This window comes from Asticcacaulis sp., from assembly GCF_051954415.1.
Classification (GTDB): Bacteria; Pseudomonadota; Alphaproteobacteria; order Caulobacterales; family Caulobacteraceae; genus Asticcacaulis.
Window position 1 is genome coordinate 1 of record NZ_JBQCHT010000040.1, and the last position, 55,840, is coordinate 55,840.

General features: G+C 60.2%; 58 protein-coding genes (1 of these 58 cut by a window edge). 23 read left to right on the forward strand and 35 right to left on the reverse strand.

Going from position 1 to position 55,840, the window contains the following annotated elements; genetic code table 11:
* Positions 1-128: 128 nt before the first annotated feature.
* From ACTHND_RS15060 to ACTHND_RS15080, 5 genes are all read right to left on the reverse strand, one after another.
* A complete protein-coding gene (locus tag ACTHND_RS15060; protein ID WP_440178776.1) occupies positions 129-683 on the reverse strand; it encodes a GIY-YIG nuclease family protein in 555 nt (184 codons plus the stop codon).
* A 33-nt stretch (positions 684-716) separates the two neighbouring features.
* The gene (gene mtgA / locus ACTHND_RS15065; RefSeq protein WP_440178777.1) at positions 717-1,532 is read right to left on the reverse strand and encodes a monofunctional biosynthetic peptidoglycan transglycosylase; all 816 of its coding nucleotides are present in this window, start codon (positions 1,530-1,532) and stop codon (positions 717-719) included.
* 23 nt (positions 1,533-1,555) lie between these two features.
* Positions 1,556-2,560 (reverse strand): WD40 repeat domain-containing protein, encoded by a 1,005-nt coding sequence (locus ACTHND_RS15070; RefSeq protein WP_440178778.1) that lies wholly within the window; start codon positions 2,558-2,560, stop codon positions 1,556-1,558.
* 228 nt (positions 2,561-2,788) lie between these two features.
* Complete coding sequence (locus tag ACTHND_RS15075; RefSeq protein ID WP_440178779.1) at positions 2,789-3,949, reverse strand: CobW family GTP-binding protein; 1,161 nt, start codon at positions 3,947-3,949, stop codon at positions 2,789-2,791.
* Positions 3,950-4,011: 62 nt separating this feature from the next.
* The gene (locus tag ACTHND_RS15080) at positions 4,012-4,707 is read right to left on the reverse strand and encodes a hypothetical protein (RefSeq protein WP_440178780.1); all 696 of its coding nucleotides are present in this window, start codon (positions 4,705-4,707) and stop codon (positions 4,012-4,014) included.
* Between the two features lie 265 nt (positions 4,708-4,972).
* Here ACTHND_RS15080 and rplU point away from each other — a divergent pair, with 265 nt between their 5' ends.
* The 11 genes from rplU to ACTHND_RS15135 all read left to right on the forward strand — a co-directional run bounded on the left by rplU (position 4,973) and on the right by ACTHND_RS15135 (position 13,078).
* The gene (gene rplU / locus ACTHND_RS15085; protein WP_090647183.1) at positions 4,973-5,497 is read left to right on the forward strand and encodes a 50S ribosomal protein L21; all 525 of its coding nucleotides are present in this window, start codon (positions 4,973-4,975) and stop codon (positions 5,495-5,497) included.
* A gap of 25 nt (positions 5,498-5,522) precedes the next feature.
* Complete coding sequence (rpmA, locus tag ACTHND_RS15090; protein WP_303827511.1) at positions 5,523-5,792, forward strand: 50S ribosomal protein L27; 270 nt, start codon at positions 5,523-5,525, stop codon at positions 5,790-5,792.
* Between the two features lie 226 nt (positions 5,793-6,018).
* Positions 6,019-6,603, forward strand: coding sequence for a GNAT family N-acetyltransferase (locus ACTHND_RS15095; protein ID WP_440178781.1), 585 nt, complete (start codon positions 6,019-6,021; stop codon positions 6,601-6,603).
* Between the two features lie 261 nt (positions 6,604-6,864).
* Positions 6,865-7,914, forward strand: coding sequence for a GTPase ObgE (obgE, locus tag ACTHND_RS15100; RefSeq protein WP_440178782.1), 1,050 nt, complete (start codon positions 6,865-6,867; stop codon positions 7,912-7,914).
* Between the two features lie 26 nt (positions 7,915-7,940).
* On the forward strand, positions 7,941-8,576 hold the full coding sequence (locus tag ACTHND_RS15105; protein WP_440178783.1) for a nicotinate-nucleotide adenylyltransferase: 636 nt from the start codon (positions 7,941-7,943) through the stop codon (positions 8,574-8,576).
* A 52-nt stretch (positions 8,577-8,628) separates the two neighbouring features.
* The gene (gene rsfS / locus ACTHND_RS15110; RefSeq protein ID WP_440178784.1) at positions 8,629-9,093 is read left to right on the forward strand and encodes a ribosome silencing factor; all 465 of its coding nucleotides are present in this window, start codon (positions 8,629-8,631) and stop codon (positions 9,091-9,093) included.
* Positions 9,094-9,585, forward strand: a complete 492-nt coding sequence (rlmH, locus tag ACTHND_RS15115) for a 23S rRNA (pseudouridine(1915)-N(3))-methyltransferase RlmH (protein ID WP_440178785.1) — start codon at positions 9,094-9,096, stop codon at positions 9,583-9,585. It begins immediately after the preceding gene.
* A 61-nt stretch (positions 9,586-9,646) separates the two neighbouring features.
* Positions 9,647-9,922 carry a type II toxin-antitoxin system HigB family toxin gene (locus tag ACTHND_RS15120; RefSeq protein ID WP_440178786.1) on the forward strand — a complete coding sequence of 92 codons (276 nt, stop codon included), beginning with the start codon at positions 9,647-9,649 and terminating at the stop codon, positions 9,920-9,922.
* A gap of 31 nt (positions 9,923-9,953) precedes the next feature.
* Positions 9,954-10,343: a helix-turn-helix domain-containing protein gene (locus ACTHND_RS15125; protein ID WP_440178787.1), complete on the forward strand. Its 390-nt coding sequence runs from the start codon at positions 9,954-9,956 to the stop codon at positions 10,341-10,343.
* 43 nt (positions 10,344-10,386) lie between these two features.
* Positions 10,387-11,526 (forward strand): murein hydrolase activator EnvC family protein, encoded by a 1,140-nt coding sequence (locus tag ACTHND_RS15130; RefSeq protein ID WP_440178788.1) that lies wholly within the window; start codon positions 10,387-10,389, stop codon positions 11,524-11,526.
* Positions 11,527-11,617: 91 nt separating this feature from the next.
* Positions 11,618-13,078 (forward strand): S41 family peptidase, encoded by a 1,461-nt coding sequence (locus ACTHND_RS15135; RefSeq protein ID WP_440178789.1) that lies wholly within the window; start codon positions 11,618-11,620, stop codon positions 13,076-13,078.
* A gap of 61 nt (positions 13,079-13,139) precedes the next feature.
* Here the strand turns inward: ACTHND_RS15135 and ACTHND_RS15140 are convergent, their stop codons facing one another.
* The 13 genes from ACTHND_RS15140 to ACTHND_RS15200 form a co-directional block, all read right to left on the reverse strand.
* Positions 13,140-13,787, reverse strand: a complete 648-nt coding sequence (locus tag ACTHND_RS15140; RefSeq protein ID WP_440178790.1) for a MarR family winged helix-turn-helix transcriptional regulator — start codon at positions 13,785-13,787, stop codon at positions 13,140-13,142.
* Positions 13,788-13,909: 122 nt separating this feature from the next.
* A complete protein-coding gene (locus ACTHND_RS15145; RefSeq protein ID WP_440178791.1) occupies positions 13,910-14,626 on the reverse strand; it encodes an inner membrane-spanning protein YciB in 717 nt (238 codons plus the stop codon).
* Positions 14,616-15,575 carry a signal recognition particle-docking protein FtsY gene (ftsY, locus tag ACTHND_RS15150; RefSeq protein WP_440178792.1) on the reverse strand — a complete coding sequence of 320 codons (960 nt, stop codon included), beginning with the start codon at positions 15,573-15,575 and terminating at the stop codon, positions 14,616-14,618. The genes ACTHND_RS15145 and ftsY overlap by 11 nt, the downstream gene beginning before the upstream one ends.
* Positions 15,572-16,843, reverse strand: coding sequence for a tRNA (N(6)-L-threonylcarbamoyladenosine(37)-C(2))-methylthiotransferase MtaB (gene mtaB, locus ACTHND_RS15155; protein WP_440178793.1), 1,272 nt, complete (start codon positions 16,841-16,843; stop codon positions 15,572-15,574). The genes ftsY and mtaB overlap by 4 nt, the downstream gene beginning before the upstream one ends.
* Positions 16,840-17,673, reverse strand: coding sequence for a diaminopimelate epimerase (gene dapF, locus ACTHND_RS15160; RefSeq protein ID WP_440178794.1), 834 nt, complete (start codon positions 17,671-17,673; stop codon positions 16,840-16,842). Before dapF ends, mtaB begins: the two co-directional genes overlap by 4 nt.
* Positions 17,674-17,809: 136 nt before the next feature.
* Positions 17,810-18,352 carry a CC0125/CC1285 family lipoprotein gene (locus ACTHND_RS15165; protein ID WP_440178795.1) on the reverse strand — a complete coding sequence of 181 codons (543 nt, stop codon included), beginning with the start codon at positions 18,350-18,352 and terminating at the stop codon, positions 17,810-17,812.
* Between the two features lie 174 nt (positions 18,353-18,526).
* Positions 18,527-19,198: a LysE family translocator gene (locus tag ACTHND_RS15170; protein ID WP_440178796.1), complete on the reverse strand. Its 672-nt coding sequence runs from the start codon at positions 19,196-19,198 to the stop codon at positions 18,527-18,529.
* Positions 19,199-19,229: 31 nt separating this feature from the next.
* Entirely contained in the window at positions 19,230-20,015 is a 786-nt protein-coding gene (locus tag ACTHND_RS15175; protein WP_440178798.1) for a metallophosphoesterase family protein, read from the reverse strand.
* The gene (locus ACTHND_RS15180; protein WP_440178799.1) at positions 20,012-20,818 is read right to left on the reverse strand and encodes a phosphatase PAP2 family protein; all 807 of its coding nucleotides are present in this window, start codon (positions 20,816-20,818) and stop codon (positions 20,012-20,014) included. The genes ACTHND_RS15175 and ACTHND_RS15180 overlap by 4 nt, the downstream gene beginning before the upstream one ends.
* Entirely contained in the window at positions 20,815-21,726 is a 912-nt protein-coding gene (locus tag ACTHND_RS15185; RefSeq protein WP_440178800.1) for a diacylglycerol/lipid kinase family protein, read from the reverse strand. The genes ACTHND_RS15180 and ACTHND_RS15185 overlap by 4 nt, the downstream gene beginning before the upstream one ends.
* A 163-nt stretch (positions 21,727-21,889) precedes the next feature.
* A complete protein-coding gene (locus ACTHND_RS15190) occupies positions 21,890-23,128 on the reverse strand; it encodes an argininosuccinate synthase (protein ID WP_440178802.1) in 1,239 nt (412 codons plus the stop codon).
* 106 nt (positions 23,129-23,234) lie between these two features.
* Entirely contained in the window at positions 23,235-25,136 is a 1,902-nt protein-coding gene (locus ACTHND_RS15195) for a potassium transporter Kup (protein ID WP_440178803.1), read from the reverse strand.
* Between the two features lie 112 nt (positions 25,137-25,248).
* Complete coding sequence (locus ACTHND_RS15200) at positions 25,249-27,264, reverse strand: potassium transporter Kup (protein WP_440178804.1); 2,016 nt, start codon at positions 27,262-27,264, stop codon at positions 25,249-25,251.
* Positions 27,265-27,450: 186 nt separating this feature from the next.
* Here ACTHND_RS15200 and ACTHND_RS15205 point away from each other — a divergent pair, with 186 nt between their 5' ends.
* Positions 27,451-27,897 (forward strand): Rrf2 family transcriptional regulator, encoded by a 447-nt coding sequence (locus ACTHND_RS15205; RefSeq protein WP_440178805.1) that lies wholly within the window; start codon positions 27,451-27,453, stop codon positions 27,895-27,897.
* A 13-nt stretch (positions 27,898-27,910) separates the two neighbouring features.
* Entirely contained in the window at positions 27,911-28,705 is a 795-nt protein-coding gene (locus ACTHND_RS15210) for an SDR family NAD(P)-dependent oxidoreductase (protein WP_440178806.1), read from the forward strand.
* Between the two features lie 3 nt (positions 28,706-28,708).
* Here the strand turns inward: ACTHND_RS15210 and ACTHND_RS15215 are convergent, their stop codons facing one another.
* Positions 28,709-29,317: a hypothetical protein gene (locus ACTHND_RS15215; protein ID WP_440178807.1), complete on the reverse strand. Its 609-nt coding sequence runs from the start codon at positions 29,315-29,317 to the stop codon at positions 28,709-28,711.
* Between the two features lie 127 nt (positions 29,318-29,444).
* Between ACTHND_RS15215 and ACTHND_RS15220 the strand changes: the two genes are divergently transcribed.
* The 4 genes from ACTHND_RS15220 to ACTHND_RS15235 all read left to right on the forward strand — a co-directional run bounded on the left by ACTHND_RS15220 (position 29,445) and on the right by ACTHND_RS15235 (position 34,341).
* Positions 29,445-29,756 (forward strand): autorepressor SdpR family transcription factor, encoded by a 312-nt coding sequence (locus ACTHND_RS15220; RefSeq protein ID WP_440178808.1) that lies wholly within the window; start codon positions 29,445-29,447, stop codon positions 29,754-29,756.
* Positions 29,740-30,387 (forward strand): SdpI family protein, encoded by a 648-nt coding sequence (locus tag ACTHND_RS15225; protein WP_440178809.1) that lies wholly within the window; start codon positions 29,740-29,742, stop codon positions 30,385-30,387. Before ACTHND_RS15220 ends, ACTHND_RS15225 begins: the two co-directional genes overlap by 17 nt.
* Before the next feature lie 78 nt (positions 30,388-30,465).
* Positions 30,466-32,895 carry an ATP-binding protein gene (locus ACTHND_RS15230; RefSeq protein WP_440178810.1) on the forward strand — a complete coding sequence of 810 codons (2,430 nt, stop codon included), beginning with the start codon at positions 30,466-30,468 and terminating at the stop codon, positions 32,893-32,895.
* Between the two features lie 111 nt (positions 32,896-33,006).
* Positions 33,007-34,341, forward strand: a complete 1,335-nt coding sequence (locus tag ACTHND_RS15235) for a chloride channel protein (RefSeq protein ID WP_440178811.1) — start codon at positions 33,007-33,009, stop codon at positions 34,339-34,341.
* Here the strand turns inward: ACTHND_RS15235 and ACTHND_RS15240 are convergent.
* Together ACTHND_RS15240 and creD are read right to left on the reverse strand one after the other, a co-directional pair.
* On the reverse strand, positions 34,338-35,456 hold the full coding sequence (locus ACTHND_RS15240) for an HPP family protein (protein ID WP_440178812.1): 1,119 nt from the start codon (positions 35,454-35,456) through the stop codon (positions 34,338-34,340). The two genes, ACTHND_RS15235 and ACTHND_RS15240, sit on opposite strands and share 4 nt — an antisense overlap.
* Positions 35,457-35,538: 82 nt before the next feature.
* Entirely contained in the window at positions 35,539-36,960 is a 1,422-nt protein-coding gene (gene creD, locus ACTHND_RS15245) for a cell envelope integrity protein CreD (RefSeq protein WP_440178813.1), read from the reverse strand.
* Positions 36,961-37,202: 242 nt separating this feature from the next.
* On the opposite strand from creD, the gene ACTHND_RS15250 reads away from it, so the two are divergent.
* From ACTHND_RS15250 to ACTHND_RS15260, 3 genes are all read left to right on the forward strand, one after another.
* Complete coding sequence (locus ACTHND_RS15250) at positions 37,203-38,174, forward strand: complex I NDUFA9 subunit family protein (protein ID WP_440178814.1); 972 nt, start codon at positions 37,203-37,205, stop codon at positions 38,172-38,174.
* 52 nt (positions 38,175-38,226) lie between these two features.
* Positions 38,227-39,546 (forward strand): outer membrane protein assembly factor BamB family protein, encoded by a 1,320-nt coding sequence (locus ACTHND_RS15255; RefSeq protein ID WP_440178815.1) that lies wholly within the window; start codon positions 38,227-38,229, stop codon positions 39,544-39,546.
* 62 nt (positions 39,547-39,608) lie between these two features.
* A complete protein-coding gene (locus ACTHND_RS15260; RefSeq protein ID WP_440178816.1) occupies positions 39,609-41,297 on the forward strand; it encodes a methyl-accepting chemotaxis protein in 1,689 nt (562 codons plus the stop codon).
* 125 nt (positions 41,298-41,422) lie between these two features.
* Here ACTHND_RS15260 and ACTHND_RS15265 read toward each other — a convergent pair whose 3' ends face one another.
* Positions 41,423-42,178 carry a dienelactone hydrolase family protein gene (locus ACTHND_RS15265; RefSeq protein WP_440178817.1) on the reverse strand — a complete coding sequence of 252 codons (756 nt, stop codon included), beginning with the start codon at positions 42,176-42,178 and terminating at the stop codon, positions 41,423-41,425.
* Positions 42,179-42,196: 18 nt separating this feature from the next.
* The gene (locus ACTHND_RS15270; protein ID WP_440178818.1) at positions 42,197-42,961 is read right to left on the reverse strand and encodes a dienelactone hydrolase family protein; all 765 of its coding nucleotides are present in this window, start codon (positions 42,959-42,961) and stop codon (positions 42,197-42,199) included.
* 136 nt (positions 42,962-43,097) lie between these two features.
* Between ACTHND_RS15270 and ACTHND_RS15275 the strand changes: the two genes are divergently transcribed.
* Entirely contained in the window at positions 43,098-43,691 is a 594-nt protein-coding gene (locus tag ACTHND_RS15275) for a nitroreductase family protein (RefSeq protein ID WP_440178819.1), read from the forward strand.
* 223 nt (positions 43,692-43,914) lie between these two features.
* On the opposite strand, the gene purH is transcribed toward ACTHND_RS15275, so the two are convergent.
* From purH to ACTHND_RS15305, 6 genes are all read right to left on the reverse strand, one after another.
* Complete coding sequence (gene purH / locus ACTHND_RS15280) at positions 43,915-45,519, reverse strand: bifunctional phosphoribosylaminoimidazolecarboxamide formyltransferase/IMP cyclohydrolase (protein WP_440178820.1); 1,605 nt, start codon at positions 45,517-45,519, stop codon at positions 43,915-43,917.
* Between the two features lie 300 nt (positions 45,520-45,819).
* Complete coding sequence (locus tag ACTHND_RS15285) at positions 45,820-46,227, reverse strand: glycine zipper domain-containing protein (protein WP_440178821.1); 408 nt, start codon at positions 46,225-46,227, stop codon at positions 45,820-45,822.
* 254 nt (positions 46,228-46,481) lie between these two features.
* Positions 46,482-46,856 carry a glycine zipper 2TM domain-containing protein gene (locus ACTHND_RS15290; RefSeq protein WP_440178822.1) on the reverse strand — a complete coding sequence of 125 codons (375 nt, stop codon included), beginning with the start codon at positions 46,854-46,856 and terminating at the stop codon, positions 46,482-46,484.
* 116 nt (positions 46,857-46,972) lie between these two features.
* Positions 46,973-48,703 carry a heparinase II/III family protein gene (locus ACTHND_RS15295; RefSeq protein ID WP_440178823.1) on the reverse strand — a complete coding sequence of 577 codons (1,731 nt, stop codon included), beginning with the start codon at positions 48,701-48,703 and terminating at the stop codon, positions 46,973-46,975.
* Positions 48,704-48,709: 6 nt separating this feature from the next.
* The gene (gene rpe / locus ACTHND_RS15300) at positions 48,710-49,369 is read right to left on the reverse strand and encodes a ribulose-phosphate 3-epimerase (protein WP_440178824.1); all 660 of its coding nucleotides are present in this window, start codon (positions 49,367-49,369) and stop codon (positions 48,710-48,712) included.
* Positions 49,370-49,423: 54 nt separating this feature from the next.
* Complete coding sequence (locus ACTHND_RS15305) at positions 49,424-50,869, reverse strand: RsmB/NOP family class I SAM-dependent RNA methyltransferase (protein ID WP_440178825.1); 1,446 nt, start codon at positions 50,867-50,869, stop codon at positions 49,424-49,426.
* 185 nt (positions 50,870-51,054) lie between these two features.
* Between ACTHND_RS15305 and ACTHND_RS15310 the strand changes: the two genes are divergently transcribed.
* Positions 51,055-51,702, forward strand: a complete 648-nt coding sequence (locus ACTHND_RS15310) for a hypothetical protein (RefSeq protein ID WP_440178827.1) — start codon at positions 51,055-51,057, stop codon at positions 51,700-51,702.
* Between the two features lie 214 nt (positions 51,703-51,916).
* On the opposite strand, the gene ACTHND_RS15315 is transcribed toward ACTHND_RS15310, so the two are convergent.
* The 3 genes from ACTHND_RS15315 to htpX all read right to left on the reverse strand — a co-directional run bounded on the left by ACTHND_RS15315 (position 51,917) and on the right by htpX (position 54,110).
* Positions 51,917-52,693, reverse strand: coding sequence for an alpha/beta hydrolase (locus ACTHND_RS15315; protein WP_440178933.1), 777 nt, complete (start codon positions 52,691-52,693; stop codon positions 51,917-51,919).
* On the reverse strand, positions 52,660-53,079 hold the full coding sequence (locus ACTHND_RS15320) for a hypothetical protein (protein WP_440178828.1): 420 nt from the start codon (positions 53,077-53,079) through the stop codon (positions 52,660-52,662). Before ACTHND_RS15320 ends, ACTHND_RS15315 begins: the two co-directional genes overlap by 34 nt.
* Positions 53,080-53,198: 119 nt before the next feature.
* A complete protein-coding gene (gene htpX / locus ACTHND_RS15325) occupies positions 53,199-54,110 on the reverse strand; it encodes a zinc metalloprotease HtpX (RefSeq protein WP_440178829.1) in 912 nt (303 codons plus the stop codon).
* An 81-nt stretch (positions 54,111-54,191) separates the two neighbouring features.
* Here htpX and ACTHND_RS15330 point away from each other — a divergent pair, with 81 nt between their 5' ends.
* Positions 54,192-54,407, forward strand: a complete 216-nt coding sequence (locus ACTHND_RS15330; RefSeq protein WP_440178934.1) for a DUF1674 domain-containing protein — start codon at positions 54,192-54,194, stop codon at positions 54,405-54,407.
* Here the strand turns inward: ACTHND_RS15330 and ACTHND_RS15335 are convergent.
* The 3 genes from ACTHND_RS15335 to pyrF form a co-directional block, all read right to left on the reverse strand.
* Positions 54,404-54,946, reverse strand: coding sequence for a GNAT family N-acetyltransferase (locus ACTHND_RS15335; RefSeq protein WP_440178830.1), 543 nt, complete (start codon positions 54,944-54,946; stop codon positions 54,404-54,406). The two genes, ACTHND_RS15330 and ACTHND_RS15335, sit on opposite strands and share 4 nt — an antisense overlap.
* 9 nt (positions 54,947-54,955) lie before the next feature.
* A complete protein-coding gene (locus ACTHND_RS15340) occupies positions 54,956-55,138 on the reverse strand; it encodes a hypothetical protein (protein ID WP_440178831.1) in 183 nt (60 codons plus the stop codon).
* Positions 55,139-55,241: 103 nt separating this feature from the next.
* Positions 55,242-55,840, reverse strand: partial view of an orotidine-5'-phosphate decarboxylase gene (pyrF, locus tag ACTHND_RS15345; protein WP_440178935.1) — the 3' portion only. 88 nt of this gene lie beyond the right edge of the window; the window shows 599 of its 687 coding nt (coding positions 89-687); the start codon falls outside the window, past its right edge; the stop codon is at positions 55,242-55,244.

Sequence of the window (55,840 nt, forward strand, 5' to 3'; positions counted from 1 at the left end):
ACAAAGGCGCGATGACATCCCATTCTGTATCGGTCAACTCGTAGCGGCGACGCGTCATGAAAAAGGCTCCCTGTTCACCGGAAGCCTTGAATCACGATCAGTTCTAAATGGGAATCCCGTTTATGGGTTTACGCCCTAATAAGCGAAGGTGGGATTTTTATCCCGCTCTTGTGAATTATACAGGGAAAGCGTTGATCCAATTCACGTTTCGATTTGCCAAATAAATTTGCTGGTAAAAATGCTGCAAAGTTTTCGTCATCACTTAACCATTCCAGCTCATACTCAGGCGCTGTATCCAGACTATCGAGCGATGTCGTATTTCGTTGAATAAAGGAAAGTAATCGTTTCGTTGGTTTAAAAAATTCAAAATTTTTATAATTACCCTTTCGCTTATCTAAGCGGCTGAAAGCAAAATGGCGATGGATTAAATCTTCGGCCTCAATGCCATCGCCACGTCGGGCAATTGAAGAATTTGAATGTTTCCAGACGATGATACCAAGCACCGTAAATGGCGGAAGTGTGCGGATATGACTCTTTATACGTTGATCTAAATTTACAGTATAACCAATTTTAATAGATCCAGCCGGAACTCGTATTTTAGCAGAGAAGCGTGCTCTATATTCAGCGACATGGCTTTTGTGCATTTGTAAAAAGTAAATGTATGAGCGCTCTGCTATAGGCATTTGCTGCTCCCAGCTATAAAGCGGATAAATTCCTCATTCCGACGCGCAGGCATCCAGCCCCTGGCTGACCACCGTGCGGGCATTGGCGGCGATACGGCCGGAGCGCTTGCTGCCCTTCGCCTTGCGCTTGATTGGATTAGGCAGGATGGCCGCCAGTTGCGCCGCCTCGGCCTTTGAGAGCGTCTTCGCGCTATGGCCGAACCAGTATTGCGAGGCGGCTTCCGCGCCATAGACGCCCGGCCCCATCTCGATCGAATTGAGATAAACCTCCATGATCCGGTCTTTCGACCACATATGCTCGATCAGGAAGGTGTAATAGACCTCGAACCCCTTGCGGACCCAGGAACGATCCGGCCACAGAAAGACATTCTTGGCCGTCTGCTGCGAAATGGTCGAGGCGCCGCGCTTCTTCTTGTGCGTGGCGTTATAACGCTCGGCTTTCTCGATGGCCTGCATGTCGAAGCCATCATGGGTACAGAACTTGGCGTCTTCAGAGGCGATGACGGCGCGCTTGAGATTGTCGCTGATCTGATAGGCCGGCACCCAGCGGTGATCGAGGCCATTGCCCTGGGTCAGCTTCTCGATCATCAGGAAGGTCACCGGCACCGGCACGAAGCGGTGAATGGCGACGGACAGGATCGAAAAGGCAAAAAAGCCGACAATACAGGCGCCCACGAAACGAAACGGGCGGAACTTACGCTTTACTTTTACAGGCATCGGTTTGGGAGTCGTGGTCTCGGTCGGGTACAGGTCTTTTTCCGGCGCGGGTGAAGGCGATGGCGCGTCATAGATGGTTTCTTCGCTCAGGCCCGGAACCGTATCTTCCGGCTCATCCTCACGCTCACTCATAACGCCCCCAGCGCAAAACCGAACTACTCCGTCTGCTCAAATATATAAACTACGCCGTCTTCATCGCCAAACAGAATGCGATTGGCCTCGCCGGAGATATCGCCAGAAATAGCCAATGCCGTGATCGGCGCGCCCTGTTCGCCCTTGATCCACTCCACATGAGTCGATTGCAACTCGGCCAGCCAGACGCGACCGTCCTCGGTACCGGCGCTAAGTATGGTTTCCTCGGCCGCGCCGGCCACGACAGACACCATGCTGCCTTCCAGCGGATTGATCTCGGAGGCTTCCTCTCCCATCGGACCATTGGGTCGCAGGAACGGCCAGACCACCGCGCCATTGGCGCCGGACGTGGCCAAAAGCTTACCCTTGGCGAAGAAATCAAGCGACTTGATCTTGGCGGGATAGCCGCCCATGCGCATATCCTTCGAATCCTTCAGCCGCCAGCCGTGCAGGGCGTTTTCCTGCATGGCGGTGATGACGAATTCGCCCGAGGGCGCCATGGCGATTTTGGTGTGCGAACCGGCCCAGAACAGCTTGGTCGGCTTCTGCTTTTCATCGATACGGGCAAACCACACGACCACGCCATTATAGGTGGCGCAATAGAGCTTGCGTGCCTTGGGATCGAAGACAAGATCCGACACCGAATGCTCGTGCGTGAAGGTCTTGGTCTCTTTTTTAAGCAGGTCGAGCACATGGACCTTCTTGGCGGTGGCATAGGCGATCACCTGGCCTTCGGGCGCCACGGCGATGACGTCGATCCAGGCCCCCTTGTGTGCCGCCAGCTCGATCGGCCCGGCGTCCTTCGAGGTCCAGACCACGCGGCCATCGTCACCGCCGGTAATAACGCCAAGGCCGGTCGGGTGAATCACGGCACTCAGGATTCCGGCGTTAGGGTGGGCGTCGAATTCCTTTTCCGAGTCGGGGAAGACAACGCGGCCGTCGCCGAGCGCCACCACGGGCTCGTCAAGCGCATCGAACAGGGCGGCGACAACGTAAGTGTCGAAGGATTTTTGGTAAGCAAAGGTCATGGCGAGGCTTATAGGCGGGGAGATGGGATTTGGAAAGCGCCACTGATCGTCCCCTGCAAAGCGGGGGGAGGTGGCAGCGCCCAGTTCCTTGTGCGAAGCCCGAAGAGCTGGCGTCGCTGACGGAGGGGGCTATTCCACTGTCAGTAATGCCCCCTCCGTCTCGACGCGCTTCGTCCTGCGGTCCGCGCATTGCTCGACACCTCCCCCGCTTCGCAAGGGAGGAAAACATTACGCCGCGATTGTCGCTTCAAAACCGGCCTTGAGCGCGGCGGTATCGAGATGGCGGCCGATAAACACCGCGCGCGAGACACGCGGCTCATCCGCCTGCCATTCGCGTTGCAGGTCGCCTTCCAGGATCATGTGCACCGCCTGAAAGACCAGGCGCTTGTTCTCGCCCTTCACATTGAGAATACCTTTGGCACGCAGGATGTCCTGCCCCTTTTCCGCCAGAAGCTTATCAAGCCACTGGGTAAAACGGATGCCGTCGATCGGCTTGTCGGTGCTGAGTGACAGGCTCTTGATCTCTTCGTCATGGATCGGATTGATGGTATGGCTGCAATGCTCGTCATGCACATGCCCGGCCTCGCCATGCGCCGGATTGTGGTGGTGGTGCCCATGATCGTGGTGATGATCGTGGCCGCAATGTTCATCATGGACGTGGCCGGGTTCGCCATGCGCCGGATTGTGGCCATGGTCGTGGTGGTGATCATGGTCATGATGATGGTGGTGCCCGTGATCGTCGTGGCCGATCTCTTCCAGCTTGGTCAGGTCGAAACGGTGCTGGTTCAGCAGGGTGGCGATATCGACAAAGGAGCGCTGGGCGCGGGTGATGCTGGCCAGCGGGTTCAACCCCTTCAGGCGGCCTTCGATCTCATCCAGCTTGGCGTCATCGACCAGGTCGGTCTTGTTGAGGATAATATGGTCGGCAAAGGCGATCTGTTCCTTGACCACGCGGTCGGTCTTCAGCGCCTCGTCAAAATGCAGGGCATCGACCAGAGCCGTCACCGAATCGAGATAGGTCTTCGCCTTGATATCTTCGTCGACAAAGAAGGTCTGCGCCACCGGGCCGGGATCGGCCAGTCCGGTCGTTTCGACGATAATGGCGTCAAACCGGCCCTTGCGCTTCATCAACTGCGACAGGATGCGGATCAGGTCGCCGCGCACCGTGCAGCAGACGCAGCCATTGTTCATCTCGAACACTTCTTCATCGGCGCCGACGATCAGGTCGTTGTCGATACCGATCTCGCCGAACTCATTGACGATGACGGCGTATTTCTGGCCATGGTTTTCCGACAGGATGCGATTGAGCAGGGTCGTCTTGCCGGCGCCCAGATAGCCGGTTAGGACGGTGACAGGGGTCTTTTGCGATGGGTGCGCGGTATCGGCCATTTGGGTGTTACTTTATAAAGGTGGAATGATCTGCCGCTTAGTTAAGCCTTCGCGCATTGAAATCAAGTCGACAATTTGCGCTCGCAGGTGAGAATTTCGTACCATTCTAAGCCTATGGCGCCAGGGCGCTCAACAAGACAAACCTTTTGCCCCACGGTCGCACCTTGGTACACTTGCTGCGACACCGCCTCGTCACCCCCTTCTGGATTCACAGTTGACGGGGCCAAGACCAGATAGGGCGTATGCCCTCTCCCAGCACCAATATATTTTTTCAGGACAGTGACTTCCGTGATTTTTGGTGGCGCGCTATCAGCTATTGTATCGATCAGGCAAACTACGCCATAGCCATAGGCCAGCCCTGTAAGAAACAATACGCTCGTAATTATCAGCCTCCCCCGTTGCCGGCCGAAGGTTCCGGAAAAGTAAGCTAAACCGCTCCAAACAACGCCAATTACGGCTGCACATATCAAAGCTACCTGCCAGTTTATTATGTGAATCGGCCCCAAGGCCCGGATCGTCAGGCCAAGTGATGGCAGAAAAAACAACGCAATCGTGTCTGGTCTTGTCTCATTTCTTTGTCCGCTGATAACAATACGCCCGCCAGAAAGCCTGGTCAGGATCAGCGCCAACACGGGGGAAAGAGCACACAGGCTTGCACTGAAAGCCAGTTGATCCGACGGACAACGAACAATCCATAGCGTCAGGAGGACGCTGGTTATCCAGAATATAGCGCTCAGCGCCAGCGATCCTATTTTCATCGTCCATCCCCCACATTCGATATATCATACCCTACACATCTTTCATTAGCCTGCACGACTAAGCTTTGGCCTTACGATCAGGCTCAGTATAATCCCCCCGCTAAATCCGTATCTTTTCGATGCCAAAGGCGTTGACTCAGCGAGATATCCTTGTATAAGTCGCCGCCTCTCGCCCGGAGCCTTGTGGTTCCTGGGGCGTTTTTCCATTCTCCCGCGCAGGACTTTCGCTTTTAAAGCCCCGCGCCACGGCATAAGGTTCCTGACCATGTACGCGGTCATCAAAACAGGCGGTAAGCAATACCGCGTTTCGGCTGGCGATCTGATCGTTGTCGAGAAGCTCGAAGGCGAAGCCGGCGCGGCTGTGAAGTTCAACGACGTGCTGATGCTCGGCGATGCGGCTGGTGCCGTTGTCGGCGCCCCGCTCGTTGACGGCGCTGTGGTCGAAGCCACCCTGATCGAAACCCGCAAGGGCGAGAAGGTTCGCATCTTCAAGAAGACCCGTCGTCAGGGCTATCGCCGTACCCGCGGCCATCGCCAGTTGCAGTCGGTCCTGCGCGTTACCTCGATCCTCGGCGCCGGCAAGTCGGCGAAGTGGGAAGGCACCGTCTCGCTGACCACGAAGGCCGAACTCGACGCCCGGGCCCGTAACCTGGCGCCGCGCAACTTGGCTGCCGCTATCGAGACCCCGGAAGTGGTTTCGGTTCCGGTCGTCGCCGAAGAAGCCCCCGCCAAGAAGAAGGCCGCGCCGAAGAAGAAGGCCGCTGCTGAAACCTCGGCTGACGAAGCGTAATTACAGAACCTAAGGAGCACCTCCCATGGCACACAAAAAATCCGGTGGTTCGTCCCGCAACGGCCGCGACTCACAATCCAAGCGCCTCGGCGTAAAGCGTTTCGGCGGTGAAGCTGTCCTCGCTGGCAACATCCTCGTTCGCCAGCGCGGCACCAAGTTCTTCCCCGGTGACAATGTCGGCCTCGGCCGCGACCACACTCTTTTCGCCACGGCGACCGGCAATGTGAAGTTCACCACCAAGCGCGACGACCGCTGTTACGTGTCGATCATCCCGACAGCCGCCGCTGCCGAATAAGCACGACCTGAAGATTTCTGGATCGTGCTTAAGATTTTAAGCCGATCCGGACCGAGTTTAGAGCGGGAGTCCGGGTTAGACCTGGCTCCCGTTTTTCGTTTTTGGTTTCGGCATAAACCAAACGTGATCCCGCTCTTTCAGACCTGTGGTGGAACTGACACAGTTTCACCCTAAATAGACCTCAAGGTGGTGCCATCCATGCCGCCGGGGTCAAGGAGTGACAGACATGATCACGCGCAATGAAGCCCACAGGGCCATCATCGGCCCGCACAAGCCAGACCAGGTCAGCGTCGAGACGACACGTCTGAGCCTGACGGCACTGAAACCTTCCGATCTCGATGCCTTCCTGGCCGTCTTCGCCGACAGGAATTCGGCGCGGATGACCCATGCCATCCCGCATCCGCTGGATCGCAGCGAGGCCGAGCGCCTGCTGGCCGATATGGCGGCCACGCCCTTTACCCATTGGGCCATCCGCCTGGATGATGAGCGTCTGATAGGGATTATCAGTCTGACCAAGTCGGCCTGCGGCACGACGGGCGGCATCCACTCGTTCGGACCTAATCTGAGCGTCTTCATCGCCCCGCAATGGCAGGGCCAGGGCTATGCCATAGAGGCGACCGACGGCCTGCTGCGCTGGTGCAAGAAGCGTAAACTGCACCGCATCATCCATGCGGCGCATTTCGCGGATAATGAAGCTTCGGCCTCAGCCCTGATCAAGGCCGACTTCCTTTATACCGGGCGTAAGACCATGGAGACCTCGCTGGCGCGCGAAGGCGCGCATCTGGCGCTCCATATGATCCGTATTTTGTAAAACCGGTTAAGTAAGAAGCCCCACCACCACCGGGCTAAAGCCCGGCGGTCCCCCTCCCCAGTAAAACTGGGGATGTATGAGAGGAATAGTTCTTCTTGTACCTCCCCGACTTGTCGGGGAGGGGGACCACGCCCATTCTTTATGGGTGTGGTGGTGGGGTTTCTTGCTTTTTCGGACGTTTTCCGTCAAAGAACATCTTTTTGGTAAGACGCGTTTTTAGACGAAACACCGGCAGCCATTTTTTCGAAAACGCTTTGGCTTATGAAATTCCTCGATCAGTGTAAAATCTTTATCCGTTCCGGCAACGGCGGCGCCGGCGCCGTCTCGTTTCGCCGTGAAAAGTTCATCCCCAATGGCGGGCCCGATGGTGGTGATGGCGGCAAGGGCGGAGATGTGTGGATCGAAGCCAAGGATGGCCTCAATACCCTGATCGACTATCGCTACCAGCAGCATTTCAAGGCCAAGACCGGCACTCACGGCATGGGCCGCCAGATGCACGGCGCCAATGCCGAGGATATCGTGCTCTATGTCCCCGTCGGCACCGAGGTTTTCGAAGAGGACCACGAGACCCTGATCGTCGATCTCGATGAACCCGGCAAGCGCCATTTGCTGGCCCAGGGCGGCAATGGCGGCTGGGGCAATACCCGCTTCAAGGGCCCGATCAACCAGGCGCCGAAGTTCGCCCTGCCCGGTCAGGACGGCGAGGAAAAGTGGATCTGGCTGCGCCTCAAGCTGATTGCTGATGCCGGACTTGTCGGCCTGCCTAATGCCGGCAAGTCGACCTTTCTGGCCGCCTCATCCTCGGCTAAACCAAAGATTGCTGACTACCCCTTCACCACGCTCGTCCCCAATCTCGGCGTGATCGATCTGGGCCCTGAGCAGCGCTTTGTCATGGCCGATATTCCCGGCCTGATCGAGGGGGCTTCGGAAGGCGCCGGCCTCGGCACCAAGTTCCTCGGCCACGTCGAGCGCACCAAGGTGCTGATCCACCTGATCGACGGCACCCAGGAAGACCCGGTCAAGGCGTATAAGATCATCCGCAAGGAACTGAACGCCTATGACGAAATCCTCGGCTCGAAGACCGAGCTGGTGGCCATCAACAAGGTGGATTCGCTCGATGCCGATGCCCGCAAGAAGCTGGTGACGAAAATCAAGAAGGTCTCCGGCCAGACCCCCTTCCTGATCTCCGGCGTAACCGGAGAAGGTGTGCGTGACCTGCTGTTTGCCGCGCTGGAGACCATCCAGGGGGAAAAGCCGGAAACCGCCCGAGCGGAGGCCGCGTCCGCCTACAATCCGTGGGATAATGCCTGAGGATGTGGTTCGCCGGCCCGGCCCCGATGCGGCCCGCAGTCCCCGCGGGCGGTTTGCGCAGCGGCTTCCATCTGGAACGCGGTATGACCGTCGGCCTGTTCGGCGGTTCGTTCAATCCGGCACACGCCGGCCATCGCCATGTCGCTGAAACGGCGCGCCAGCAACTGGGCCTCGACCGGATTATCTGGCTGGTCTCGCCGCAGAACCCGCTGAAATCAAAGAGCGAAACCGCGCCGCTTGCCGAACGCATGGCCGGCGTGCAGCCTTTTACCGGCCACGGCGATGTCATTTCCGATTTTGAGACCCGCATCCACGCCACCTACACGCTCGATACCCTGCGCGCCTTGAAAGCGCGCTATCCCGGTGTCCACTTCGTCTGGATCATGGGGGGCGACAGCCTGGCCGGTTTCCATCGCTGGCGGGGCTGGGTGCAACTGATGCACATGGTGCCGATCGCTGTCGTTTCCCGGCCGGGCGCCCTGATGAAGGCGCGCTTCTCGCCGGCCACGCAGCGCTTCGCGCGTTATCGCATCGATGATCGCGCCGCGCGCACCCTGCCATATCGCAAGCTGCCGGCCTGGACCTATATCAAAGGTCCGTTACACGGCCATTCGTCCACGGCCTTGCGGCTGAAACTAAAGACAAAATCCCCAAACCAGTAAATTTCCATCAAGGCGTGACCTGAAGCGCATTTTGTGCTATCAAGCTGCTATCGTGGATCATAAAGGAACCCTAGCCCTGTCTCGTCAACCTGCGCACACCGCGCCCGAAACCCCTCAGTCTGAGGCTCCCGCGTCCGCTGACGCCCACGAAGATAACAGTACCGACAGCCTGCTGCCTCTCGAAACCCTGATCGTCAACAAGCTTGATGATGACAAGGCCCAGGACATCGTGTGCATCGACCTGCGAGGCAAGTCCTCGGTCGCAGACACCCTGATCATCGCTTCCGGCCGTTCCCACCGCCATGTCGGCGCGCTGGCTGATCACGTCGTGCGCGCGCTAAAGGAAGCCGGCCACGGCAAGGCCAAGATCGAGGGCCTGCCCGCCTGTGACTGGGTGCTGATCGATGTCGGCGACGTGGTCGTTCATATCTTCCGTCCGGAAGTCCGCAGCTTCTACAATATCGAAAAGATCTGGTCGCTGTCGCCCGAAGGCACGGGCCATACGGTTTCGGTGTAAGTGAAACTGACGCTCTGCGCCGTTGGCAAGCTCGGCGCGACGGTCGAAAACACTCTCGTGAAAGACTATCTGAACCGCGCCAATTTAACCGGGCGCGGTTTAGGCATTTCACCTGTCGATCTGCTCGAAGTCGAAGCCAAAAAAGGCGCGAAGGCCGCTACCTCCGCCCTGCTGAAAGCGCAGGAAATGGAAGCTATCAAGACAGCCTTAAGTGATGGCGGCATCCTGATCACCTGCGACGAACATGGCGAACAACTGACCTCGCGCCAGATTGCCCAGCGCCTCAATACTTACAAGGATCGCGGCGAACGTCGCGTCACCTTCCTCATCGGCGGGGCCGACGGTCTTGATCCGGCCCTGCTGAAAGCCTCCGCCTTTTCACTGGCCTTCGGCCCCCAGACCTGGCCCCATGCCCTGGTCCGCGTCATGCTGGCCGAACAGATGTACCGCGCTACCACCATACTGGCCGGCCTGCCCTATCATCGGGATTGATTGTTCCACAAAAGGGAACCCGCCGGTTGTTCCCAATTGCGGAACATGATATACACACCATATGAATGTGGTGACCCGCAAAAAACTACAGGAATTCTGGGCACGACATCCGAATGCACAGCCCCCTCTGATTGCCTGGTATAATCATGTCAAGGCCGCTGAATGGGTGTCGCCGCAGGATATACGCAATGATTTTCGCAGCGCCGATTTTCTGGGCGACAATCGGGTCATCTTTAACATAGGCGGCAACAGCTACCGTCTGATTGTACGTATTTCTTACACCTACAAGCAGGTCTTGATAAATTCGTCGGAACACATGCGGAATACGACCGCATAGACCCCTTAACCGTTTGATCCGGAGGACTGAAATGGCCTTTAAAATCCATATTCTTCGTGACGAAGCCGATTATCAGGCAGCGCTTGCCGCTTACGAGCGCTATTTTGACGAAGAGCCCGAACCCGGCAGCGAAGCCGCTGATCATTTCGTGCTTTTAGGTCTCCTTCTGACGCGCTACGAAGATGAACACTTTCCGTTGCCTGCCGCCGATCCGATCGAGGCTGTACGCTTTGCCATGGATCGGCAGGGCCTGACGCAGTCCGACCTGGCGTCACTCCTGGGTTCACGTTCCCGCGCTTCGGAAATTCTCAACCGACGCCGCGAACTGAGCCTGCCGCAAATCCGCGTCCTTTGCCGGGAATGGGGCATACCGGCCAGTGCACTGATAAATCCCTACCCGCTGGCGCGCGCAGCCGGTTGATCCATTTATTGAGAATTAAGCCGAACCACCTTATCTCAATGACATGCTCGCTTCCTCGCGCCATCTGCTGCTGACCGGTCTGGCCGTGCTCGCCCTTGCCGGCGCGGTGCAGAGCGACGCGCAGCAACGGAAGCACGACCTTTCCGAAGCCGACCGCGCCACGCTTGATACGCTTTCCGCCCAGCGTCGCGCCGAGGAACGCAAGAGCGACACTCAGCGGCGCTCCGCCCGCCAGATCGCGCAGGAAGTCGAGGCCCTGCGCGAGCAGATCATCGAGATTTCGCGCAAGCAGGGCACCGGCGAAACGCGTTCCGCCATCTACCGCGCCAAGCTGGAAACCATCAACCAGCAGGAAACCGACATTTCCCGCCGCCTGATCGCCGAACGCGACAAGCAGACCCGCCTGCTTTCCGCCCTGCAAATCTATTCACGCAACCCCCCGCCGGCGCTGTTCGTTACGCCGCGCAAGGCCAATGACGCCGTGCTGGCCGCCATCATCATGCGTGCCATTACGCCGGAACTGAAGAAACGCACCGAAAGCCTGGTCCGGCAGAACAGCCAGTTGGTAAATCTGCGCCGCCAGGCCGCCCTGCAAAACGAGGCCATCTTCATCTCCGAAAGCGAGGTTTCCGAGCAGCGCAGCGAGATCGAGCGCCTGATCCAGCAGAAGATGGACCTGGAAGACCAGTTGCTGAACCAGGCCGACCAGATGGATGCCCGCGCCGCCGAGTTGAAGGCGCGCGAAAATCGCCTGACCGGCGACCTGCCGCTGAAATTCTTCGGTTCCCCGGCCATAGACAACACACATTTGCAGCCGCCCGTAGTGGGCGACATCACACGCAATTTCGGCCAGTCCGATGGCAATGGCCCCGCCAGTCGAGGCGTCTCATATGCCGCCCTGCCGGGCAGCCAGGTCACCGCGCCGGCGGAAGGCGAGGTCGAATATGCCGGCCCGCTCGATTCCTACGGACAGGTGGTCGTGCTCAGCATCGGCCATGATTATCGCGTCGTGGTCACCGGCATCGGCCGCATCTATGTCCAGCAGGGCCAGACTGTCGGCCGCCATGAACCACTGGGGCGGATGCCCAACCTTTCCGACAAGAAAGCGGTTCTCTACATGGAACTGCGCAAGGGCGAAACGCCGGTTAATCCCGCCACGACGCTCCAGCTTTCCAGTCGGTAGAGATGGCCTTTAAAACTAAATAAAGACGCCCCGTTTACGCCATGTTCTCACTCTTATATGCTAGACTGATTGTATGCCCACCGAGGATGAAATGAAGAATATTTACCTTGCCGGCGCCGCCGCTGTCGCCCTGAGCATCGGGGCCGTCGCCTATGCGAGCCAGCCGGCCTTCTCGCCTCGCTCGGATACCTACAAGCAACTGGAACTGTTCGGCAATGTGCTGGCCATTGTCCAGCAGGACTATGTCGTGCCGGTCGATTCCAAGAAGCTGATCAATGCCGCCCTGGAAGGGATGCTGGCCTCGCTCGATCCGCATTCCAACTACCTGTCGGACGACGACTATACCGACCTGAAGGAAAAGACCCGCGGCTCCTATGGCGGCATCGGCCTGGAAGTGACCGGCGAGGACGGTGCGGTCAAGGTCGTCACCCCTATGGACGACACGCCGGCCCAGAAGGCGGGTATTGAATCCGGCGACTATATCACCGCCATCGACGGCACCTCGATCCTCGGCCTGCCGCTCAATGACGCCATTTCCAAGATGAAGGGCGAGCCCAATACCAAGCTGACCGTCACTATTGTCCGCACCGGCAAGGACGCGCCGTTCGATGTGGCGCTGACGCGTGAAATCATTGTGGTGAAGTCGGTCAAGACCCGCATGGAGGGCGATTACGGCTATCTGCGCATCGCCTCATTCTCGGAGACCACCGCCAACGATACCAAGACGGCGCTGGCCGACCTGATGGCCAAGAACCCGAACATGAAGGGCCTTGTACTCGACCTGCGCAATAATCCCGGCGGCCTGCTGGAACAATCGGTCGGCGTAGCCGATCTGTTCCTCGACGGCGGTGAAATCGTCAGCCAGCGCGGCCGCGATCCGAAAGATATCATCCGCTATCAGGCCAAAAAGGGCGACATGCTGAACGGCAAGCCGATCGTGGTCCTGACCAATCCGGGTACGGCCTCGGCGGCGGAAATCGTCTCCGGCGCCCTGCAGGACCAGAAGCGCGCCACCATTGTCGGCCTGACCACCTTCGGCAAGGGCTCGGTGCAGAGCGTGATCGACCTGGGCGACAACCGAGCCGTCAAACTGACCACGGCGCGTTACTACACGCCTTCGGGTCGTTCGATCCAGAAGACCGGCATCGAACCCGATCTCGAAGTGGCGATGAGCAAGGAACAGGCGAAATATATCGCCACGGCCGCCATGCAGTATACCGAAGCCGCCTATGGCAATGCTCTGGACGCCGATGAAGGCAAGGTCCGCCGTTCGGCCCATGCCGTTCAGGAAGTGCCGCCGGATGATTTCGACACCAAGACCGGTGATTTCGAACTGACCCGCGCGCTCGACGTGCTGAAATACAATGGCGACGTCAAGCTGGCCGCCGCTCATCCCCGCGGCGCCAAGCTGGCCGATAGCGACCTGGTCGATAAGCCCGGCGCCAAAATAGAAGCCAAGATGAAGGCCACCACGCCGGCCGGAACGGCGTCCGGGTCGTCATCGTCGAGCGCCTCATCTTCCAGTTCGGCAGCTTCTGCCGACAAGAAATAGAGCCCCCGGTCACCAGACACAAAAAGAGCGCCGACCTGTCTGGATCGGCGCTCTTTTTGTGTTAAATGGCGTCCGTCTTGACGACTGGTGAATGCACCAGGTCTTCGCTGTCCGCCGCCTCGGAAATGCCTTCCGACAACGGCGGGAAGGGCAGCTTCTTCAGCTTGCGCGCGCTGAGCTTGGTCTTCACCTTCTTTTTCTTTTCGGCCTTGGGTGGCTTCTCGGCCTTCGGCGGCTTGGGCGTTTTTTCCTTGCGCGGCTTTGCATCGCCGGACAATTCGGTTTCACGCGCATGGGTGAGTTTACGCAGCAGCTTGACGAAGCTCTCCCGCTTGGGCGGCGACAGCAGGCTCAGTATCTTCTCGTCGGCCGCCAGGACGCGCGGTTCCATCTCGGCCAGGGCCGTCTTGCCGGCGTCGGCAATGCGCACCAGGTTGGCACGGGCATCGGTGGCTGACCGTTCGCGCGCCACCAATTCCTTGGCGAGCATCCGCGACACCAGATCGGCGAGCGTCGAGCGATCGATACCGGTCACCTTGACCAGATCGGTCTGCGACAGCCCCTCCGTCCCTTCCAGCGCTTTGAGGACGGCATATTGCCGCTGGGAAAGCGCATCTTCGCCGGCTTCGGCATTATATATATCAAGGGCAATCTGCAACACGCGGTGCAGCAGGTGCGAGGGCGACTCATCGAGTCCGTTCTTAGACATGGTCTTTTCGCCTGACTTCGACTTTTTCACGATGCCTCCCGATGTGCAATCAGCCAAGGGGATAGTGTCATCATTATATGTCGCTTTTACGACAATTCAATCCGAACACGGAGGAATGACCGTCAGCGGGCGTCACTTTCGGGTTCGGTGATCATGTTTTTCATCAGGAAGGGCAGCAGACAGATCGACAGCAGGATTGGCCCGCCGATCATAGAAGCGAGCTTCCAGGTCAACCAGAATTCATCGCTCTGCGTCCGCCAGATGGCTTCATTCACGCCGGCCATGGCGAGATAGAACAGGGCATAGTAGAGCGTCAGGCGCGGCCAGGCCTCGTCTTTGAGTTTCAGCGCATCCCCCAGCAGGGCTTTCAGGGGCTGCTTTTTCAGCACCAGGGCGCCCAGCAGGATGCCGCCGATCAGCACATCGACAATGGTCATCTTGATCTTGACGAAAGTGGCGTCATGGAAAACGACCGTCAGGACCGTCATTGGAATGGTGATCAGGCAGGAGACCAGCGGTATCCAGGCAATGCGTTTTTCCGCAATCAGCCCGCCGATCAGGGCCAGCACCGACGCCGCACCGAGCACGCCGCTGGCCCAGATCAGGCAATCGGCCGCCGGCACCAGCTTGAAAATTTTGCAGATGAAGAAGGTCAGGCCGAAGGCAATCAGCGGCCCATAATCGACCACCATCTTGACGGTGTTTTGCTTCGGCTGGCCCGGCTTCAGCGCCAGTTCGGGATTGGTCTCGCCGAGCTTTTCAGCGGCAATGCCCATAGCGCGGTCAACCACCTGGTCGCCTTCGCGGATCTCGTCGGAGAGTTTCGGCTCATCCGTCATTTTTGTCTCCCAGCGGCTCCAGACCGACCATCGAGCGGGCAAAATCACGCGCCTTGAAATCGTGCAGGTCTTCGATATCCTCACCGACACCGATCAGCTTGATTGGCGCATCTGAGGCCTTGGCGATCGGGATCAGGATACCGCCGCGCGCCGTGCCGTCGAGCTTGGTCATGACCAGCCCGGAAACAAACGCCTGGCGGCCGAAAATCTGTTCCTGGCTGAGCGCATTGCGGCCCACCGTGGCATCGAGCACCAGCAGGGTCTCATGCGGCGCTTCCGGATCGACCTTCTTGATCACGCGGACGACCTTCAGCAGCTCGTCCATCAGCGCCTGCTTGTTTTGCAGGCGGCCGGCCGTATCGATCAGGACGACATCGTAACCTTCTTCCCTGGCCCGGACGAAGCTGTCATAGGCCAGGCCTGCGGCATCGGCGCCGGTCTTGCTGCCCATGAAATCGGCGCCGGCGCGCTCGGCCCAGACCTTGAGCTGCTCAACGGCGGCGGCCCGGAAGGTATCACCCGCGACGATCAGGACCTTGGCACCGCTCTTGACCAGCTTGGCCGCGATTTTGCCAAGCGTGGTGGTCTTGCCTGAGCCATTGACGCCGACGAACAGCACGACATAGGGGCGCGGACCGGAGAGCGGCTCGAACGTGCCTTCGTGGCCTACCAGTTCGTCTGCCAGAGCCTCGGCAAGCGCGGCCCGCACGGCATTGGAATCCTTGGCAGAACTGAATTTCTGCTGCGACATCTTAGCAGCGATGGTGGCGGCGATCTGCGGCCCCAGGTCACTCTCGACCAGCAGGTCTTCCAGTTCCTCCAGCGCGGCATCATCCAGCGCTTCTTTCTGCTGGAACACCTGCGTCACTGACTCGGTCAGGTTCTGCGAGGTCCGCGAAAGGCCCTGCGTCAGCCGCTGGAACCAGCCCTTTTTCTTTTCTTCAGTCATACCGCTTGCTGTAGCTCAGTTTGCACAAGGCTGCCAATGACATGTTTGCCATCATGGCCATGGATAAGGATATCGCTGATACCGCCAACAACAGCCTCACCCTCAAATACCACCTCGGTAAAATCAGCGGCGCGGGCAAAGCCGGGTTTCTCGACGACACACGAAAGGACGCGCCCCTGCTGACGATGAAGGTGGCGGGTCAGCGCTTCCTCGGCCTTGGCGCGCAGACGGGCGGCGCGTTCCTTGATCAGCGGGCGTGGCAGTTGCGGCATCTTGGCCGCCGGGGTCTGCGGGCGCGGCGAATAGGGGAAGACGTGGACGAAGCTGAGGTCACAGGCATCAACCAGCGACACGGCATTGGCAAACATCTCCTCCGTCTCGGTCGGGAAACCGGCGATCATATCGGCGCCGAAGGAGATATCCGGACGCACGGCGCGCACCTTTTCGACCAGCCGGATGGAATCGTTGCGCAGGTGCCGGCGCTTCATCCGTTTCAGGATCATATCGTCGCCATGCTGAAGACTGAGGTGCAGATAGGGCGCCAGGCGCTCTTCCTCGGCAAAGGCGCGCAGCAAGGTGTCGTCGATTTCAGCGGCATCGATCGAACTGAGGCGCAGGCGCTTCAGGTCCGGCACCAGCTTGAGGATACGCGTCACCAGATGACCAAGCTGAGGATTACCCGGCAGGTCGCCGCCCCAAGAGGTCAGGTCGACGCCGGTGAGCACCACTTCGTTATAGCCCTGCGCCACCAGTTTTTGCGTCTGGCTGATGACATCGCCGGCGGCGGCCGAACGCGAATTGCCGCGGCCATAGGGGATAATGCAGAAAGTGCAGCGGTGATCGCAGCCGTTCTGCACCTCGACAAAGGCACGAGCCCGATCCTTCAGCCCATCGATCAGGTGACCGGCGGTTTCCTGTACCGAGAAGATATCGTTGACGACGATACGGGCCGAATCCGGTGTTAGCTTGTAGGCACCGGCCTTCTGCTTGTCGCCATTGCCGATGATGAAATCGACCTCGGCCATATTGGCGAAGGTATCGGGATCGGTCTGAGCGGCGCAGCCGGTGACGATCAGCTTGGCGTCCGGATTTTCCTTGCGGGCACGGCGGATGGCCTGGCGCGCCTGGCGCACGGCCTCGCCAGTAACGGCGCAGGTATTGAAGATGATGGCGTTATCCAGCCCGTCCTCGGCGGCGGTCTTGCGGATGACCTCGCTCTCATACGAATTCAGGCGGCAGCCGAAGGTAACGACATCAAGCTTACTCACAACGTGCCCTCGAACTCGACCTCGATCGGGCCGGTCATGATGACGTGATCGTTCTCAGCCCAGGCAATATGCAGCGGGCCGCCATCCATGATGACGGTGGCGGCGCGATCGGTCAGGCCACGGCGCGCGGCCGCCACGAGCGTGGCGCAGGCACCGGTGCCGCAGGCGCGCGTAATGCCCGCACCGCGTTCCCACACGCGCATCCGGATGGTCTGGCGGTCAATGATCTGCGCGAACTCGACATTGACGCCTTCGGGGAAGAGCGGATGGTTTTCGATCAGCGAGCCGGTGGCGGCGACATCGACCTTCGCCACGTCTTCGACGAAAAATACCACATGCGGATTGCCCATACTCACGGCGCAAGGCGTATGATAGAGCGGCGCGTCATAAGGCCCAACCTTCAGCTCCAGCCGCAGGGTGTCCATTTCCTCCGATAGCGGAATTTCACGCCAGTCCAGGCGCGGCTTTCCCATATCGACCGCTACGGTGCCGGTCTTTTCGTCGGCCTTGATGACGATGGCTTTTGTCGCGCCACCCAATGTATCGATTTTTAGGGTCTTTTCTGCGGCATTGGGGTTCAGATACCAGCCCACGCAACGCAGGGCATTGCCGCAGGTTTCGACCGTGCCACCGTCATTGTTCCACACGCGCATAAAGGCATCGCCACTTGGGCTGCCTTCAATGACGATCAACTGGTCAAAGCCAATACCGGACGCACGATCGCCCCAGGCACGAATCTGCGCCGGCGCCGGCGTAAAGGCGGCGTCGCGGGCATCAACGACAATGAAATCATTGCCGAGGCCGTTCATTTTCAGAAAAGGTCTGCTCATTGCGGCCTATATAGTCGCAATGACGCGGAAAATGTAGTGCTTTGTTCACTTCGAGACCAATCGGCCCCACAGCACCCGACTACGGCATTCGGCGTCGGCCGAATGCCGTAAGGCTAACCGGCAGCTTGAAGCGCGATCAGTGCGTCGTACCGGGACGGATGATCTTCGATTCCAGATTGGCCTTGACCGCGCGGGCGTCATAGGCGTTCGGATCGCTGTCCGGCTTGGCGCCCTTGTGCATCAGGATTTCCGCATTGGCTTCATACCGCGAATAGACGACGGTGTCCGTGCCCCAGTCGGCACCGAAAGCGCCCCAGCGGCTCCAGCGATTGCGGCTGTAGAAACGCCAGGAGAAGCTGCTCATATAGGGGTCTTCAAAGGTGGTGGCGCGCTTCTTTTCATCGGTATTGCGGCTGACCACCTCGAACCAGTCGTAACCGGATTCGACCGTCAGTTCGGCGGCGCGGTAAAGCAGGTAATTTTCTACCGTTTCGCGCTTGGTCATGTCGTTGCCGGCAAAGCTCAGGCGGTAACGGTTTTCCTCGATGCGCGTTTCGGAATAGCCCCGCTGGTTGGCGGGCGACACATTGGCCGCGACGGGCTGGTAAGGGGTGGGCGTGGCGCAGGCCGACAGCACGGTCAGGCTGGCGGCGGCCAGGGCGAGGCTCAAATACTTCATGGTGTAACTCCCCACATATGCAAAACTTTTGCACATATTAACCTTCGAGAGTGTGCCGTCAATGTGGCAATATTAGGCCGTCCGTAATGCGAGAATAAGCGCATCCCAAAAGTGTGACGCATCGCGCGAGCGACCTGCTTTTGGATTAAGATGCGCGCCCAAAAAAAGCGCAGGTTACAACCGCAGCAGTTCTAGGCCGGCGTGCCAGATGATCAGGGCGGCGATGGCCATCAGGATCAGGCAGACGCCAAGATCGAACACCTGCTTTTTCTTCGGATCGCTGAGGGTATGCGACAGGGTGACCGCGGCCAGGCCATAGGTGGTCATGGTGATTGTATCCATGCCGATGGCCGTGGCTGCGAAGGCCACCATCTGCGGCGGCACAGCGCGGTGGATATCGACGAACGGCGGCAGAACGGCGGTGAAAAACAGGGTCACCTTGGGATTGAGCAACTGGACCAGGAAGCCATCCTTGAAGGTGGCGGCGATTGTCTTGCCAGGTTCCGGCGTCGCGGTCAGGCTGGAACCGATGTTTTCATTGCGGATATCAAGCGCAGCGCGGAACCCCTTAAAAGCCATCCAGCCGAGATAGAGCCCGCCGGCAACCGCCACGATCTGGAACAGCAGCGGGAAGGCCGTCAGCAGGATTTGCAGGCCGAAAGCGCAGGCGACGAACCAGATCAGCGAGGCGCAGTTCAGCCCGATCACAGCGGCGATGACATGGCTCTTGCGCCGACCAAGCCCTGTGCGGATAGCGAACAGATTGGCCGGACCAGGCGTAATGGCCATGAAGAACATGGTGACGAAAAACGCCCAGTAGGTATGCGGATCGATCGGGAAGGCCATGCTGTCGATTTAGCATGTCCGGCAGATTGCGCTACCCGGAAACGGCCGGTTTTACATGCGTAAGGGCCTCGAATGTCGTGAACCGGCCGTCGGCATAGCGCAATTGATCGATGCGCAGGGTGGTATCGGTAAATTCCAGCAGATTGAAGCCCTGGGGCTGGCGGCGCAGGCGCGTGGACATGCCGGTCGAGGCGCTGACGAACAGGGTTTTGTGCGCTTCTTCCTGGCGCGTCTCGATATAGGCATGGTGCTGGTGACCGGCGAGCACGATATCGATGCGCTGTTCGGATATGGTCTCCAGCAGCGGCCTTTTGTTGAAGACGGCCACATCCAGGGGAAACTCCTTCGGACTCATCAGGGGGTGATGCAGCACGAGAATGCGCCAGGGAGCGCTGGCCGCCTCGAAGGTCCGGGCAATTTCACGGCGCTGCTTGGCGCTTACCGCCCCATTGGCCCAGTTCCAGTGCGGCAGGATGCGGCGGGCGGTATTGATGCCCTTTATATGCACCGGCCCGGCAGCCAGTTCCGGATTTAGCTCATCGATCAGATGCCGCCTGTAACGACCGAACGGATTGAGGAAGCGTGTCAAGTCCATCCCCGGCAGGTCATGATTACCGGGAATAACGAAGACCTCTATCGGCAGGGCGTCGAAAAACGCCCGCGCCGCGGCAAATTCAGCCTCGGTCGCTGACTGGGTGATGTCGCCGCTGGCGATGACCAGATGGGGCCCGGCCTCGATCAGGTGCGCCATCAGCGCCTCAAGCACGGCGGGATCATGGGCGCCGAAATGCAGATCGGAGATATGGGCGATCTTCATGCCAGCCCCCTTTGCACGGCATAGCGGGTCATATCTGTGCCGTGATGAAGCGCGATATTCAGGCCGCTGGCCAAAATCAGCGCCGATACCGCCACCAAAAGCAGTTTGACCGGCTCAACCGGTTCAGCCGGCCGCCACATATAGAACAGGCCCAAAAGGGCCAGCCAGCCGGAGCCGAAGAACAGCCCGCCGGCGACATCGGACAACCAGTGCGCCCCCAGATACAGCCGCGAAAAAGCGATCAGCCCGACCAATAATACAAGCGTTATAACCACGGGGATCCGCGCTACAAAAGGCAGTTTGCGCGACATAATGATGATCAGGAAGCCATACAGTACGGCATTGGTGGTGGAATGTCCGCTTGGGAAAGAAAAGACGCTGACGCCGTCATAATGCATATCGCCGGGCCGGGCGCGATGCAGGCCGAGTTTGATGGCGGAATTGATCAGCGACCCGCCGCCGATGGCCATCAGCCAGTAGGTCAGGGTATGCCAGGCGCGTTCATGAATAAGCCACAGCGCCACGACGGCCGCCACCGCGATTACCACGGGCGTATCGCCGAGTTCGGTGATGGCGATCATCACCTGGTCCAGCCAGGGCGTCCGCAGGTGCTGCAGGCCGGCGTAAACCGCCTGATCCGGCGCAAACACGGCACTTTCGAGAAAGACTTCCTCGATGACCTCGAAACACAGCCAGGCGGCGACGAGAAAGATAAGACCAAACAGTAGAAGCGCACGCCATTCCTGACGGAACGGCGCCGGCAAACGCCTTATCCGCTTGTCCAGCCACTGCCGCACCGTCATGACGACACCCGTTCGTCCGGCATCAGCAGGTGAACGAAATCGGGTTTCAGCGTGAAGGCCAACGGGGATTGCAGCTTCATGACCTCGCCATCGATCGAGACCAGCGGCTTGTGGTGCTGGCTCCAGATCCTGAAATGCGGGGCAGTGCGTTCGATCAGGTCGGGGTCTTTCAGCCAGTGACCGAAGATCAGCCGCCACAGCAGGCGGATATGGGCGGTCGGCGATTTGGTGCTGAAAATATAGGCCGCCAGTTCGCCACCGGAAAGCGAAATCCGCTTGAAATTGCTTTCGGTCAGCTTTTCCGTGTCGGCGAAGCGGTTGACCGAGACAACGACAGCCGGCGTGCGATAGCGGGTCATTTTGCCGTTTTCTTCCAGCACGATGCGTTCGCGGCGATGACGCTTCATGTTATCGGCCACGAAGAGGAACATCTGCGGCAGCAGCAGGAACTTGTTGGTCATGCGCCGCGCCTCTCGATAAACCGAAGCTTGGGGCATGGTGCCGATACTGGCGCAGCACAGGAAGATCTCGCCATTGACGAAACCGGCGTCCATGGTCTGCTCGTGGGTGCCCTTGGCATAGGCATCAAGCGCCTGTTGCAGAGAGGTAAGCCCCAGGTCCACCGCCAGCAGGTTCATGGTGCCGAAGGGCAGGACACCAAAGGCTTTTTTGTGCGCGGCCAGATATTTGGCCGTTTCGCGGATGGTGCCGTCGCCACCACCGATCAGCAGGCGCTCAGGTCTTTTGCTCAGGCGCTCAAGATTGGCCTGCATGTCCTCAGGTTCGGACATGCACAGTTCAGCCACCGGGATTTCGCTGGCCGTGATGGCGGCCTCGACGGCCGGCTCGCCCATATTGAGCACCGTGCCGGATTTGCGATTGATAAGAATATTGAAACCGTCGCCCATGCGGCTAAATGAATGAGAAAGATGCAAGGATTCAATGTGGTAACTTATTGGGTTTGGGGCCTGAGGCCCCAAACCTTTTCTATCCAATAAAAAAGCCCCGCTAAAAAGCGGAGCTTTTTTATTGGAACAAGAGAAGATGTGGGGTCGCGGACCCCACGCCCCATTACTTTCCGCGTTGATCGCGCTTGGCCGCCACCCGCAGACGCAGGGCGTTGAGCTTGATGAAGCCGGCTGCATCACGGTGATCGTAAGCGACCTTACCCTCTTCGAACGTGACCAGATCCTGATCATACAGCGAATAGGGGCTTTCACGGCCAGTGATGGTCACATTGCCCTTGTAGAGCTTGATCGTGACGCGGCCGGTGACCTTCGCCTGGCTGTAATCGATGGCGGCCTGAAGCATCTCGCGCTCCGGCGAGAACCAGAAGCCATTATAGACCAGAGACGCATATTTCGGCATCAGCTCGTCCTTCAGGTGCATGGCGCCACGATCCAGCGTGATCGACTCAATGCCGCGGTGCGCCGCCAAAAGGATGGTGCCGCCGGGGGTTTCGTATACACCGCGCGACTTCATGCCGACGAAGCGGTTTTCGACGAGATCGAGACGGCCAACGCCATTGTCGTGGCCCAGTTCATTCAGCTTGGTCAGCAGGGCCGCCGGCGACAGGGCGACGCCGTTGATCGCCACCGGATCACCACGCTCGAAATCCATGGTGAAGACGGTCGGTTTGTCGGGGGCGGCTTCCGGCGAAATGGTACGCTGATAGACAAATTCCGGCGCCTCAACGGCCGGATCTTCCAGCACCTTGCCTTCGGAAGACGAGTGCAGCAGGTTGGCATCGACCGAGAAGGGCGCATCGCCGCGCTTGTCCTTGGCGATCTGGATCTGGTGCTTTTCAGCGAAATCAAGCAGGGCTTCGCGGCTCTTGAAATCCCACTCGCGCCACGGGGCGATGACGCGGATGTCCGGCTCCAGGCCATAATAGCCCAGTTCGAAACGCACCTGGTCGTTGCCCTTGCCGGTGGCGCCGTGAGAGACGGCATCGGCGCCGGTCTTGCGCGCGATCTCGATCTGCTTCTTGGCGATCAGCGGGCGGGCGATCGAGGTGCCGAGCAGATACTGGCCTTCATAGACCGTATTGGCGCGGAACATCGGGAAGACATAATCCTTCACGAACTCTTCGCGGACGTCCTCGATGAAGATGTTTTCCGGTTTCACACCTGCGGCCAGCGCCTTGGCGCGGGCCGGCTCGATTTCGCCGCCCTGGCCGAGATCGGCAGTAAAGGTGACCACTTCCGCGCCATATTCGGTTTGCAGCCACTTCAGGATGATCGAGGTATCGAGGCCGCCGGAATAGGCGAGGACGACTTTCTTGACGGGCTTTTCAGCGGGTGCGGACATAGGAGCGTGACCTTGCGTTAAACTTCACGCGCGCTTTAAGGCTCAAGCCCCCCGGATGCAAGACCGAATATGTGAAACTTACGGGTCCGCCGACACCTGTGGCCCTTTACACTGTCACCTGCGTGCCCAGTTCGACCACGCGGCCCGGCGGGATATGAAAAAAGCTGGTCGGGTTGGCGGCGTTTTTCATCAGGAAGATGAACAGCTTATCCTGCCATACCGGCATATCCGAATTAGCCGAGGGCACCACCGAGCGCTTGCCGATAAAGAAGCTGGTGGCCATGATATCGAACTTGACCCCATGCCTGCGGCAAAGGCCCAGCGCCTGCGGAATATTGGGCGTCTCCATGAAGCCGAAACTCAGGGTCACGATGGTGAAATCCGCATTAAGCTGCACCACGTCCACGCGCTGATCGGTCGCCACGCGCGGGATATTGGCGGTATTGACCGTCAGGATGATGTTCTTCTCATGCAGCATCTTGTTGTGCTTGAGATTGTGCATCAGCGCCACCGGCGCCAGGCTGGCATCCGAGGTCAGGAAGATGGCCGTGCCGGCCACCCTGTGCGGCGGCCGCTTTTCCAGTATTTCCACCAGGTCGGCCATAGGCAGGCTGTCGCGTTTCGCCTTGGCGGTCAGGATGTGCGCCCCTCTGATCCAGGTGGTCATCACGAGGATCAGCAGTCCGCCGAAGGCCAGCGGCATCCAGGCGCCGGAAAACAGCTTTGTCAGGTTGGAAGCCATAAAGATGGCTTCGATCAGGCCGAGCGGCACCAGCAGCATCAGGGTGCGCGGCCGCGACCACTGCCAGATGCGCCGAATAACGATATAGGCCATGATGGTGCTGATAAACATGGTGCCGGTCACGGCAATGCCATAGGCCGAGGTCAGGGCGTCCGAACTGCGGAACATGACAACCAGGAAAATGACCCCCACCATCAGCAGGCTGTTGATTTGCGGCACATAGATTTGCCCGGCCTGGGTTTCCGAGGTGCGCTGGATATCCATGCGCGGCAGAAGGCCCAGTTGCACCGCCTGCTGGGTCATGGAAAAGGCGCCGGTGATGACCGCCTGCGACGCGATGATGGTGGCCAGGCCCGCCAGCAGGAGCACCGGCCAGTAGAAGGCATCCGGCACCATGCGCCAGAAGGGATTGGCCTGGGCCGTGGGGTCGATAAGGGTCAGGGCGCCCTGACCGAGATAGTTGAGGATCAGGGCCGGGAAGACGATCCACAGCCAGGCTGTGCTGATGGGCCGGCGCCCGAAATGGCCCATATCGGCATAAAGCGCCTCGGCCCCGGTCACCACCAGGAAGACGGACCCCAGGATCATGAAACCGGTGATGCCATTGGCCAGCAGGAACGACACCCCGTAGTGCGGGCTGAGCGCGGCCAGTATGGCGGGCTTCTGCGCGATGTAATAGACGCCCATGCCGGCGATAACGACGAACCACAACAGCATGACCGGGCCGAACAGGCGCGCCACCTTCTCGGTGCCACGCGACTGAACAAGGAACAGGCTGAGCAGGATCACCAGGGCAATCGGCAGGATGTACTGATCGAGCGTGTGACCAATGCCCGGCGCATCCTTTACCCCTTCGACCGCACTCAGGACTGACAGGGCCGGCGTGATGATGCTGTCACCGTAAAAAAGGGCCGCGCCGCAGACACCGAGAAAGAAAACCGTTGCTGAATAACGGCCCAGCGCTTTTTGGGCCAGGGCCATCAGGGCCAGCGTGCCGCCCTCGCCGGCATTGTCGGCACGCATCAGGAAGATGACATATTTGATCGTCACCAGCAGGACGAGTGCCCAGAAGACGAGTGAAATCACGCCGAAGGTCGCCAGGTGCGGATCGGTGCCGGCGCGGGCATGATGCAGGGCCTCTCGCATGGCGTAAAGCGGACTGGTGCCGATATCGCCGAAGACAACCCCGATGGCGCCAACGGTGAGGCCCCACAGCCGCCTGTGACCATGACCGGCTTTGGTCTGGTCGTGAGTATCGCTCGTCATTCGCCTGTCGGCCTCTGCACGCGGAAACAAGCGCGGGTAGATAGCCTATTTGCGACACCGGATGGTGTATAGATTTTGTATATATTTGCGGGTCAAGGGCGTAACGCCCTTGCTACACTGTCACCTGCGTGCCCAGTTCGACCACGCGGCCTGGCGGGATATGGAAGAACTCGGTTGGGTTGGTGGCGTTTTTCATCAGGAAGATGAACAGCTTGTCCTGCCACAGCGGCATTCCGGAATTGGCCGAGGGCACCACCGAGCGCTTGCCGACAAAGAAGCTGGTGGCCATGATATCGAACTTCAGGCCCAGCTTACGGCAAAGGCCCAGCGCGCGCGGCAGGTTCGGGCTTTCCATGAAGCCGTAGTTGAGAGTCACCTTTTTGAAATCGTCATTGATGATCTCGATGGTGACGCGCTTGTCTTCCGGCACGCGTGGCACGCCGATCGTCCTGACCGTCAGGATGATGTTCTTTTCATGCAAAATCTTGTTGTGCTTGAGATTGTGCATCAGCGCCACCGGCGCCAGGTCGGAATCGGAAGTCAGGAAGATGGCTGTGCCGGCCACGCGGTGCGGCGGGCGTTTTTTCAGCATATCGACCAGATCGAGCAGGGCCACGCTGTCGCGGCGCGATTTCTCGGTCAGGGTACGGGTGCCAGTGGCCCAGGTCAGCATGATCAGGACCAGCAAGCTGGCCAACAGCAGGGGCAGCCAGGCGCCCTGTGGGATTTTCAGCAGGTTCGAGCCAAAGAATACGATATCGAGCAGACCAACCGGGGCGATCAGCGCCCAGGCCTGCCAGCGCTTCCATTTCCAGACATGGCGCAGAAAGACATAGGCCAGAAGCGTATCGACCATCATGGCGCCCGTCACGGCGATGCCGTACATCGAGGTCAGGCGATCGGTGGAGCGGAAGGCGAACAACAGGACAAGCACGCCCACCATCAGCATGGTATTGATCTGCGGCACGAAGATCTGTCCGGCCTGCGTCTCGCTGGTGCGCTTGATATCGATGCGCGGCAGGAGGCCGAGTTGGACGCCCTGCTGGGTGATCGAGAAGGCACCGGTGATGACGGCCTGCGAGGCGATGACCGTGGCCATGGTGGCGAGAATAAAAACCGGCCAGTAGGCGACTTCCGGCACCATACGCCAGAAAGGATTTTCCCGCGCCGACGGATCGGCGAGGGTCAGCGCCCCCTGGCCGAGATAGTTGAGCGTCAGGCAGGGCAGGACGAAGAACAGCCACGAACTCTGGATCGGCTTCTTGCCGAAATGGCCCATATCGGCATAGAGGGCTTCGGCGCCGGTGACGGCCAGGAAGACCGAGCCCAGGATCACGAAGCCGACAAAGCCGTTAGCGAACAGGAATTCGATGCCGTATTGCGGCATAAGCGCCACCAGAATGCCTGGCTGATCGAAAATATGATAAAGGCCGAGGCCGCCGAGGCACAGGAACCACACCACGGTGATCGGGCCAAACAGGCCGGCCACCTTGGCCGTGCCCTTGGATTGGACCATGAACAGGGCGATGAGAATAACCGCCGATATGGGCACGATCAGGTGATGCACCTGCCCGCCAAGGCCCGGCGCGTCCTTCAGGCCCTCGACTGCGCCCAGCACCGAAACGGCCGGGGTAATGATGCCATCGCCATAGAAAAGCGCCGCGCCGCAGATGCCGAGGAAGAACACGGTCGGCGAATATTTGCCGAGCGCCTTTTGCGTCAGGGCCATCAGGGCCAGGGTGCCGCCTTCGCCCTTGTTGTCTGCCTTCATCAGGAACAGGACGTACTTGACCGTCACCACCATGACCAGGGCCCAGAAGACGAGCGAAATCACGCCCTTGACCGCCAGTTCGGCATTGGTGCCTTCGCGGGTATGGAACAGGGCCTCGCGCATGGCATAGAGCGGGCTTGTGCCGATATCGCCGAAGACAACGCCGATCGAGCCTACCGCCAGCGCCCAGAAGCCTTCGCTGCCATGCCCATGGCTGGATACGGCCTCGGCCTCACCGCTGCCCTCCGGAACGGAGTCTGATTGTGCGCTGGTTTTGGCGGTATCGGCAGCCGTGGCCGCACCTGTATCAGGCCCCGTGGCAGACGCCTGGGGTTCAGGAGGGGTATCCCCGATCATGCATACGCTCCTGAGGGCGCCGGTATGGCAAGCTGACACAAGGTCACTTTGGGAGGCCCTCGCTTGAACTGCGCGCTCTTACGCCTATTTATTACCACATTCAATCTCGATTCTCGCATCTATCGGGGGCACGGGCGTTAATCCCCCTATCAAGACAGCGGAAATCAGCGTATAAATGCTAGGCAAATGTCTGATAGTCAAAGATTTCCCGTGGCCGCCCACACGCTGGCCTATCTGGCCCACCGTAACGCCTATTCCCGTGAACAGGCGGTATCTTCGTCTGTGCTCGCCGCTTCCATCCCCACCAATCCGGTCGTTATCCGCCGCATGACCACGCAACTGGCGAAGGCCGGCCTGCTGGCCACCTGTTCCGGCGTTTCCGGCGGGGCCTGGCTGTTGAAAAAGCCGGAACAGATCAGGCTCGATGAGGTGCTGAAGGCGGTCAATGGCAGCGCGCACCTGGGCTCCGCGCCGCTGGGCGCCGAGGGCTGCCCGGTCAGCCAGGCCATCCCCAAGGCCGTTAACGAGGCCATGACCGCCGCCAATATTGCCGCGGCACAAAGCCTTGCCACCTTTACCGTGGCCGACCTGCTGAAACACACGGCCGAATTGCCGGTCGAAGTGCCGGCATAAATGAGAGAATGACTTGTCACGCCGTCTTGTCCTGATCACGGGCGCCTCTTCCGGTATCGGCTTAGCCTTTGCCCGCACCTATGCGGCGCACGGCTGGGACGTGGCGGTCACGGCGCGGCGAGCCGACCGCCTGGAAAAGCTGGTGGAGGAAATTCGCCTGCGCTTCGGCGTCGAGGCTCACGCCCTGCCCGCCGATCTCGCCGATCCGGCCACGCCGGAAGCCTTGCAGAAAAGCCTGCTGGCGCTTGGCCGCGCGGTCGATGGCCTGGTCAATAATGCCGGTTACGGCCAGTCGGGCGGCTTTATCGCCACCTCCCTGGAACAGCATCAGGCTTTTCTGCGCGTGATGATGCTGGCGCCGATGGAACTGACGCACCGCTTTCTGCCGGGCATGATCGAACAGAAATTCGGTCGCATTATCAATGTCGCCTCGCTCGCCGGATTCCTGCCGGCCTCACCCGGCGATCCGCTCTACGGCCCGGTCAAGACCTTCCTGACGCGCTTCTCGCAAAGTCTGCATTTAGAGATGCGCGATCATGGCGTCCATGTCAGCGCGCTCTGCCCCGGCTTTACCTATACGGAATTCCATGACGCCGTGGGTGCATCCAAGCTGAGCAAGGCGATTCCGGAATGGGCGTGGATGGGCGCCGACGAGGTGGCGCGCGAGGGCTATGTCGCCGCCGAGGCCAATCGCGCCGCCTGCGTGCCCGGCGCGCCCAACAAGGCCGCGGCCGCCCTGCTCAAGGTGCTGCCCGATGACTGGACGATGGAATTCACCTCCGGTCAGTTGCGCAAATTGCAGCGCTGATAGTTATTCGTCGGCGATAATAATGGCCGGGTTTTCCGGCAGGGGAAAATCGAACAGGCCGAAATCGAGGGCCTTTTGCGGTCGCGCCGCCGTCAGCGGCCCCTGCGACAGGGCCGCGATCTCTTCCGGAGTCAGGTCGCGGCCGGTCGCCTTCTTGCGCAGGTGCCGCGCCTGGCCGATCGGCGGGATGCCGGCGGCCTTGGCCTGCGCCACCGTCATGATCTTCCAGTAGCTCAGGGATAACTGCCAAACCGATGCCGCGGGCTCGCGCTTTGCCGGCCAGCGCTGGCCTTCGGCAAAGACCGGCTGCAGGGGCTGCGGTTTGCCGCGCTTCGTATTGAGAATACGGCAGGTCAGACGGCAGAAACGGTCCGTATCCGCCGGCGTGAATATCCGCCCCTTGCGGTCGTCTTCGACCAGGCCGGCATAGGCATCCAGCGCCTCGTCGCGGCGCTCGTAAACCGGCCCCGTGGCTTCCGTAACGAAAGCGACACGCGCCCTGGCTGCCAGTTCCGCTTCCTTTTCACGCACGGCGCGCAAGCCCTCCCCCGCCCGGATGCGGTTGAGGGCCTCGTGGGCATCGGCGGCGATGGGATAGGCGATAAGCGACATTATATGTTCACGATTTGATCCGAAGGCACGATAGACCCTAATACGACTTTGTGGCAAATTTTTCGTGTACGCATTGACGGATTTTATTTATTTTGCTATTTCACAAAATAACAAAACTGGAGGGCGCATGTCTGAAGTCTATAAGGCCCTCGCCGACCCAACCCGCCGCCATATACTTGAAATGCTGCGCAAATCGGAAATGTCGGCCGGCCAGATCGCCGACCAGGTCCACGTCTCCAAGCCGACCCTGTCCGGCCACCTCAATGTACTGAAAGCGGCGGAACTGGTCGATGTGACGCGCCACGGCACCACCCTGATCTACCGGCTGAATACCTCGGTGCTTGAAGAGGCCATTTTCGCCCTGATGAGCGCTTTCAAAATCGGCGCGCCGGCGGATCAGGCTGATATGAAGGGAGCGGCACATGCGGCTAAGAAGTGAACAGATTTTGAGCCTGGGCCTGTGGCTTGGCGTGGTGCTCTTCTGTCTGTGGGCGCGATACCAGTTGCCGGACGCCCCGATTGCCACACACTTCAGCGTGGACGGTCAACCGAACGGTTACATGCCGCGCGATGTGGCCCTGGCGTTCGGCCCGGCCCTGATGCTGGGTTTCGGCCTGCTTCTCTGGGTATTGCCGGCGCTCTCGCCAAAAGCGGCGTCGCTGAAACGGTCCCAATCCGCTTTTGACGCTGCACAACTTGCCATCATTGCCTTCCTGACCGTCGTCCATATCGTCGTTGTTCTGAAAGCCCTGGGTGTTCAGATGGATATCATTTCCATCCTGTCGCTCGGTACGGGTTTTCTGTTCCTGATCATCGGCAATCTGCTGCCCAAGACGCGTTTCAACTATTTCATGGGTGTACGTACGCCCTGGACACTTTCGGATGAGCGGGTCTGGGACAGGACGCATCGCCTGGCCGGGCCCCTGTTCATGCTGGCGGGCCTGGCAACTATCCTGGCGGCGTGCCTGTTGCCGCAATCCTGGCAAATAAATGTCCTGCTGACGAGCACATTGGGTGCGGCTCTAATTGCCTGCGTCTATTCCTATTTGGTGTCCAAAACCCTGCGCTAACCGCATCCAGCCCTGCTTTTTACAGGCGAATCATCTTGCTCTATAGTGCGGGTAACAGTGATTCGTATGGATGCCCTGATGGCTATTGCCTCTATCGCCTATACCGCCGCCGCGGGCGGATTGGCCCTGGCCCTGTCCACCACCTGGCTGGCCCTGCGCAACCGTACCCTGTTCACCAAGACCCGTGATCTGCTCGCCGCCGACCTGACCGCCAAGGACAGCATGTTGCGCGAACTCGATTCGGCGACCTCAGCCTTCGATGAAGCCTTCCTGGCCGTCGAAGGCGACGTGGTCCGTCTGGTCTGGGGCGAGGACACCCTGCGCCATTGTGGCGAAGCGCTTGGTCTGAAAGATATTGAGGGCGCCATTGCCCCGCAGGTTTTGCAGGCGCTAGGCGACACCTCGCCCGAAGCCGCCGAAAGCCTGAAACAACTGATCAATGAAGGTACGGCCTGTCGCTTCGAGGTCTTCGCCGAAACGCCACCGAACAAGCTCAGCAATACCAGTCCCGGCCTGACCCTGATTGTCGAAGGCAGGGCTTCGGGCGCTACCGCCTGGCTGCGCCTGGCAATCGCCGGCGCCCGCGCCTCTCTGGCTTCCGGTCCGTTCGCTCAGATGGCCGAACGCGTGCCGGCGCCCTGCTGGATCTGCGCCCGTGACGGCCGCATTGTCTGGGCCAATGCCGCCTGGCTGAAAGCCGCCGAAGCCACAAGCCTGGAAGACGCGGTGCAGAAGGGCCTGTCATTCGATCGCAATGCCGATGCCCTCGTCATGGAGGCGCTGGAGCAGCATATCCGCCGCGAAGGCTTCCGCTGGCTGACGGTCGGCGGACAAAGACGCGCCTTCCAGGTCATCGCCGAACCGCTCAACGAAGCCTATGTCTGCGCCTATGCCATTGACGTCACCGAGGCCGAGGAGAGCCGCGAGGCCCTGAAACGTCACGCGAAAGCCCATGACGAAACCCTCGACGCCCTTGAAGACGCCGTGGCCATTTTCGGCCCGGAAAAACAGCTCACCTTCCATAACCGCGCCTTTGAGAAGCTGTGGGATCTGGAGCCGGCCTGGCTGGCCGAACGCCCGACGCACGGCGAATGGCTCGATCGCCTGCGCCAGAAGCGCCGCCTGCCGGAAACCGGCGATTACAGCGGCTTCAAGACGCGCGAACTGGAATTTTACGGCCTGACCCATACGGCCGATGACGAGATGTGGAGCCTGCCCGATGGCCGGTCCCTGCGCGTCGTGCGCCAGCCGCATCCGCTTGGCGGCCTGCTGATTTTGTTTTCCGACAAGACCGGCGAACTGAAGCTGACGGCCCAGTTCAACAGCCTGATCCAGGTGCAGAAATCGACGCTCGACCAGCTTAATGACGCCGTATCCGTCTATGGCAGCGATGGCCGCCTGCGCCTGCGCAACCAGGCATTCGACCGCTTCTGGAATATCGAACCCGATGACATGGCGGCGGTAATGGATTTCAGCCAGGTGGCCGAGCTGTGCCTGCCCCTGGTGCATGATCGCAGCTTCTGGAGCGAACTCAAGGCCCGCGTCACTGATACCGATCCGCTGGCCCGCGCCCCGCAACTGGGCGAGGTCAAGGTCTCCGACGGCCGCCTGGCGCAGTGGCGTACCCAGCCCCTGCCCGATGGCGCCACCCTGGTCGCCTTTTCCGACATCACCGCCACGCGGCAACTGGAAACCGCCATCGAGGCGCGGGATGAGGCGCTGAATGAATCGGTACGTCTGAAACGCGATTTTGTCGCCAACGTGTCCTACGAACTGCGCACGCCACTGACCACCATTGTCGGTTATGCCGACCTGCTGCAGGCACAAACGAACGAGAATCCCAAGCAGAAAGCCTATCTCGACTCCATCCAGTCGGCGGCGCAGGAACTGGCGCGCTCGATCGACGATGTGCTCGACATGGCCCAGATAGACGCCGGCGAAATGTCGATCCACCGCGAGGATGTCCGCCTGCTCGATATCGTGGCCGAGGTGGGCCTGCGCCTTTCCGATGCCTTCAAGGCGCGCGGCGTAGGCTTTGACTACAGCGGTGTCATCGAATCCGGCCTGATCCGCGTCGACGCCAAGCGGCTGGCGCAGTGCCTCGAACATCTGCTGGGCAACGCCATCCGCAATGCCAGTAATGGCGGCGCCGTCACGCTGAACGCGCTGAAAGACGGCGATAACCTGGTGCTGGAAGTGGCCTATACCGGCCGCGGCATCCCCTACCATGTCCAGGCCCATATCTTCGACCGCTATATCGGCCGCGAACGCGGCGGACCCGGCCTCGGCCTCGCCCTCGTCAAGGCGCTGGTCGAACTGCACGACGGCTGGATCACGCTGGAATCGGAGCCCAATGAAGGCGCCAGTTTCAAGATTCACCTGCCGGGACAGAACCAGGCCGGTCGGTCTGACGCCGGACCGAAACTGGAACTGGTCGAAACTCATAAAACTGAGACGGCCGGAGACGATCACGAGGCCGGGGGCGACACGGTCGTCGACGTCGCCTGATAATCGAGGCTAACATTCCGCAACGGGAAGTGAGGCATTCAGGGGTTGATCCCGCCGTGCAAAAAGGGCGATAGGTTCAAAACCGCCCTTTAACACGATCGAAAGCCTCAAATGGCCAAGGACTTGCGCCGCCTGCGCCCCATTATCTCCCGCTGGATGAGCTTGCGCCACTGGCGCTCGCAGATCGTCTTCTGGAGTGGTGGCCTGCTGGTGGGTGTCGTGGCGGTGTTCGTGGCCGTCATCTGCGACCGGGCGCAGGATATCTTCCGGCTGGTGCGCGGGTTTTACTGGTGGATCCCGCTGATCCTGACGCCGCTGGGCTTCGCGGCTTCAGCCTGGGCCACCCGGCGCTGGTTTACCGGCACGCAAGGGTCCGGCATTCCGCAGGTGATCGCCGCCACCGAAATCGTCCGCCATCACCCCGATGCGCTCGATCGCCTGGTATCGATCCGCATCATTATCGGCAAGACGCTTCTGCTGTTCTTCGGCCTTTTGTGCGGCGCCTCGATCGGCCGCGAAGGCCCGACCGTGCAGATCGGCGCTTCTGTCATGCGGCTGGCGGGCAAGGTCGGTCGCATTGGCAATGAATCCGCCCTTCTGCTGGCCGGTGGCGCGGCGGGCGTGGCCGCGGCCTTCAACACCCCCCTGGCCGGGATTGTTTTCGCCATCGAAGAACTGGGCAAGAGCTTCGAACAGCGCACCTCCGGCACGGTGATCTTCACCGTCATGCTGGCCGGCATCGCCTCGCTGGGCCTCTTGGGCGACTATACCTATTTCGGCCGCAACACCACGCACATCATGGGCTGGCAGGATGCCGTGGCAGTGCTCGTCTGCGGCATCGGCGGCGGCCTTATCGGCGGTGGCTTCAGCCGGGCGCTGGTCTTCGGCACACGCCGCCTCGGCAGTGTATTCAATGGCGCGCTGGCCAAGCGGCCGGTGATGTTCGCCGCCCTGTGCGGCCTGCTGGTGGCGGTCATCGGCGTCTCGACCGGCGGCATGATTTTCGGCACCGGCTATACCGAGGCCAAGGCCCTTCTGACCGGCAGCGGCCATATCGCCCACGGCTACGGCCCGCTCAAGGTGCTGGGCACGCTTCTGTCGTGCGTCAGCGGCATTCCGGGCGGCATTTTCGCCCCGTCACTGGCGGCAGGGGCGGGCCTGGGCGCCGACATGCAGATGCTGGTGCCGATGGTACCGGTGGCCACCATGGCCCTGCTCGGCATGGTCGGTTATTTTTCCGGCGTCGTGCAGTCGCCGCTGACCTCGTTCGTGATCGTGCTCGAAATGACCAATGACCACGATATGGTCATCCCGCTGATGGCCACCAGCCTTCTGGCCTATGGCGTCTCCAAGCTGGTCTGCCCGCGCCCGCTCTATCACAGCTTGTCGCAGGGCTTCGTCAGACAGGAACGGACTTTACGCGGCGAAACACCTAAAAACGGCTAGTTCTCCGTGTGGAACAGAGCGCGCATCATGTCTGAACTGCTGATGATCCCCGCCAGCCGGCGCTCGCCATCAATCACCAGCACATGGCGTTTGTCGCCCTGACGGAACAGCGGCATCATCTTGTCGAGCAGAGTGTCTATACCGGTGCTGACATAGTCCTCGCGCATGATCTGGCCGGCAACCTCCGGAATTTCCGAATGCAACTGGCCAGAGCGCGTGATCAGGCGCTGCAGGCCGTTTTCCGGATTTTCCGCGTCGAGCAGCGCCGCCTGATGCAGGACATCGTCACGCGTCAGCAGGCCGTGAATGCGACGCCGGCGATCAACCACCGGCAGGGCCTTGATGTCGTGGCTTTCCATCAGCCGCCAGGCGTCCTTCAAATGCGTGCCGAAGTGGACGCTAATGACCGGCGCGGTCATGATATCGGCGCAGGTCTGCCGGCCGGCCATGCGTCGCCAGGCGCGCAATTCGCTGATTTCCAGCAGGCGGGCCAGGTCGTCCGGCGCGATGTCGAGGACTTCGTTATGCTCCGCCAGCGCCGCCGCCAGGTCTTCCTCGCGGATGCGCAGCAAGCCCGACCGCGGCGAGGTGGCGGGAATGGCGACGTGCGGATAGCTCTTGCCCGTCAGGAAGTTGTATATCAGGCCCATGACGACCAGCAGAACCGAATTGGTAAAGGCGGGGAACAGAGCGAACATCGGCGCCTGGGTATGGGTCAGCACCACCAGCAGGGCCATGGCCCCGCCGGGCGGATGGATGCAGCGCAGGGTGAACATGGCGCCGATGGCCAGGCCCACGGCCACGCTGGCGGCAATGACCGGATCGGGGATCAGGTTGCAGGCCAGAAGGCCCGCTATGGCAGAAACCGTATTGCCGCCCACCACCGACCACGGCTGGGCCAGCGGACTGGACGGCACGGCAAAGACCAGCACCGCGCTGGCACCGAGCGGCGCCACCAGCCAGGGCGTCAGGTGCAGGTATCGGGCGATCAGCAGGCTGATCAGCGCGGTGAAGGCAATGCCGATGCCGCCGCCAATGGCGCTGCGCAGACGCTCGGTATGTTTTACCGGCATCGAGCGGGGATAAAAAGCCTTCAGCCCTTCGGAAAGAGTCATGGACCACCAACGCGAACAAAAGAGGCGCGGGTTCTAACCGCCCGCGCCTCTTCGTCAAAGCCATTTTTTCTGAGGTCGCGCGTTAGGTGACCTCAGGCTCACGGCCATACCAGTTGATGTTCCGCGTCAGCACCATAACGGTGGCGATGACCACGAAGGCTGCCACGGCGCCGATCAGCAGCGCATAGTCTTCCATGCGCATGAGCGTATAGATCATGCCGTACAGCAGGGAAAAGACTACCAGCGCCGCCAGGCCACGCAGTCGGCTTTTGAACACCATGCCAGCATAGACCGAGATCAGGCCGACCGTGGCCCCGGCCGCAGCGAGAAAGGCCAGGTCGAAACCAATCCGCTCGGCCAATGACAGAAGCAGCAGGTAGAAGGTGATCTGCGCCAGACCGATCAGGATATATTGCGCCGGGTGCAGTTCGCGTTTCGAGGTGCTCTCGAAAACGAAATAGGTCAGGAACACCAGCCCCACGAAGAGCAGGGCATATTTCAGCGACCGGCCGACATTCTTGTATGGGTTGGTCTGCTCGACAAAGGAGACTGACAGTTCCGATTTACCCAGAGAGGACAGGCTGTCGAGATTGATCACCGCCGGCAGGCCGCGGGCAATGAAGGGCACCGACCAGGTGGCTTTGAAGCCCGCTTTCAGATCCTCCTCGCCTTTCATCAACGGGGTTTGCTGATCGTGATGGAAGGCGCGCGTGGCCGGCAGAAACCCGCCGCCGAAGGAGGGCGAATTCCAGTCACCAGACAGCGTCACCTCGGATGATTTGGCATAGGCCAGAACGCCCAGTTTCTGTGCGCCGGTAAAGCTCATATCGAGGGTCACATCATGCGGTTTCGTCATGTCAAGCAAAGCCATCGGGCTGGAAAACAGGTCAAGCTGGCCGTTGCCGCCATCGGTATTGATATTCTGCGCCCCTTCCGGGGCCGGGGCGAGCGTCACCGGCTGGCCGTCGATCAACGCCACGATATCCTTGCGGGCGCCGCGCGAATCCGAGGCGCCGGCAATCAGTTGCGCCCGGCTCCAGTCAAGCGTGGCATTGGCCGGCGCCGTCACCTGCGACAGGTCGAAACGCGCGGTGAAATGCAGGTCGGTGGCATAGACCGGCACGCGGAACAGTGACCGCGAGCGCACCTCGCTCTTGCTGGTGGCCACCGCATTGCCCGTCACCGGAAAGACGATCAACTGGCCGGTCTGGGAAGGCGTTGTGGTCTTGTTGCCCTGGCTGTCGATCTCGGTTTTTGGCGGGGTGGTGTAAGGCACGGCGATCACCGGCCCCAGAAAGGTTTGCGGGCCGCCCATCAGGCCGCCAATCTCGCGTGTCACCTCTTCGGCGCGGTGGGTGCGGTCGAGCAGCAGCAGGAAAACACAGCCCGCCGGGACGGACATCAGGACGGCGAGGATACAGACGATCAGAAGCTTTGTGCCCTTGCTGCGGCTGATGATCTGTCGCGGCGGAGACACGTATTGCGGTGTGGATGGCGTGGACATTGAGGGTTTCCTTGGACTGTGTCCATTACGGCAGGCGAAAAGCTCTGCCGACGTCAACTTACCACAACTTGAACAGTGTTCAATACAATATTTGAACAGCGTTCACAAACATGCGCAATGCCACAGCGCGCAATATTTCCGCAAAGACATTGCCTCAGCAAAAGCCTTGCGTTATCGAGGGGGCAAAGCGGGTGCCCCAGACGAGTCTCCCGCCGGCTGATCAGTATTTTGAGGATAAGATCATGACAAATATGGTCACGGTTTTCGGTGGTTCGGGCTTTCTCGGCAAGCAGGTGGTGCGCGCCCTGGCGAAACAGGGCTGGCGGGTGCGCGTGGCCGTGCGCAAGCCGACCTTTGCCTATGACCTGAAGCCGCTCGGCGATGTCGGTCAGATCCAGGTGGTGCGTTGCGATGTGCGCCGCGAAAAGGATATCGAAAACGCCCTGGAAAACGCTTCAGCCTGCGTCAATCTGGTCGGTATCCTGTACCAGACCGCTGGTATCAGCTTCGACGCCCTCCATCGCCAGGCATCGACCTGGATGGCCGATATCTGCAAGGCGAAGGGCATCCAGAACTTCGTCCAGGTCTCGGCCATCGGCGCCAATCCGGACGCCGCCTCGAAATATGCCTCGACCAAGGGCAAGGCCGAACTGGCTGTGAAAAAGGCCCTCCCCTTGGCCGTTATTCTGCGTCCTTCCATCATCTTCGGCCCGCAGGACGGTTTCTTCACCTCGCTGGCCGGCCAGATCAAGCTGTTCCCGCTCATGCCGGCGATCGGCGGCGCCAACAACAAGTTCCAGCCGGTTTATGTCGGCGATGTCGCCGAGGCCGTGGCCCGCACGCTCGGCAATACGGACGCCTATGGCAAGACCTATGAGCTGGGCGGCCCGGAAGTCTTCGCCTTCAAGGATCTGATCAAATATGTCGGCGCCGAGGTGCAGAGCCCGCGTCCGCTGGTATGGATGCCGGTGGCCGTCGCCCGCCTGATCGGCCTTGTGGGCGATGTCCAGGCGGGGCTCAAGGGCCTTGTGCCGGTCCTCCCTGCGCCGATCCTGACCACTGACCAGGTGCTGCTGCTGGCCAATGACAATGTCGTCGCCAAGAACGCGAAGGGGTTGAAAGACCTCGGCATTGCCGCCACGGCGGTCGAATCGATCGTGCCGACCTATCTGTGGCGCTTCCGCAAGAACGGCCAATTCGCCGTTACCGCGTAAGTTGACGCTCAACCCTCCCGACGCTACAGCTTAGCCAAACGGGAGGGACTTCATGAAATATCTGCGGCTTGCCGGCGCGCTGATCGCCGCCATTTTTGCTACGCCCGTGTTCGCTCAGGATTGGCCGATGTTCATGGGTGACGCCCGGCATTCCGGCCTGGCATCGGCCGCCGCGACGGATATTGCCCATCTGAAACCGGTCTGGCGCCACCGCATCCCCGCCGAAATCAGCGCCTCGCCGGTCGTTGTTGGCAATCTCCTCTACATCGCCGCCGAAAACGGCAACCTCTACGCCTTCGACCTGACGACACACAAGCAGGTCTGGCTCTATCATGCCGAGGGCGGGATCGGCGCGACGCCCGCCGTCGCCGATGGCCGGCTTTATGCCTTGAGCCGCGACGGCTGCCTGACGGCGCTAGATGCCACCTCCGGCAAGGCCCTGTGGCGCTTCAAGACCGGCGGCGAAGCGCGCTTCGGCGTGCCTGGCGGTTATGGAATGCCGAAAGCCGAAGGCATTACGCCCGATCCGTGGGATTTCTGGCTGTCCTCGCCGCTGGTGCAGGACGGCCGGGTTTATTTCGGCAGCAGCGATCATCATGTCTATGCGCTCGATGCCGCAACTGGCGCGAAACTGTGGGCATTCGAGGCCGATGACAGTCTCCATGCCGCGCCGGCCCTGAGCGAGGGCCGCCTGTTCATTGGCACATGGGGCACGAAATTTTATGCGCTCGACGCCCAAACCGGCGCGAAACTGTGGGACTTCCAGGGCGGCAAGGACGCAAAGACCGGTATATTGCAAGGTTTCAGTGCCGCGGCGACGATTGACGGCGACACCGTCTATATTGGCTCACGCGATGGCTATATGCGCGCTTTCGATGCGGCCCATGGCAAGCTGCGCTGGACGTGGGACGCCGAAAAAAGCTGGGTGCTGGCCACCGCCGCGGTCGATGCCGACACCCTCTATTTCCCGACCTCCGATACCACTGTCTTCGTGGCGCTCGATAAAAAGACCGGCAAGGAAAAGTACCGCACGGATACAAAGGTCTGGACCTATACCTCGCCCGTAATCGCGGGTGATTACGCCTTTGCCGGTACCATGACCGGCGATTTGTATGCTTTCGACAAACATACCGGCAAAATCCTCTGGCATTACCGGACTGATAACGCGAAAGCGGATACGCTTGGGTTGATCGATGCTGCCGGCAAGCTGCGTTCGGAGATATTATTCCCGCAAGGCTTTCCGCCAGCGCCGGGCGTCGAAAACGTGAAAACCCTGGGCGCCTTCGAAGCATCGCCGGTCTGGTCCGGTAACCGGTTAATCACCGTCACGGCCGCGGGTGAAATAATCATTTTCAGCGCGGAAAACGGCTAGCAATTCCTTAACCATAACCGCGTTACCCCTGAATCAAATCGCGTTATTGATTCAGGTGCCTCATGAAGCTGTCCATCGGCCACAAGCTGTTTGCCGCGTCTCTCGTTTTCGTCGTTGCCATGGGAGCGTTCGTTATCGGCGCCTGGGGCAGCCTGGAGCACCTGCGCAAGCTTCAGGATAACGGCATGGGGCTGGTGCGCATTGCCTCGGCTTCTGAAACCCTGGCCAGCCAGGGGGCGGCGCTTTACCAGATCATCGCCGATAGCGAAATCAATCACGAACTGGACCAGACGCGCACCGACTGGCAGCCCGCCAAGGCTAAGACCGAACGCCTGTTTGCCGATCTGCGCGGCCAGTTGACTGATCCGGCCGATATTGCCCTCCTGGATGACGCGAAAACTAAATACCTGGCCTATGTCGGCGTGTTTGAACAGAAAATGCTGCCGGCGCTGGACGCCAATACCGAAATGACGCCGGAAATCCGCGCCCTGGACGGCGAGGTGGACGACGCCTGTACCGAAATGGTGGCGCCCCTGTCCAAACTGGCCTCGCAGGCGCGCAAGCAAGCCGTGGCGGCTGATGACGAATTCGACAGGCTGTCCGGCCAGGTGTTGGCGATGGGCACCACCATCGGCCTGCTGGCCCTGTTGATCGGCGGCACGATCAATTTCCTCGTCGTCCGTCATATCTCGGCGCCACTGAAGACCCTGAGCAATCTGTTGCACAAGCTGGTCAGCGGCCAGGAGGTGATAAGCGTGCCCTACGAACAGCGCCGCGACGAGGTGGGTGAAATTGCCCATGCCGTTTCCGCCTTCAAGGACAATATTGCCGCGGTCAAACGTCTGGAAATCGAACAGGAAGCGGCACGCGCCAAGCTGGAACGTGACAATGAGAACGCCCTGCAGGTGCTGAAAAGCGCCGAAGCCTTCGAGCGCCAGATCAAGGCCGTTGCCGCGCGTGTCGGCCAGACCTCGACCGATCTGAACATGGCCGCCAACAGCCTGGATCAGGCGGCGCGGGACGCCGACCAGCGCTCGGCCTCCATGGCCAGCGCCACATCGCAATCCTCCAGCAATATGCAGACGGTCGCCTCGGCCACCGAGGAGCTGTCGGCCTCGATCAACGAGATCAGCCGCCAGGTCGAGGAAACGACCCTGATGACCCAGGCGGCGACCGAACAGGCGCACAAGACGACGCAGACCGTCGATAACCTCTCCCAGGCCGCCGCCAAGATCGGCGAGGTGGTCGCCCTGATCCAGGATATCGCCGCCCAGACCAATCTTCTGGCGCTCAATGCCACCATCGAAGCGGCGCGCGCCGGGGCGGCCGGCGCCGGCTTTGCCGTGGTCGCCGGCGAGGTGAAGAACCTGTCGGCCCAGACCTCGCGCGCCACCAATGAAATCCGCGAACACATCTCGTCCATGCAGGTGGTCACCGAAGAGACCGTGGATGCTATCCGCTCGATCAGCCATACGATTGAGCGCATCAACGGCGTCACCACCTCTATCGCCGCCGGTGTCACACAGCAGACGGCGGCCACAGCCGACATCGCCAACAATGTGGCGCAGGTGGCCAGCGGTGCGGACACGATCAATGCCGACCTGCTCCAGGTGTCGCGCGCTTCGCAGATCACCACGGAAAACTCGGCGATGGTGCTGCAGGGCGCGGATAGCCTGGGCGAACAGGTCAAGGCGATGTCCGAGGAGGTCGATGCCTTCCTGGGGATGATACGCGTGAAGGACGCCGCTTAAACTAAGGGGCGTGGGGTCCGTGACCCCACATCTTATTCTATCCAGTAAAAAGGCCCCGCCCTTAAGGCGAGGCCTTTTTTATTGGAAGGAAAGGACTTGGGGCCACAGGCCCCAAACCCATATGATTAAGTGATATCAAACCGCTCCGCCACGAAACTCAGCAGCCCCTCCAAAGATGTCTGCATGACCGCCGGATCGTACTGCATGATCAGGCCCTTGTTGTCTTCCTCATCGAAGGCGTGGCTGGCATCAAGTTCAAGCGTGGTGACATCCACACCCTGGGCTTTCAGCCTGCCGAAAACCTTCTGCGAATGCCTGATTGGCGTCAGGTGATCCTTACTGGCCAGAACGACAAAGGTTTTTGGCGTATGCCGCCATTTCGACGAGTTCGAACGTGCCGGAAAATTGATATAGGGATAGACGAGGTAAAGCCCACGCAGCCGATCAACCAGCGCCGGATTGGGATCAGCAATCTTCACATTGCCCGCCTTGTCGAGCGACGAGGTCATCAGGTCCATGATCGACCAGCCGCCATGGCTGAATCCGCTTAAGATCACCTTGTCCATATCGACCCGGCCGCTCTGCTGCAGGCCGTACAGCACTGACAGCACGTCACCGGCACGTTCATACCCCTGTAATACCGCCCCGGTGCAGATCAGCGACACGGCAAAATTGCGGTCCCAGCCCCGCGGCTTGAAACTATCGACGACATAGGCTCGCACACCCGTCAGCGCCACGGCTTGCGCATAGAGATGCACATGCGGCCGCATCCCGCCGCAACCGTGGAACAGCACCACCGCCGACCGGACAACGTTATCCTGCGGCCCGTAGACGGTTATGTCGGGTTCCAGCAACGCATAGCGCTTCGCCATAGTATCCATCTATTCCCCCATTCCAGATCAGGCCCCCTGGAATATCTCCCTCACGAAACCCTCGAATGCCGCCATGGTTTTTTCATGGCTCTTGCGGTCATAGGCCATCAGCGGCCCGAAATGAAGGGCGCTGTCCTCGTCGAAGCAGTGTGTGCAGTCGAGATCGAGACGCTGGACCGGCAGGCCCTCGGCCTTCAGGTGATTGAAGATATGGTCGCCGTGGCTGTGACTGGTCAGGAAGTCCTGCCGTGCCAGTACGGCCAGGGTTTTCGGCGCATATTGCCAGCTATGCATATTGGAGCGCGCCGGGAAATTGACGTAGGGGTAGACGAGGAACACGCCCTTGACACCGGTCATCGGCTCCGGCGTCGGGTCCATCAGGCGCGCCTCGCCGCTGCGCGTGAGCTTCTCGGTCATCAGGTCCATGATGGACCAGCCGCCGTGGCTCCAGCCGGCCAGGATGATATTGCCGGCATCGACTTCCGGCCGCTGCCCCAGGCCCCAGACCGCCGCCAGCACATCACCGGATCGCTCATAGCCATGCAGGGCCAGGCCAGTACAGACCAGGCTCATGGCCGCGTTTTCATCCCAGCCGCGCGGCGTGAAGGAATCGACGACATAGGCCCGGAAGCCGAGCCCGGCCACCTGTTTCGCATAGGCGTGGATATGACTGCGCACGCCGTTACAGGCATGGAACAGCAGGACAGCCGGGCGCGGCATTTTATCAGGCGGTCCGTAGGCGGTGATAAAGGGGTCGAGAAGCGAAAATCTGTGCTGAAGCGTATCGAGCAATCACTTTACCCCTTGAAATACTGTAACTGCAACTCATATAGTTACTTATAGATAATCTGCCGCCTGATGAGGTGAATCAGAAATCGCCAGCAAAAGCCAGTTATTTCCCAGTTATTTTCATAGAGTGAGAGCCACCATGACCGCCCTGCGCACCTCCGAATACCCGATCGACACACAATTCCTTGAACGCTGGTCGCCGCGCGCCTTCACGCAGCAGCCCCTGACCGAAGAACAGGTTCTGACCGTTCTGGAAGCCGCGCGCTGGGCGCCGTCGGCCTCCAATCTCCAGCCGTGGCGCTTCTTCTACGGCCTGCGCGGCACGCCGGAATTCGACACCCTGCTCTCCCTCCTCGTGCCGTTCAATGAAGGCTGGGCCAAGGATGCCGGCGCGCTGATCTTCATCGCTTCCGTCACCTCGTTCGATGGCCAGCGCCAGAACCTCACCAATAGCTTTGACGCCGGCTCGGCCTTCATGTCACTGTCCTTGCAGGCGCACAGCCTGGGCCTGGTGGCCCACGGCATGGCCGGGATCGAATATGACAAGGTGCCGGTCGTGCTCCAGTTCCCGGAAAATCTCAAGCTGGAGGCCGCGGTCGCCATTGGGTATCAGGGCGATGCGTCGAGCCTACCCGATTTCCTGCAAACCCGTGAAGCGCCTTCGACGCGCCAACCGCTGTCGGATATCGTCTTCAACGGCCACTTCACCGGCGAAATCAAGGTGCCGGCGTAAGGTAAGTAAGAATCCCCACCACCGCAGCGCTTCGCTTGCGGTCCCCTCCCCAATAAATTGGGGAGGTATAAGATCGAAAAGCCCCGGATGTCGACATCCGGGGCTTTTCTTGGCTCAGTCGTTTAATCGGAGAGATTTTTGTCGTCCGAGCAGGCGGCTAGCGACGGCTGTATGTTTATACAGCCTAGCGACGCCAACGCACTCGGCGGCGAAAAGATCCCGATTAATGTCTGAAGACGCGGACGCCGGTGAATACCATCGCTAATCCAGCGGCGTCGGCAGCGTCGATCACCGCCTGGTCGCCGATGGAGCCCCCCGGCTGGATGATCGCCGTGGCGCCGGCAGCGGCGGCTTCCAGCAAACCATCGGGGAACGGGAAGAAGGCTTCCGAAGCGCAGGCCGAACCGGTGGCCAGGCTATCCGTCAGGCCAAGCCCCTCAGCAGCTTCCTGGGCGCGCAGACGGGCGATGCGGGCGGAATCGCGGCGGTTCATTTGACCGGCGCCAATACCGGCGGTGCGGCCATCCTTGGCGTAAACGATGGCGTTCGACTTGACGTGCTTGGCCACGGTGAAGGCGAAAAGCATGTCCTCGATCTCGGTCGGCGTCGGCTGGCGCTTGGTGACGACCTTGAGGTCCGCCGCCGTGATGCGGGCCGTGTCGCGGCTCTGGACAAGCATACCGCCGGCCACCGAACGGAACACCTGACCGCCAGCCAGCGGGTCCGGCAGGGTGCCGGTAACCAGCAGGCGCAGATTCTTCTTGGCGGCGAAGACGGCGACGGCATCGTCATCGACTTCCGGCGCAACAACAACCTCGGTGAAGATCTCGACGATCTTTTCGGCGGTCGCCTTGTCCAGCTTGCGGTTCAGTGCCACGATGCCGCCAAAGGCCGACACAGGATCGCATTCCAGGGCGCGCCTGTACGCGGAGATCAGGTCATCGCCGGTGGCCACGCCGCACGGATTGGCGTGCTTGACGATGACGCAGGCGGGCTTGTCGAACTCGGCCACCAGCTCGATGGCGGCGTCGGTATCGGCCACATTGTTGTAGCTCAGTTCCTTGCCTTGCAACTGCCTGGCGGTGGCAACGCCTGGGCGGTCCTCGCCAGTCTTGTAGAAGGCGGCGGACTGGTGCGGGTTTTCGCCGTAGCGCATGGTTTGCAGGCGCTCAGCCCCAATCGTCTTGCGCTCCGGATAATCGTCCCCCAGTTGCGCGGCGAACCAGGTCGAGACGGCGCTGTCATAGGCCGCCGTGCGGGCAAAGGCGCGCGCCGCCAGCGACTTGCGCAGGGCCAGGGAGGTGGTGCCGGTCCCGGCGATGGCGGCCAGGACTTCATCCATGCCGGCCTTGTCAACACAGACGCTGACATAGGGATGGTTCTTGGCCGAGGAACGGATCATGGCCGGGCCGCCGATATCGACATTCTCGATGGCGGCTTCAAACGTACCGCCGGCGGCGACGGTCTTCTCGAACGGATAGAGGTCGATCCACACAATATCAATCGGCTGGATATCGTGGTCCTTCAGCGCCTGAGCGTGTTCGGGGGCGTCACGATAGGCCAGCAGGGCACCGTGGACCTTCGGGTGCAGGGTCTTGACGCGGCCATCCATCATTTCCGGGAAGCCGGTGATATCCGCCACGTCCCTGACGGCGATATTGGCCTTTTGCAGGGCGGCCTTGGTGCCGCCGGTCGACAGCAGTTCGACGCCGGCGGCAACCAGCGCCTGTGCGGCCTCGATCAGTCCGGTCTTGTCGGACAGCGAGATCAGGGCGCGTTTCGGTGTCACCAGATCGGCGGCGGGCGGAAAATCAGGAGCGGCGGGCATGGGCTATCCGTATATAAAGTTACTCCGGAACGTATGAGCGTTCCGGCAAGGGCAAGGCCCGCCCGAGCGGGTGCGAGGAGCCATGCGGCGTTTGAGCTGAATAATGCGCGCCGTTTACACGAACCTGTCACATTTGACTAGGCCGTGCCGATAACAAGCCGTAACGGGATACGACCGGATATAACAAAACCTCCGCCGTGGATTGAGCGTGGCGCCAAAACACGACAAAACCTCCACCATGGGTGAGCATGGCGGAGGCTTCGCTGATGATCGCAAGTCTCAAGCGACTTATGGGAGCGTTTAGTAGCGAGACCCGTAGCGATCATCATTGCGGTAATGCTTGTAGCTGTTGTAGCGGACCGGCTCGCTGCGGTAACCGTAGTGACGGTCTTCCCAGCGCTGGCGCTCCATGGCGGCCTCGGCCTTGTTGCAGGTGTCCTTGCCCTGGTCGCGGCCCAGCTTGTTACCCAGGAAGCCGCCCAGAACCGCACCGGCAACCGCACCGATACCCTTTTCATTCTTGGCAACCTGGCTGCCCAGCAAACCGCCGGCGACGACACCCAGGACCGCGCCGGTCTTGGCGCTGTTTTCCTTGGTGACCTCGCACTGATAGGTGGTGCGGGCCGAAGCCGTGGCCGGGGCCATGACGGCGGCGGTGGAACCGATGATCAGGCCGGAGGTGACAACGGCGGTCCCAAAAGTTTTCATGCCGTTTTTAAAGATCTTGCTCATAACTTTAGTCCTTCGTGTCTTTGGCTTTCGGACTTTCCAGGTTATCTGGGCCGATGTGCCGTTCATGAGGACAGTTATAAGCCCCCGAACCTGAACGGGATTTGATCCGCTCGTTCATTTTCATTCAGGAAAGCATTTATTTTTGAAGGGCTTGGACAGCCCTGTCAGCCTTACAGAAAAAGGCCCCGCCGCATCCGGCAGGGCCTTTTCAAATATCAGCCGCGAAAAAATTATTCACGGATATAGCGGTAAACCACCTTGTGGCGATGACCGTACTTGTCAGTCTCATAAAGCGTGCGCGTGCGGTAGGCCACCTCGTCAATGCACTTGCGCTTGGCATTGTTCTTGGCGATCTTGCTGCCGGTATATCCGCCAACCACCGCGCCACCCACGGCGCCGAGGCCCCGTTCATTCTTGGAAATCTGGCTGCCCAGCAGGCCGCCGGCGATGGCGCCGATCACGGCGCCTTTATTGCCGGCGCGCTTTTGCTCATACTTGCAGCGATAGGTCGGATAAGCATCGGCGACATTGGGGATAGCGGCGGAACCGGCGATCAGGCCCAGGCTCACGACAGCGGCGGTAGCGGTCTTCAGGATACGGGTCATGTGCATACTCCTTTGATTATGCGCTCAAAAAGCGCAGATTTGCGCAGGAGTATCCGAATTTCGATATAAGGATTCAGTCAGGAGAACCTGGCCATCCGGTAAAGACCTGACCAGTATCAGGATTCCGCCGGTGACAACTTCCAGCGCAGGCGCGTCGGCGTATCGAGCCGCGCCGTGCCATTCAGCACGATCAGGGTCGTCTTGCGCGGCGCGCCCTTTTCAAACACCGTGCCCTCACCAAGCGCCACCTCGGCTGCATCATGACGCAGCCACCAGCCGCGACCGCCGGGTCCGCGCAAAAGGATGCTCTTCCGGTCGCGCGCCAGCGAGGCCTGGACCTCCGGATGCAGCAGGAAGCGCACCGCATAGGGCACCGAAGCCGGCATGTTCTGCAACTTCTTGCCGGTCGCCATCGGCGTCAGGCGTTCTTCGCCGCGCAGTTCATCGCGCTGGGCATCGACATAGAGCCGGCGCTCATGCTTCAGGCCGAAACGCGGCCGCCAGCCCTCGTGCTCCAGTTCCAGAAGCGTACCGGACTCCTCGGCCTCCACCCTCCGGCTGCGCACCTTGTATCGCAGGCCCTGGAGCGTGAAATGCAGCAGTTCGCCGAACCGGTCGGCCGCCGGCTTCAGGATCAGTTCATCACCCAGGGTCAGGGTATTGGCGGCGCCGACCACGCGAAATGCCTGGCTATCCGATTGCATGGGCGACCAGCCGGGCGAGACGATCAGCTTGTCGCGCCCGCCCGAAACCTCGAAGGCCATCGGGTAATCGCAGGCGGCAAAACCGAAATCCCCGGCCTTCGCCTCGCCGGCATCGACATAGACGCTTAAAGATCGGCCGAGCAGACAGTGATACCGCGCCTGTTCCAGCACATTCGGCAGAGTCCCCGCTTTCGAATCCGTATGCAGCAGGGCCGGCAGGATCTGATCTTCGAGCAGCGATTCCGCCCCCTGGAAGGAGACCAGGCTGCCATCGGGATGGCTGAGCGTGCGCACGAAACGCGACAGGCGCTCGATATGCTCTTCCACATAGTCCGGCACGGCCTGGCTGCGCTGACTCAAGGCATCGACCAGCAACAGCAGGTCATAAAGCAGCTCCAGCCCCTGTTCCGGGCTGCGCGACATGTGCGAACCGTCGCTCTGCGTACAGCGGCGCAGGGCTTTCGGCAGGCGCTTCAGCCCCTTGCGGCGGAAGCTGTCACCCACATTCCCCGACAGCACGCAGCCGATCGCCACCAACGCCACGGCGCGGCTGGCCTGATAAGCGGCATTATTATGCAGGCGAAGCAGGTGCCGGCCCTGTTCGGCGATGGATTCCGCCAGGGTGTGCGCTTCCCAAGGCTGGGCCACGGCGGAGAGGCGGCGAGCAAAGATCGACAGGTTGATCAGCCGGCGCGCCAGCACTTCCTCGCCCCAGGTAAAGGGCGTCCAGTTGCGGAAGGTCTTCTGCCACAGCAGGAACAGCCGCACGGCCTCCTTGGCACCATCGTCGCCCTGGGTCATCAGATGCGGCAGCCACGAAAAACGGTGCAGCTCGATGGCGAAGGCGCGGGTCGGCGAGGCGCGGTTCCACGGATCGCCGGAGCCCTGCACGCTCATGCGCGCATTGGCAAGCGTGAAGCGGCCGGAAAGAATGGCCTTGCCGAGCAGGGCATTGGCGGGCCGGCCATCGTGCGGCGTCGCCAGGAAGCCATCCGGCACCCGGCCTTTCAGCGTCAGGCGATAACCCGGCATCCCGAAGAGTTCGGCCCCCGCCTGCTTGCGCAGCCACGCGCCTACCACCTTTTGCCACGGCGTGGCGGCGGTCAGCACATCGGCCAGGGGCGTCGACTCGTAGGCCTTCATGGGCGCTTAAAGTCCCTTGAGATGCTTGATATTGGCGGCATAGGCGGATGGCCCGCCCTTGAAGACAGCGGTGCCGGCCACCATGGCGGTCGCGCCGGCTTCCACGCACTTGTGGGCGTTCCCAGCATTCACGCCGCCGTCGACCTGCAGGATGGCCGGGTGGCCGACGGCATCCAGCTTCTTGCGGATGACTTCAATCTTGCGAAGCTGGCTGTCGATAAAGCTCTGGCCGCCGAAGCCCGGATTGACGCTCATCACCAGCACCAGGTCGATATCGTCTATCACCCAGTCGAGGATCTCGACCGGTGTGGCCGGATTGAGCACCACGCCCGCCTTGGCGCCCAACTGGCGGATATATTTCAGCGAGCGGTGCAGGTGCGGACCGGCTTCCGGATGCAGGCTGATATAGTCGGCCCCGGCATTGCGGAAGGCTTCAAGGAAGCTATCAACCGGCGAGATCATCAGGTGGCAATCGAACGGCAGGGTCGAATGCGGGCGCAGGGCCTTCACAACGTCCGGCCCGATGGTGATGTTCGGCACGAAATGGCCATCCATGACATCGATATGCACCCAGTCGGCGCCCGCCTCGGTGATGGCGCGGACTTCCTCGCCCAGCTTGGAAAAATCGGAGGCCAGGATGGAGGGGCAAATGAGCGGGGTCGTCATGATCGGGTACTCGCGGATTTGATGGTCTTGCTTAAGGGGATTGCCTATAGCAGGTCAACCGGCCTTACGTGTTAACTTTGCTATGAAAAAGCCATCCTGGCCGCCGGGGCGCTGATGCGGCAGCAAGCGCACCCAGCCCTCCGGACGGACCGATTCGGCCGGTATACCCATATCAGCAGCATTTTCGGGCAAAAGCTTGACCAGGCTGAAATCCTTATGGCGGCGCAGGAAGGCCAGAACCTGGGTTTCACCCTCTTCACGTTCAAGTGAGCAGGTCGAATAGACGAGATCACCACCGGCCTTGACCCGCTTCGCCGCGGAATCGAGCAAGCGATGCTGGACATCGGCCAACTTGGCGATATCGGCCGGGCGCGTGGCCCACAAAACGTCCGGCTGGCGGCGGAAGGTGCCGGTAGCCGAGCACGGCGCATCGAGCAGGACGACATCGAATTCACGGTCGTCTTCATAGCTTTCCGCATCGGCCATCTGGATATCGGCGGAAAGCCTGGTGCGTTCGAGATTTTCCTCGACACGCTTCAGGCGGTTCTTCGAGCGATCGAGCGCCGTGACGGTGGCGCCGCGCGCCGCCAGTTGCATGGTCTTGCCGCCGGGGGCCGCACAGAGATCGATGGCCGTCTTATCCTTGATATCTCCCAGCACATTGACCACGGCGGCGGCGGCGGCATCCTGTACCCACCAGACGCCATCCGCATAGCCCGACCACTCGCGGACATCGCCGCGCAAGGCAGAACGCAGGGTCAGCCCGCCGAGATCGGTGCCTTCCAGCGCGTCCTTATGCGCGTCGAGATCGGCCTGTGAGCGGAAGGTCAGATCGGTCGCCGACTCCTCGGTCAGCATATAGGCGATGCCGTTGGCGTTATCCTCGCCATAGGCACCCTTCCAGCGGGCATAGAGCCAGTCGGGCGCCAAGCGTGAGGCGATCGGCGCCGGCAGGCCGCCCTCACGGATGACGCCGCGCAGGATGGCATTGATCAGGCCCTTGAACGGACGGGTATGGGAGGCGCGCTCGGCCAGCTTGACGGTGGTGGAAACGGCGGCGAAATCGGGCACATTCATAAAGCCGATCTGTACCAGGCCAATGCGCAGCAGGTCGCAGACGGCGGCCGAAGGCGTCTTCTGGGTGCGCTTTTCGATAATGTGATCGAGCTGGCCGAGACGGCGCAGCACCAGCAGGGCCATGGCGCGGGCAAAGGCGCGCTCGCCATCGCTCAGGGCCAGGAATTCGCTGCGGGTCACGGCCTCGTCGAAACCGGAACGCTTGGTCAGGGCCGCATCGATCAGGCCCATGGCGGCGATGCGGGCATTCATTCCGATATCGCCATCATCGGCGGTATTGATGACCGGGTCTGGATGCTTGATCGGGGCCGACTTGGCGGCGATCTTGGCGGCCATGCCTTTCGACGGCGGACGCTTGACGAGCTTGCGCTGGAAGGTGGGCTTGCCATTGCCGGAACGGGCCGGCGGCTTATTCGGGGCCATAAGGGCGCTTTCTTTAAGATGCTGGGAGACGGCGCGTCCTATAGGCCCCGCGAGGAGATGGGTCAAGTTTTGAGAGGTTTAGGATGAGATGCAGATTTAGAGAAATATCCCCAGTAGGTTACCACCTTCACATTTTGTCAGGTTAATCTTGACTATTATCACACGACTCCAACACAGGTTTATTCTTGCGACATTCTGCTAAAGCACAATTTGGCATCAAAAAGCTTTTGGTCGGTGCATGCCTACTGACCATCACACTAGGCCTTTATGGTTGCAGCCCTTCATACATGAGGCGGTTACTTGTTACCATTGAGGTCAATGACAATGGAACCATACTTACTGGCTCAAGTGTTCAAAAGGTTGGATGCAGGGCAGCTAATCCGACTTACGGCGGGCTTGATGTAGGTGGCTGTTATATAGAAGGTGATGCTGCCTATGTTCACCTGAAAAACGGTCAACATTTAATTTTAACTTATGTCACAGACGAATATAGAGCTGATCCGCGCGGTTACGCAAATTCAATCCTTAACAGACATGACCTAACTTCTGACTTCAGTTGGGACGTTCCGGAAGATGAAATTCCTCAAATGGTCACGTTCAAAAACTCGCTAGATCCGGATTCCGTTGTTAGGGTGTATCCGGCTGACGCAGAACAAATTCTAGGATCGGGCGTAAAGATTGGAAAGATTCACGTGGCATTGACAGATTTGCCAGTCAACGAAGGCAATATCAGTAAGGTGTTTCCATGGATAAAAGACTTTGTTCACTTATCCAAGAACCTTGGCGAAAATGGTGCCTACATAGATAATAATAGCTTCACCTCGAAGCGTTAGAAGCTAATGTCAGTAGAGTTAAAATGGCAATGCTCATCTTTGAGCGTAGGAAAAAGTTTAACTCCGCTGGCTGCTACCGCCGATGGCCGCTGATTTCCGCGCCGGCGGTTCGAGAAAACAACATATTCCACCAGGTGGCCGTCAGCGAAATCACTCGGCCCGCCTCATAAAAAAGGCGGCCCTTACGAGCCGCCTCTTCCCATCAAAACGCTTCTCAATCCCGGAACAGCAGTGGCGCCAGTTCATGCAGGCTGCGCCGCCATGAGAGGAACTCGTGCGCCGTATTGGGTGACACATAGAAGACGCTGTTGACGCCAGACGCCTTCAGTTCTTCGGCATTCTTGCGCGGGTCTTGCGGCGGCGCGCCCGGCGGCCCCATGCGCGGGCCCTCCAGTTCGCGGCTGCCGAAGCTGACAAAGGCCAGCTTGACCTTGTCCTTGAAGCCCGGCGTCTTGCTGACGTCATCGACCGAGATGGTGCCGCCGCTTAAGAGGCCGATATAGGCGAACTTATCGATATTGGCGAAGGTGATCAGCTTGGTCTCGAAACCGCCCATGGACAGCCCGGCCATGGCGCGGTGCGGCTGGTCGGACAGGGTGCGGAAATGGCTGTCGACATAAGGGATCAGTTCATCGACCAGCACCGTCTGGAACGGCTTGATATCGAAGCTGAACAGGCCGCCGGGCTTGACCTCATTGGTCATGCCGTAGGTCATGACGATGATAAAGGGTTTGGCCTTCCCTTCGGCGATCAGGTTATCCATTATCAGGTTGGCATGGCCCTGATTGGCCCAGGCGGTTTCATCCTCGCCCCAGCCATGCGGGAGATAGAGCACGGGATAGCGCTCCGCCTGGCTGGCGTCATAGCCGGGCGGCGTATAGACGAAGGCGCGACGCTGGGTGCCGGTGCTGGGCGAGGGGAACAGAATCTGCTGCACATTGCCGTGCGGCACGTCTTTCAGTGCATAGAAATCGGCGTCATGCGCCGGCACCTCGATGCCGCTTTCCCAGCGGGTCGAGCCGTAGAAATTGAGCGTGCCCGGATCGTTGAAGGTGCCGCCATCGACGGTAAGATGGTAATAGTGGAAGCCCTCATCCATCGGGCCTCAGTGGTGCCGGTCCAGGCGCCGTCGGCACCCTTGGTCAGTGTGGTGCCGCCGCGGCCGCCCAGACCCAGGCTGACCTTGACAGCCTGCGCATCAGGAGCGGTGACGCGAAAACGGACATAGCCCTGCGAATTGACCTGCGGATAGTCCTGACCCGGCTGATTGACGGATGACCGCTTGAAATCTTCCGTGATGGCCGGCGCGGCGGTTTGCGCCATGACCGGACCGGCAAGAAGCACAGACGCAAGGGCCGTGGTTAAAACACGCTTCATTGATACCTCCCTGAGTTTGCCATGTGGTTCATGGCGTTTGTTATTACTCAGACTATTGCAGCAATCCTTAATTGCCGCAATACCACTTTTGGAGGTCTTTAATGCCTTCGCAGCTCGTTTTACTGTACGGTCGGTACGCTGGTCTGGCCGAAAGACGTGCCGCGGCGCTTCATATCCATACCAAGCTGGATCAGGGCATTGACGCGGTTTTCCGTCGCCGGGTGGGTGGAGAACAGATTGTCCATGCCGCGCCCGCTCAAGGGATTGATGATGAACAGGTGCGCCGAAGCCGGATGGCGTTCGGCCTCATGATTGACCACACCGCCCTTGGCGTAGGCCTCGATCTTTTTCAGCGCGCGGGCCAGGCTTTCCGGATCGCCGGAGATTTCACCGCCCATGCGGTCGGCGGCATATTCACGGGTGCGCGAAATCGCCATCTGGACCAGCATGGCGGCGATCGGCGCCAGAATGGCCATCAGGATCACGACGACAATATTGCTATGGCCGTCCTCATCGTCACGCGAACCGCCGAAGAACATGGCGAAATTGGCCAGTGACGAGATAGCGCCAGCAAGGGTCGCTGTGATCGTCATGGTCAGGGTGTCGCGGTTTTTGACGTGCGCCAGTTCGTGGGCCATGACGCCGCGGATTTCCTCGCGCTCCAGCATCCGCAGCAGGCCGGTGGTGGCGGCAACCGCCGCGTGTTGCGGATCACGGCCGGTGGCGAAGGCGTTCGGCTGGTCCGAATCCATGATATAGACCGCCGGCATCGGCAGGCCGGCGCGACGGCTCAGTTGCTCGATATCGGCATAGTAATCACGCAGCAAAGCATTGGGCGCATTGGCGTCGATCCGTTGAGCGCCATACATGCGCAGCACCATCTTGTCGGAATTATAATAGCTGAAGACGTTCATCGCCACGGCCAGGCCGAGCGCGATCAACATGCCCGTCGGCCCCGCCAGTGCAAAACCGATCACGCCAAACAGCGCGGTCAGGCCAGCCAGAAGCAGCCAGGTCTTTAACGGGTTCATTTGAATAAGGCTCCTTGAGAAACAATCCTTTAGGGCCTAGATATGGAAATCGGCGCCATTGCCCGCAAGACGGTTACGAAAATGTCATCCGAAGTTGAAAAGCCTGCCGATCTGAGCGCCCTTGAGGTGCGCAGGATCCTGTCGCCCGTCGCCAAGCGCGCCCTGGCCGAAGCTGCCGAACGCCGCGCCAAGGAAGAGGCCGAGATTGCCAAGGCGATCGAAGAAGGCGGCCCGACCGGCCCGGAACCCACGCGCTATGGCGACTGGGAACGCAAGGGGATTGCGGTGGACTTTTAGAGCTTGCTCAGATCGACAAACATGACCTTTTCAGCACGCGCTTTATTGTCAGGCGTATCCAACAAGGTAAAGCCCACCTTTTCATAAAAAGCGACTGATTTTGCCTTCGCGTCTACAATAATGAAGCGGCAGCCTACCCACTCGGCTATTTCGTTCTTGGCAATGCCTAAAGCGAAATCGATCAGGACACTGCCGAGTTTCTTTGAAACTGCCAAACCATTGCCACGATAACGTTCATCTACCATCAAACGAGCAATCTTCACCGCCGGATATTGCTCATATGGAAACAAATGACCGTCGATATCCGCAAGTGTTTCGGCCGAACGGACCTCGCTGCAAACCAGCGTAATATATGCAGCTACGCGATTATTCGTCTGATCGCACACAACATAAGTCCGCGCCAAGTTTGCCTTTTCATAAGGCTTGGCCTTTGTTCTGGCGAACATCTTAAGAGGCGCAAAATCTGCGTCTCCCGTTCTGAAGGATGTAAAGGAATCGCCGTCTTCAATAGGGCGAAGAATAAATTCGTCTTCGTCCACGGGGCGTCGTTATTTTTTGATCTTGATCAACAACTGGCGCGATGCACGAAAATCACTAGCCATGCTTGAGCCACGACTCAAGCTTTCTCTGGCAGCGTCCTTTGGCTTGCCATAGGTAATCTGATTCTTGAACTTCTTCGCATCGTCAGCGGTCAGAGTTGTGCTGCCAAAGGCGTTAGATTTTACAGCCATCTTTCACCTCCTGTGACCTGACTGAATAATACCAGACTCCACATATAGGAGAACAAGCCTGGAACGTCAAATCACAGTTGACGAAATGCCAAAAACGAGTCCGTCAAACTCGAATCGCCTCAAGGATCGCCTGTGTGGCCGCCACCGGATCGGCAACGCGCGTAATCGGGCGGCCGACCACCACATGCGAGGCGCCATTGCGGAAGGCATCTTCCGGCGTGGCAATGCGCTGCTGGTCATCGACCGAAGCCCCCACCGGACGCACACCCGGCGTCACAATCAGGAAATCGGCTGGCACACGCGCACGGATCAGCGCCGCCTCATGCGGCGAGGCCACCACGCCATCCATCCCGCAGTCCACCGCCTGATCAACACGACGCAGCACCAGATCAGCCAGCGGCACACCATACCCCATCTCATCAAGGTCGCCTTGCGTCAGCGAAGTCATAACCGTGACGCCTATGATCTTGGTGTTCGGATTAGAGCGGCCCTTGATCGCCGCCTTCATCACCTGCGGTTCGGCATGGACGGTCAGCAGGTCACAGGCGCCGGAGGAAGCGGCTTTCGCCGCCCCTTCCACCTGCGCGCCGATATCGTGCAGCTTCCAGTCCTGGAAAACCGACTTGCCCTGCGCCGCCAGTTCCTCGCACAGCGTAAGCCCGCCCTGCGCCAGCAGCGTCAGGCCGATCTTGTAATAACTGA

What these genes read in the sequence shown, in the direction of transcription:
- ACTHND_RS15095 (WP_440178781.1), top strand. Translation starts at nt 6,019, where the DNA reads ATGATCACGCGCAATGAAGCCCACAGGGCCATCATCGGCCCGCACAAG.
- ACTHND_RS15320 (WP_440178828.1), bottom strand. Translation starts at nt 53,079, where the DNA reads ATGAAGCGTGTTTTAACCACGGCCCTTGCGTCTGTGCTTCTTGCCGGT.
- ACTHND_RS15070 (WP_440178778.1), bottom strand. Translation starts at nt 2,560, where the DNA reads ATGACCTTTGCTTACCAAAAATCCTTCGACACTTACGTTGTCGCCGCC.
- ACTHND_RS15305 (WP_440178825.1), bottom strand. Translation starts at nt 50,869, where the DNA reads ATGGCCCCGAATAAGCCGCCGGCCCGTTCCGGCAATGGCAAGCCCACC.
- ACTHND_RS15105 (WP_440178783.1), top strand. Translation starts at nt 7,941, where the DNA reads ATGCGGCCCGCAGTCCCCGCGGGCGGTTTGCGCAGCGGCTTCCATCTG.
- ACTHND_RS15205 (WP_440178805.1), top strand. Translation starts at nt 27,451, where the DNA reads ATGTCTGATAGTCAAAGATTTCCCGTGGCCGCCCACACGCTGGCCTAT.
- rpmA (WP_303827511.1), top strand. Translation starts at nt 5,523, where the DNA reads ATGGCACACAAAAAATCCGGTGGTTCGTCCCGCAACGGCCGCGACTCA.
- purH (WP_440178820.1), bottom strand. Translation starts at nt 45,519, where the DNA reads ATGCCCGCCGCTCCTGATTTTCCGCCCGCCGCCGATCTGGTGACACCG.
- ACTHND_RS15170 (WP_440178796.1), bottom strand. Translation starts at nt 19,198, where the DNA reads ATGGCCTTCCCGATCGATCCGCATACCTACTGGGCGTTTTTCGTCACC.
- ACTHND_RS15260 (WP_440178816.1), top strand. Translation starts at nt 39,609, where the DNA reads ATGAAGCTGTCCATCGGCCACAAGCTGTTTGCCGCGTCTCTCGTTTTC.
- ACTHND_RS15255 (WP_440178815.1), top strand. Translation starts at nt 38,227, where the DNA reads ATGAAATATCTGCGGCTTGCCGGCGCGCTGATCGCCGCCATTTTTGCT.
- rplU (WP_090647183.1), top strand. Translation starts at nt 4,973, where the DNA reads ATGTACGCGGTCATCAAAACAGGCGGTAAGCAATACCGCGTTTCGGCT.
- ACTHND_RS15060 (WP_440178776.1), bottom strand. Translation starts at nt 683, where the DNA reads ATGCCTATAGCAGAGCGCTCATACATTTACTTTTTACAAATGCACAAA.
- ACTHND_RS15130 (WP_440178788.1), top strand. Translation starts at nt 10,387, where the DNA reads ATGCTCGCTTCCTCGCGCCATCTGCTGCTGACCGGTCTGGCCGTGCTC.
- ACTHND_RS15215 (WP_440178807.1), bottom strand. Translation starts at nt 29,317, where the DNA reads ATGTCGCTTATCGCCTATCCCATCGCCGCCGATGCCCACGAGGCCCTC.
- ACTHND_RS15125 (WP_440178787.1), top strand. Translation starts at nt 9,954, where the DNA reads ATGGCCTTTAAAATCCATATTCTTCGTGACGAAGCCGATTATCAGGCA.
- obgE (WP_440178782.1), top strand. Translation starts at nt 6,865, where the DNA reads ATGAAATTCCTCGATCAGTGTAAAATCTTTATCCGTTCCGGCAACGGC.
- rpe (WP_440178824.1), bottom strand. Translation starts at nt 49,369, where the DNA reads ATGACGACCCCGCTCATTTGCCCCTCCATCCTGGCCTCCGATTTTTCC.
- ACTHND_RS15135 (WP_440178789.1), top strand. Translation starts at nt 11,618, where the DNA reads ATGAAGAATATTTACCTTGCCGGCGCCGCCGCTGTCGCCCTGAGCATC.
- ACTHND_RS15290 (WP_440178822.1), bottom strand. Translation starts at nt 46,856, where the DNA reads ATGACCCGTATCCTGAAGACCGCTACCGCCGCTGTCGTGAGCCTGGGC.
- ACTHND_RS15080 (WP_440178780.1), bottom strand. Translation starts at nt 4,707, where the DNA reads ATGAAAATAGGATCGCTGGCGCTGAGCGCTATATTCTGGATAACCAGC.
- ACTHND_RS15265 (WP_440178817.1), bottom strand. Translation starts at nt 42,178, where the DNA reads ATGGATACTATGGCGAAGCGCTATGCGTTGCTGGAACCCGACATAACC.
- htpX (WP_440178829.1), bottom strand. Translation starts at nt 54,110, where the DNA reads ATGAACCCGTTAAAGACCTGGCTGCTTCTGGCTGGCCTGACCGCGCTG.
- ACTHND_RS15295 (WP_440178823.1), bottom strand. Translation starts at nt 48,703, where the DNA reads ATGAAGGCCTACGAGTCGACGCCCCTGGCCGATGTGCTGACCGCCGCC.
- mtgA (WP_440178777.1), bottom strand. Translation starts at nt 1,532, where the DNA reads ATGAGTGAGCGTGAGGATGAGCCGGAAGATACGGTTCCGGGCCTGAGC.
- ACTHND_RS15120 (WP_440178786.1), top strand. Translation starts at nt 9,647, where the DNA reads ATGAATGTGGTGACCCGCAAAAAACTACAGGAATTCTGGGCACGACAT.
- ACTHND_RS15225 (WP_440178809.1), top strand. Translation starts at nt 29,740, where the DNA reads ATGCGGCTAAGAAGTGAACAGATTTTGAGCCTGGGCCTGTGGCTTGGC.
- ACTHND_RS15340 (WP_440178831.1), bottom strand. Translation starts at nt 55,138, where the DNA reads ATGGCTGTAAAATCTAACGCCTTTGGCAGCACAACTCTGACCGCTGAC.
- ACTHND_RS15275 (WP_440178819.1), top strand. Translation starts at nt 43,098, where the DNA reads ATGACCGCCCTGCGCACCTCCGAATACCCGATCGACACACAATTCCTT.
- ACTHND_RS15200 (WP_440178804.1), bottom strand. Translation starts at nt 27,264, where the DNA reads ATGATCGGGGATACCCCTCCTGAACCCCAGGCGTCTGCCACGGGGCCT.
- creD (WP_440178813.1), bottom strand. Translation starts at nt 36,960, where the DNA reads ATGTCCACGCCATCCACACCGCAATACGTGTCTCCGCCGCGACAGATC.
- ACTHND_RS15195 (WP_440178803.1), bottom strand. Translation starts at nt 25,136, where the DNA reads ATGACGAGCGATACTCACGACCAGACCAAAGCCGGTCATGGTCACAGG.
- dapF (WP_440178794.1), bottom strand. Translation starts at nt 17,673, where the DNA reads ATGAGCAGACCTTTTCTGAAAATGAACGGCCTCGGCAATGATTTCATT.
- ACTHND_RS15175 (WP_440178798.1), bottom strand. Translation starts at nt 20,015, where the DNA reads ATGAAGATCGCCCATATCTCCGATCTGCATTTCGGCGCCCATGATCCC.
- ACTHND_RS15285 (WP_440178821.1), bottom strand. Translation starts at nt 46,227, where the DNA reads ATGAAAACTTTTGGGACCGCCGTTGTCACCTCCGGCCTGATCATCGGT.
- ACTHND_RS15240 (WP_440178812.1), bottom strand. Translation starts at nt 35,456, where the DNA reads ATGACTCTTTCCGAAGGGCTGAAGGCTTTTTATCCCCGCTCGATGCCG.
- ACTHND_RS15185 (WP_440178800.1), bottom strand. Translation starts at nt 21,726, where the DNA reads ATGGGCGACGGTTTCAATATTCTTATCAATCGCAAATCCGGCACGGTG.
- ACTHND_RS15165 (WP_440178795.1), bottom strand. Translation starts at nt 18,352, where the DNA reads ATGAAGTATTTGAGCCTCGCCCTGGCCGCCGCCAGCCTGACCGTGCTG.
- ACTHND_RS15330 (WP_440178934.1), top strand. Translation starts at nt 54,192, where the DNA reads ATGTCATCCGAAGTTGAAAAGCCTGCCGATCTGAGCGCCCTTGAGGTG.
- ACTHND_RS15075 (WP_440178779.1), bottom strand. Translation starts at nt 3,949, where the DNA reads ATGGCCGATACCGCGCACCCATCGCAAAAGACCCCTGTCACCGTCCTA.
- ACTHND_RS15230 (WP_440178810.1), top strand. Translation starts at nt 30,466, where the DNA reads ATGGCTATTGCCTCTATCGCCTATACCGCCGCCGCGGGCGGATTGGCC.
- ACTHND_RS15180 (WP_440178799.1), bottom strand. Translation starts at nt 20,818, where the DNA reads ATGACGGTGCGGCAGTGGCTGGACAAGCGGATAAGGCGTTTGCCGGCG.
- ACTHND_RS15250 (WP_440178814.1), top strand. Translation starts at nt 37,203, where the DNA reads ATGACAAATATGGTCACGGTTTTCGGTGGTTCGGGCTTTCTCGGCAAG.
- ACTHND_RS15235 (WP_440178811.1), top strand. Translation starts at nt 33,007, where the DNA reads ATGGCCAAGGACTTGCGCCGCCTGCGCCCCATTATCTCCCGCTGGATG.
- ACTHND_RS15145 (WP_440178791.1), bottom strand. Translation starts at nt 14,626, where the DNA reads ATGACGGATGAGCCGAAACTCTCCGACGAGATCCGCGAAGGCGACCAG.
- ACTHND_RS15220 (WP_440178808.1), top strand. Translation starts at nt 29,445, where the DNA reads ATGTCTGAAGTCTATAAGGCCCTCGCCGACCCAACCCGCCGCCATATA.
- ACTHND_RS15140 (WP_440178790.1), bottom strand. Translation starts at nt 13,787, where the DNA reads ATGTCTAAGAACGGACTCGATGAGTCGCCCTCGCACCTGCTGCACCGC.
- ACTHND_RS15190 (WP_440178802.1), bottom strand. Translation starts at nt 23,128, where the DNA reads ATGTCCGCACCCGCTGAAAAGCCCGTCAAGAAAGTCGTCCTCGCCTAT.
- ftsY (WP_440178792.1), bottom strand. Translation starts at nt 15,575, where the DNA reads ATGACTGAAGAAAAGAAAAAGGGCTGGTTCCAGCGGCTGACGCAGGGC.